The sequence below is a fragment of the Salipiger marinus genome (assembly GCF_900100085.1).
Taxonomy (GTDB): Bacteria; Pseudomonadota; Alphaproteobacteria; order Rhodobacterales; family Rhodobacteraceae; genus Salipiger; species Salipiger marinus.
Map to the genome: position 1 here is coordinate 56,682 of NZ_FNEJ01000017.1, position 54,295 is coordinate 110,976.

Here is a 54,295-nt window from a genome sequence, read left to right on the forward strand (position 1 = left end):
GCGATGGAATTCGCCACGCTGGACATGGTCACGCAGGCGGCGGTGTCGGGGGCGGGGCTGGCCGTGATCGACCGCAACATGATCGAACCGGAGCTGCAGTCCGGGGCGCTGATCCAGATCGATCCGGTGGTGGTCACCGGCCCCTATGGCTACTGGCTGGACATCTCCACCGAACGGCTGGCCCGCAGCCGGGTGGTGCATTTCGCCCGCTGGCTGCAGCAGCTGGCCGGGGCGGGGCAGGGGCGTCCGCTGGGCAGTCACGCGCCGTGACCCCCCGCAGCGGCGGGGGGCCACGCTGTCCGTCCTGTCATTCCGCCGGAACGGGACGCGCGGCACGGTCAAGCCTGCCCGACAGCCGGGTCAGCCCAAGGCCCAGCACGACCACCGCAGCGCCCAGATAGGGCGTGGCGGCAAGGCCGAGGCTTTCCACCGCAATCCCGCCCGCCCATGCGCCAAACGCGATGCCAAGGTTGAAGGCGCCGATATTCAGGCCCGAGGCCACATCCACCGCGTCGGGCGCCACCTCGCGCGCGATCTGCACGGTATAGGCCTGCAGCGGCGGCACGTTGGCGAAGGCGAAGCCGCCCCAGACGGCAATCACCGCGATGGCGGCAAGGGGCGAGGTCAGCACCGCGCCAAGCGCCAGCAGCACCACCGACAGGCCCAGAAAGATCACGCTCAGCGCCGGGATCGCGCCGATCCGGTCGGCAAGCCTGCCGCCGATGATATTGCCCGCCGCCACTGACGCGCCATAAAGCAGGATCACAAGGCTGACCGCGCCGGTTCCAAGGCCGGTGACATCGGTCAGCATCGGCGCAAGATAGGTGAAGGCGATGAAATTGCCGCCATAGCCGACCGCCGTGATCAGATAGACCAGCAGCAGCCGGGGCGAGGTCAGCACCCGCGCCTGATCGCGCAGCGTCGGGGGCGGGCCCTGCGTCAGGTTGGACGGCACCAGCCGGGCCGAGGCCAGAAGCCCGATCAGCCCCAGCACGACCACGCCCAGAAAGGTGGACTGCCAGCCGAAGGTCTGGCCGATCCATGTGCCAAGCGGCACGCCGGTGACCAGCGCCACCGTCAGGCCCAGAAACACCAGCGCGATGGCCGAGCTTTCCTTTTCCCGGGGCACAAGGCTGGTGGCGATGGTCGAGGCGATGGCGAAGAACACGCCATGCGCAAGCCCGGTCAGGAAGCGCGCGGCGACAAGGCTGCCATAGCCGGGGGCAAAGGCGGCAAAGGCGTTTCCGGCGACAAACAGCACCAGCAGCGACAGCAGCAGCGTCTTGCGCGGCAGCCCGCCCGCCAGCGCGGTCAGCACCGGCGCGCCGATGGTGACGCCAAGGGCATAAAGGCTGACCAGCAGCCCGGCAGAGGGCAGCGACACGCCCAGATCGGCGGCGATGGTGGGAAGCAGGCCGACGATCACGAACTCGGTCGTACCGACGGCAAAGGCGCTGATGGTCAGCGCCCAAAGAGCAAGGGGCATCAAGGCATCTCCTGTTGCGACGAATGCCGGGAAGATGCCTTCGGACAGGCTTTGCGTGAACAGACAGCTTGACAAAGGGTCGTTGCGCCAGACGCACGACTGGCCCGGCGCGGCCCCTGTTGCAAGGCTCAGCCCCGGTCGCGCGGGCGGGCGCGGTCCAGGTCCGGGCTGATCGGAATGACCTCCGCGTCATCCCCCCGGCGGCAGGCGGAATGGCCCGTTGATCCAGCGGGCGGCCTTCCAGTCCTCCTTGGCCTGCTCGATCCGGCCCTTGGGGGAGGAGACGAAGGTCCACCAGATATAGCGCGGCCCTGTCATCGTCGCCCCGCCCGCGCTGCCCCCTTCTGCCCTGGTCGGCAGAGCCTGCCGCCGCGAGAGGACCGCGGCGCCGCAGCCTCGCGCCGGGGCCTGTGCCGTCCTGCCGGATCCCCCGTGTCCGGCAGGTGGCAGGCCCCGGCGGTCATCCGGTCAGCAGCCCGGCCAGAGCCACAAGCTCCGCCTGCCGGATCTCGTGGCCGCCGTCATGCACCGCGCTGGTGACCTCGGCGCCCTGATCGGCGAACCAGCGCAGCAGCCGTTCGCTCTGCGGCCACGGGCAGATCGGATCGCGGCGCCCGGCGCTGACCAGCACGCGGCGGCCCGTCAGATCCACCGGGGCGGGCTGCCACGGCACCAGCGGGTGCAGCAGGCCCACGCGGTCAAAAAGCTGCGGCGCAGCCATCACCACCGAGGCCAGAATGTTGGCGCCATTGGAATAGCCAAAGCCATAGACCGGCACACCGGGATGCGCCGCCTTCTGCGCCGCGACAAACCCGGCCATCCGGTCGGTGCGCCGCGCCAGATCGGCCATGTCATAGACACCTTCGCCGGTGCGCCGGAAGAACCGGGCAGCGCCGCCTTCGGACACGTCCCCGCGCGGCGAGACGATGCCCGCGCCGGGAGTGATCTGCCGGACAAGGTCAAAGAACTGGTTTTCGTCGCCGCCAGTGCCGTGAAAGGCAAAGATCAGCGGTGCCCCCGCATCGGGGGCACGCATGCGGGCATGATAGCTCGGGGTCATGGCTCAGGCTCCGAGGGCGGGCAGAAGATCCTCGATCCGGTCGCGGAACGGCTCGTACCGAGTCGGCAGCTTCAGCGCCTGCCCAAGCCGGGCGGTGTCTTCGTCGCGGTCGAAGCCCGGCTCGTTGGTGGCGATCTCGAACAGCACGCCGCCGGGGGTGCGGAAATAGATCGCCCAGAAATAATCCCGGTCGATCACCGGCGTCACCTGATAGCCCGTGGCCAGAAGCGCCTCGCGCACCCGGGCCTGTGCCGCGCGATCTTCCACCGCGAAGGCGATGTGATGCACCGATCCCGCGCCCTGCGCCGCAGTCTGCCCGCCCGCCACGGTTTCCAGATCGATCGTGTCGGCGGCATTGCCGCCCTCGATCCGGTAGCGGGTCACGGCCCCGTCGGTCTCGTCCTTCTGATAGCCCATGAAGCTCAGCAGTTCCGCCGTGGCAGCGCTGTCGCGCAGCCGCATCCGGGCGCCATGAAAGCCAAGGATGCCTGCATCCTGCGGCACATCGGCCCCGGTCCAAGCCGTTCGTCCGCGCGCGGCGCTTTCCACCAGCGCGAAGCTGTCGCCATCGGGTCCGGCAAAGCCAAGGCGGGCCTCGCCCAAGAAGCTGCTTTCGGACAGCCCCCTGACGCCGCTCCGGGCCAGCCGCTCCTTCCAGAAGCCAAGCGCGCCTTCGGGGACCGCAAATTCCGTCACGCCGACCTCGCCGGTGCCACGGCGCCCGCGCGGCATGTCACCGAAGGGGAAATAGGTCATCACCGATCCGGGCGTGCCGATCTCGTCGCCGTAATACAGGTGATACACCTCCGGCGCGTCGAAATTGACCGTCTTCTTCACCCGCCGCAGACCCAGCGTGTCGGTGAAGAAGCGGTTGTTGATCGCTGCATCCGCTGCCATCGAGGTTACGTGGTGCAGACCTTTGATATCCTTGATCATCTTTGTCTCCATCAAGACGTCATTCCTGTTGAGAGCAAGGTAGGCGCAAAGATCATTTTTAAGAATAGAAACTGCATGGCATTTACTGTTGCGATGAATGATAACAATATACCCCCATGCAGACCATGAAACCGATCCGGGTCTTCCTGACCGTGGTGGCGCAGGGCAGCTTTGCCGGGGCGGCCCGCCGCCTGCGGATGACGCCCGCCTCCATCACGCGGATCATCGCGCAGCTGGAGGCCGATCTGGGCCAGCAGCTGCTGCTGCGCACCACGCGGCAGGTGTCGCTGACCGGCGCCGGGGCCATGGTCGCGGCGCGCTACCGCCCCGTGATCGAGGAGTTCGACCGGGTGACGGAGGAGGTCACCCGCACCACCCGGCCCGATCGCGGGCGGCTTGCGATCAACGCACCCATGTCGTTTGGCATGCGGCTGATGCCCGGGCTGGTGGCCAGCTTCCGGCTCGCCTATCCCAACATCGCGCTGGACGTGCACCTGACCGATGCGCTTGTCGACATTCTGGATGCCAGCTGCGATCTGGCGATCCGGATTTCCGACCCACCGGGGGACAAATCGACCATCTGGCGCCGGATCTGCCATGTGCCACGGCAGGTGGTGGCGGCGCCCGGCCTTTTCGACCGCATCGCCCGCCCGGCCCATCCCGGCGACCTGCAGCCCGACCAGTGCCTGTCCTATGGCCACAAGGGCAGCGCCGAGATCTGGACCTTTACCCGTGGGGGGATGCGGCGCACGGTGCGGGCGGGCACCGACGTGGTGTCGAACAACGGCGAGTTTCTGTATGCGCTGGCGCTGTCGGGCAATGGCATGGTCAATCTTCCGGATTTCCTTGTCCGGGACGGGCTGGACCGGGGCACGGTCGACATCGTGCTGCCCGACTGGCAGATCCCGCCGCTGAACCTGATGCTGTATTATCCGCCCTATGAAAAGCTGCCGCCGCTGGTCGAGACCTTCACCGAATTCTTCGAGGCCTATATCCGCGATCTGGACAGTTTCGATTTCGGCACCGGCGGCTGAGCGCGGCGGGCGGCACCGGTCCGGGGCTTTTCGCGCGGGGCGGGTCCGGCTAGACTGATGCGCCAGAAGGCAGACAGGCGAGGGGTCCTTGCGTCACATGCACGACTTGCCGCAGACCCGCGATCTGGCCGCCTTTGTCGCGGTGGTCGAAGATGGCGGCTTTGCCGAAGCCGGGCGGCGGCTTGGCGTGGCGCCCTCGACGCTGAGCCGGACGGTGACCCGGCTGGAGCGGATGCTGGGCGTGACGCTGCTGCGCCGGTCGACCCGGATGATCGAACTGACCCCGGAGGGGCGCGAGCTTCTGCAGGCGGCGCAGGACATCGTGGCCCGCACGGAAGGGCTGTTCGACCTTGCCACCGGCAGCCGCGCGCCGCGCGGCCCGCTGCGGATCAATGCGCCGGTGTCGTTCATGCTGCATGTCCTCGGGCCGCGGCTGGCGGAGTTTCACGCAGCCTACCCCAAGGTCGAGGTCACGCTCGACATGACCGACCGCATGGTGGACCTGATCGACAGCCATGCCGATGTGGCGATCCGCTTCGGCACGCTCTCGGACAGCGACATGCTGCGGCGGCATCTTGGCGTGACCTCGTGGCATCTGGTGGCCGCGCCCGCCTATCTGGCGGCGCAGGGCCTGCCGGGGCGGCCCGAGGATCTGGCGCGGCTGGAACAGGTGCGCTTCACCGCCCCGGACCATATCAACCAGCTGCGCTTCCGCGGCCTGAGCCAGCCCGTGACGGTGCCCGCCGCCGCCTATGCCGAAAACGGCGAGGCGGTGCGCAGCCTCGTGCTGGGCGGCATGGGGGTGGCGCGGTTTTCGGAGTTCATGGTGGCGGAGGATCTGGCCAGCGGACGGCTGGTGGAGCTGTTCGCGGGGAAGCTCGACGTGCCGCCGCTGGACATCACCGCACTGTTCCTGACCCGCACTTCGGGTCTGCGGCGGCTTGCCGTGTTCCTCGACTGGCTCGAAGAGGTGCTGGCCCCGGGCCCGCCCGCGCCCTGACCGGGCAGACCGGGGCGACAGCGCCGCCCCGGCCCGTCATGACGGATCAGAAGTCGAAATCGTCGACATTCTCGGCGTTGAAGACCGTGGGCGCGCCCAGCAGAACCTCGGACCCGTTGATGATCTGCAGCGTGCCAAGCCGCCCGGCCTCGACCTCGGCGGCGCCGGGTTCCAGCGTGCCGTCCACGGCGGCCTTCAGCACATGCAGCGCGGCATAGCCCATGTCCACCGGGTTCCAGAGCACGGCATCCTCCATGCAGCCCGACTTGATATAGGGCCGGATGGCATTGGGCGTGGCGAGCCCCATCACCGACACCTCGCCGCACAGATCGGCCTGCGTCACCGCCTCTGCCGCGGCGGGGGTGGCGACCGAGGTCATGCCGACCAGCCCGTCCATGTCCTCGCCATACTTGTTGATGAGCGTCATCGCCTGATTGAAGGACAGGATGTTGTCCTCCTGCGCCTCGACCGTCTCCAGCCATTCCATCTCGGGATAGCACTTGGCCTGATAAGCGTCCATTTCGGCGATCCAGCGCGCCTGATTGGGCGTGGTGAAGGTCGAGGTGACGATGGCAAAGGATCCGTCCGCGCCGATCTGCTGGGCCAGCTCGTCCATCAGGGTCTTGGCCACGCCGTTGAACTGGGCGGGATTGACGAACCACTGCCGCGCGTCGGGTTCGGCATCGCTGTCATAACCGACCACATGGATCCCTGCCTCCAGCGCCTTGCGCAGCACCGGGGCGATGGCCACCGGGTCATTCGCCGCGTAAAGGATGCCACCCACGCCCGAGGTGATGTAATTGTCGATCAGCGTGATCTGGTCGTCGATATTGGCCTGCGCGGGCCCGTCGGTGGTGGCCTCCACGCCGTCGAGTTCGGCGGCGGCTTCGGCCACGCCCGCAGACGTGGCGTTGAAATAGCCGATGCCCACCAACTTCGGTACGTCGACCACGCGCAGCGTGTCAGAGGGCTGGGCGCCGGTCACGGTGCCGCCATTATAGCTGCCTGCATCGGGCGCCACGGTCGAGGCGTCGCAGGCCAGCGGGCTGGTCGGCTGGTCGTCGCCGCCGGTCCATGCCGCCTGCGCGGGGGCAGCAAAACTTGCCGCAAGGATGGCGGCGCTGCCCATCAGGCAGGGCAGGGTGCGTGTCAGGGTCTGGGTCATCTCGTTCTCCTCCAGGATCCGCACAGGGCGGTGGGGCCTCCTCGCCCCGGTAATGCCGCGGGCCTCCTGCCTGCGGCATGTCGTGATGCGGGCCGCGCTCAGGCGCGGGCCCGGCGTTCTGTCAGGGTGCTGACCAGCAGCGTCGCGATCAGCACCACGCCGATCAGCACGATGGTGCCGTCGCCCTTGACGCCCGCCAGCGACAGCCCGTTTTCCAGCACCTGCACAAGGATCAGCCCCAGCGCGGTGCCAAGGATGGTGCCGCGCCCGCCAAAGATGCTGGTGCCGCCCAGAACCACGGCGGTGATCACGTCCAGTTCCAGCCCGGTGCCCATGTCGGACCGGGTGGTGGACACGCGCGCCACGAAGATCAGCGCGGCCAGCGCCGAGGCAAAGCCGGACACGGCATAGATCGCAAGCTTTGTGGCATCGACCGGCAGGCCCGAAAAGCGGGCGGCGGTCTCGCTGGCGCCGATGGCGTAGACGGTGCGGCCCCAGCGGGTGAAGCCAAGGATCGCCCCCGCCAGGGCCAGCGCGGCAAGCAGGATCCAGACCTGCACCGGCAGGCCCAGCCAGTCGCCCTGTCCCAGCCGCGCGAACCATTCCGGCCAGCCGCGCACCGACCGCGCCTGACTGATGCCCTCGGCCAGACCGCGATAGAGCGCAAGCGTGCCCAGCGTGGCGATCAGCGGCGGCATGCCGAAATGCACGATGATGATGCCGTTGAACAGCCCGCAGACCGTGCCCACGACCAGCACCGCCAGCATGGCCAGCGGCAGCGGCAGGCCGAACCCGTCCCAGAAGGTGCCAAGCAGGATGGCGGACAGCCCCATGATGGACCCCACGGACAGGTCGATCCCGCCCGAGGCGATGACAAAGGTCATCACCAGCGCGACCAGCGCCACCTCGGTCATCAGGCGGCCCTGATTGAGCAGGTTCGCCACGCTCAGGAACTGGTCCGACTGCAGCGACAGCACGAGGATGGCGAGCAGGGTGACAAGGGCAAGAACGGCTTCGTGAGTGTGTCGGCGCAGCATGTCAGTGTCCTTTCTGCCGGGTTTCGCGTCGGCGGCGCATCACGTCAAACAGCACGGTCACAAGGATCAGCACCCCGATGAAGGCGCGCAGCCAGTAGGCGGAGACGTTGACGAAAATCAGCGCCGAGCCGATGGCGGCAAAAAGCACGGCGGCAAGGCTGGCGCCGATCACCGTGCCCGTGCCGCCAAGGATGGACACCCCGCCGATCACTGCGGCGGTGATGATGAGCAGTTCCAGATTGGGCGGCGTGGTCGACTGGATCACCTGCAGCTGCGTGGCAAAAAGCAGCGTGGCAAGCCCGGCAAAGGCACCGTGGATCATGAAGACCTCGACGATGCGCCGCCGCACCGGGATGCCCACGGCGCGCGCCGCCTCGGCATTGCCGCCGATCAGATAGAGCGAGCGCCCGTAGGGCGTCAGCCGCATCCATGCGGCGGCCAGCACCGTCAGCGCCACGGCCCAGACCAGCGGCATCGGCAGGCCCATGACCTTCATCTTGGCCAGCAGGAACTCCGGCGGCAGGTCGGAAATCCACGCGCCCCCCGTGACCGAGATCAGCCCGCCCTGCAGGATCGCCATCATCCCCAGCGTCACCACGATGGAGGGAATGCCCGCATAGGCCACCAGCAGCCCGGTCACGGCATTGATCAGCGCGCCGCAAAGGATGGGGGCGACCCATGCCACCCAGATCGGCGCGCCACTGACCGCAAGCGTGCCCGACACCGTGGCCAGAACCCCGATCAGCGCGCCCACCGACAGGTCGATGTTGCGGGTGACGATGATCATGGTCATGCCGATCGCCGCCACCGCGATATAGGCATTGCCGGAAAAGACCGATGTCATGTTGCGCGCGCTGACAAAGCGCGGGTTGATCGCGCCCACCACGACCAGCAGCGCGATGATGGCCGCGACCACCAGCAGTTCATGGCCGTAATCGCGCAGGATGCGCCGGATCGGTCCGGTGCGCGGCGCTGCGGCGTCCTGAGAAAGATCGGTCATGCGCGTGCTCCTGTCTGCTGGGATCCGCCCGTCCGGGTGCCGGGATCGCTGCGGCGGGTCATGGCATGGCCCACGGCTTCAGGCGTGGCCTGCGCGCGCGGCAGTTCGGCGGTGATCCGCCCCTCGGCCACCACCAGCACGCGGTCGGACATCGCCAGCACCTCGGGCAGTTCCGAGGAGATCATCAGGATCGCCAGCCCCTGCTGCGCCATCTCGCCCATCAGGCGGTGAATTTCGGATTTTGCGCCCACGTCGATGCCGCGGGTCGGCTCGTCGAGGATCAGCAGCTTGGGCTTGGTCTCCAGCCATTTGGCGATGACCACCTTCTGCTGGTTGCCCCCAGAAAGCTCGCCGGTGACCTGTTCGATGCCAGCGGCACGCACGCCGAGCCGGTCGAACCCGTCACGCGCGATGCGCGCTTCTTCGGCGCGGCGCAGCATGCCGCCGGGGGAGACCCGGTCCAGCACCGCCATAGAGATGTTTTCGCGGATGTTCATGGACTTCACCAGCCCCTGATGCCCGCGGTCTTCGGGCACATAGGCGATACCCGCATCCCGCGCGGCGCGGGGCGAAGTGATGCGCACCTCGGCGCCGTCGATGCGGATCCGCCCGCTGCGGGCCGGGGTGATGCCGAACAGGGTCAGCGCCAGTTCGGTGCGGCCCGACCCCACCAGCCCCGCCAGCCCCACGATTTCGCCCGCGCGCACGGTCAGGCTTGCGCCCTGCACCAGCGGCCCCGCGCAAAGATGGTCCACCTCAAGGACCGGGCGCCCGATCTTGGCCTCCACCTTGGGAAAGACCTGATCGATGCTGCGGCCCACCATCATGGAGACCAGCCGCGCCTCGTCGGTGTCGCGCGCCTCGACGGTGCCCACATACTGCCCGTCGCGCAGCACGGTCATTTCATCGGCGATGCGGAAAATCTCGTTCATGCGGTGGCTGACATAGAGGATGGCGACACCCCGGTCGCGCAGCTGCAGCACCACATCCAGCAGCCGGTCGGCATCGCGTTCGGCCAAGGCGGCGGTCGGCTCGTCAAGGATCAGGACGCGCGCTTCCTGATTGAGCGCGCGCGCGATCTCCACCCGCTGGCGCAGGGCGACTGACAGCGCGGCAACCTTGGTGTCCACGTCGATGTCGTGACAGTCAAGCTCGGCCAGCAGGGCACGGGCCCGCCTGCGCATGCCCGACCAGTCCACGGTGCCGAAGCGCGTGCGCGGGTAATGGCCGGAAAAGATGTTTTCGGCGACGGTCAGTTCCCCGAACAGCAGCAGTTCCTGATGGACCACGGCCACCCCGGCGGCGGTGGCGTCGCGCGGCGAGGCGAAGCGCCGCGCCTGCCCGTTCACAAGCAGATCGCCCGCCGTCGGCGCGTGCATCCCGGCAAGGATCTTGACCAGCGTCGACTTGCCCGCGCCGTTTTCGCCCATCAGCGCATGGATGGACCCCGCCCGCAGATCAAGCTGCACCTGCCGGAGCGCCTGCACCGGGCCGAAGGACTTGCTGATCCCCCGCACGCCCAGCCTTACGGGGGGAGCCGCATCTGGCTGCTGCCGGGCCTCCTCCGGAATGTGGATGTCCATGATGTCTCCTCCCGACTGCGCCCGGACCCGGCGGCCCGGGGCGCGATGCGGCCCGCAGCGCCTGCGGACCGATGGTGCCGGCGCGGACCGCGCCGGCTGGGATCACTCAGCGCCCGGTCAGGCGGGTGGCGGTGGCATCGGCGGCCCGGATCGCGGCGGCGATCTTCTGCGGGCTCAGCGGCACCGGCACGGAATGGATGACCGAGGCCGGATCCATCGCCGCCTCGCCCACGCGCAGCAGATCCGCGTCGCTGACCTTGGCCAGCCCCAGATCGGCCAGCGTCACCGGCAGGCCGATGGCGGCGCAGAAGGTGACCGCCTCGGCGATCTCTTCGGGCGCGCGGTTTTCCAGAACCAGCAGGCAGATGATGCCGAAGGCCACCTTTTCACCATGCATGAAATCATGGGTCGGCTCCAGCACGGTCAGCGCGTCATGCACGCCATGGGCCGCCGACACCCCGCAGTTTTCGAACCCCAGCCCCGACAGCAGCGTGTTGGCCTCGATGATGTTTTCGACCGCGGGCGTCAGGCATCCGGCGCGGGCCGCGTCATAGGCCGCAAGCCCGTCGCGCATCAGCGTGTCATGGCAGGCCCGCGCGATCTGGATCCCGGCGATGGAGGGCGCATAGCCCCCCGCGATGTAGTTCTTCGACCGGCTGTCGAGGTTCGACCGCGCCTCATACCAAGTGGACAGCGCATCCCCCATGCCCGCCGCCAGAAAGCGCACCGGCGCCTTCAGGATCACGTCGCTGTCAACCAGCACCACATCGGGGTTGCGCGGGCTCTGTTCCACCCGGACATAGACGCCGTCTTCGGTATAGATCACGCCGATGGCGCTGGTCGGGCTGTCGGTGGAGGCGATGGTGGGCACGGTCATGATACGCGCCGCCACGTTGCGCGCGGTCAGCTTGCCGGTGTCCAGCGTCTTGCCGCCGCCAATCCCGATGACCATGCCGACCCCTGCGGCGCGGGCGGCTTCGGTGCAGCGCGCCACTTCGGCATCGGTGGATTCCCCGCCAAAGCGCAGGGCTGTGACGGTGACCCCCGCCGCCTCCAGCGCTTCGGTCACGCGCGGGCCGTAGGTGTCCTGGACGAAGCCGTCCATCAGCACCAGCGCCCGGTCCGACAGGGCCGCCGCGTAACTGCCGATGTCGTCCAGAACGCCCGGCCCCTGCACATAGCGCAGCGGCCCGCCATAGCCGCGGCTGTGGCCATGGCGCTTGTCAGGGATCTGTGCCGCCTGCGCCGCGCTTCTGCTCATGTCATTCGCCATGTCTCTCTCCCTCAGCGCAGTGTCAGGCCGCCATCGACGGTGATGATTTCCCCGGTGGTGAAGCTGGCGCTGTCCGCCGCCAGATAGACACAGGCGGACACCAGTTCGCGCGTCTCGCCGATGCGGTTCTGCACGGCGCCCTTGGCCCAGTGGTCACGCACCACATCGGGATGTTCCTTCAGCACCGCATCGGTAAGTTCGGTGCGGATATAGCCGGGGGCGATGGCGTTGACGCGGATGCCATGTTCCGCCCATTCGGTGGCCAGCGCCTTGGTCAGCATGTGCACGCCCGCCTTGGACACGTTGTAGGCGGCATGGCGGAACGGCCAGTTGACGATCCGCCCCGACATCGACCCGATGGAGATGACAGACCCGCCGCCTGCGGCGATCATGTGCCGCCCGACCGCCTGCGTGACAAGGAACACGCCGTCCAGATTGACCGCCATGGTGCGGCGCCAGTCGGCAAAATCCTGATCTTCGGCATTGGCGGGCAGCACGATGCCCGCGTTGTTCACCAGAATGTCGATGCGGCCCATGGCGGCCTTGGCCTCGTCCGCCAGCCGCTGCGCGTCCTCGGGCTGCGACACGTCGGCACGGATGGCCACCGCGCGCCGCCCCAGCGCCTCGATCTCGGCCACCACGGCCTGCGCACGGTCGGCGGCGGAGGCGTAGTTCACCACCACATCTGCCCCCTGTCCCGCCAGCCCCAGCGCCAGCTCCCGGCCGATGCCGCGCGATGCTCCGGTGACAAGCGCCACCTTTCCGGTCAGGTCAAAAAGACCTGCCGCTGCCCTGTCTGTCATGTTGTCCTCCCTCTGGTCGTGTCTGGCTCAGGCGACTTTCTCGGCCCGAAGCACATGTGTCGCGATATGCTCCGCCGTGCGGATCGCCTGCGCGACGATGGTCAGTGACGGGTTGAACCCCGTGGAGCTTGGCAGGAAGGACGCATCGACCACATAAAGGTTGTCGAGATCCCACGCCTTGCAGTTGGCATCCAGCACCGAGGTGGCGGGATCGGTGCCGAACCGCGCCGTGCCGCACTGGTGCATGGACACGGTGATGTCCATTTTCTGGGTTAGGATGATGGGATAGCCAAGGCTGCGCATCACCCCCGACCAGTGCTTCACCAGTTCCCGATGCGCCTTGAGGTTGTTGGCGGTGTAATTGACCCGGATCGTGCCGTCGCTGTCGAGCGTGATGCGGTTGTCGGGATCGGGCAGATCCTCGGACATCAGCCACCAGTCCACCGAGCGTTCGGCGAAACGGTCCATCAGCCATTCCGGAATGAAGGGCACGCTGGCGGTCAGCATGCCGCCCTGCAGCTTGCCCAGACCCTGAATATTGCCCAAGGGATAGGGCCGCACGTCATTGGCAAGGTAGAAGTCGTTGATCGCCAGCGATTTCTGGAAGGTCACGCCATTCTTGCGGAAGGGATGCACCGCCATCATCGCGGTGTTGTTATGGGCCATGTAATTGCGGCCCAGCTGGTCGGAGCTGGTATTGCCCAGCCCGCCGGGATGCTTGTCATTGGCCGACCGCAGCAGCAGCGCCGCAGAATTGATCGCGCCCGCCGCCGAGATGAACAGATCGCCGTGGATGGTGCGCCGCTGGCCGTCCTGTTCCACCTCGATCCCGGTGACCTTGCGGCCCGTGGCATCGGTGAGGAATCGCAGCGCCTTGGTTTCAAGGATCAGATCCACCAGCCCGGTCTTCAGCGCGGGGCCGACCAGCCGCACCTCGGCATCGTTCTTGGCGCCAAGCTTGCAGGCGAAACCGTCGCAGGTGGCGCAGCGGATGCAGGCGCCGCCCTCGTGCCGGTCGATGGCGATGGGCAGCGAGAAGGGCCGCAGCCCCTTGCCGCGCAGCTTGTCGGCGATGGCCTGAATCTCGGGCTCGTGGCCGATGGCGGGATGCGGAAACGGCCCCGAACGAGGCGGCTCGATCGGATCCTCGCCCGCCGTGCCATGGGTGCCCATCAGCCGCTCGGCCTCGTCATAATAGGGGGCAAATTCATCGTAGCTGACCGGCCATGCGGGGGCGGTGCCGCCCTCATGCTCCAGATCCTCGAAATCCTCCTTGCGAAAGCGCACCGTGGCCGCGCCGAAGAATTTCGAATTGCCGCCCACATAGTAGAAGGTGGACGGGTTGAACGCCTTGCCGCTGCGGTCCCGCCACGTTTCGGCGGTGGTGTATTTCTTGTCGTGGAACACCGCCTTGACCGACCAGTTGTCCGCCTCGCGCGGAAGATAGGTGCCACGTTCGATCATCAGCACCCGCGCGCCCGTGGCCGCCAGCCGGTTCGCCATGGCGCCGCCACCGACGCCCGCGCCAACGATCACCACGTCGTAATGTCTTGCCGTCATTTCCATACCGGAGCCTCCTCCTGCCTCGGCCCGCCGCCCCGTCCCGCGGCGGGTGGGTGTTACATGATTGCCCCGACCTGCCAGGGCACAAATTCGTTGTCGCCATAGCCAAGCGCCTCGCTGACCGTCTCCTTGCCGGAAGCGGTGTCGAGCATGGCCTGAAAGATGCGCTCCCCCAGCGCCTCGATGGTCTCCTCGCCGGTGACGACGGTGCCGCAGTCCAGATCCATGTCCTCGGACATGTGGCGGAACATCTCGGAATTGGTGGCAAGCTTCAGCGAGGGGGCGGGCTTGAAGCCCGAGACCGAGCCGCGCCCGGTGGTGAAGGCAATGAGGTTGGCGCCCCCCGCGACCTGCCCCGTCACGGCGACAGGATCGTATCCGGGGGTGTCCATGAACACGAGCCCATGCGCCGTGACCTTCTCGGCATATTCATAGACCGCTTCCAGCGTGCCCGATCCGCCCTTGGCCACCGCGCCCAGCGATTTTTCCAGAATGGTGGTCAGCCCGCCCTGCTTGTTGCCATGGCTCGGGTTGTTGTCCATTTCCGCGCGGTTGCGCGCGGTGTAATCGCGCCACCACTCGATCCGCTCCAGCAGCTTTTCGGCCACCTCGGGGCGCGCGGCGCGGCGGGTCAGCAGATGTTCGGCGCCATAGATCTCGGGCGTCTCGGCAAGGATCACGGTGCCACCGTGGCGGATCAGCAGATCCGCCGCATGGCCAAGGCCGGGATTGGCGGAGATGCCGGAATAGCCGTCCGATCCGCCGCATTCCAGCGCAAGGCTCAGGCCGGATGCGGGCACATCTTCCCGACGCGCGGCCCCCACGCCCGGCATCATCGCCTCGACCGCGGCGATGCCTGCGGCCACGGTCCGCCGGGTGCCGCCCACGGTCTGGATGGTCAGCGTCTGCAGGCGCTCGCCTTCGGCCAGCCCCTCGCGCTCCAGCAGGGCGGGGATCTGGTTGGTCTCGCAGCCCAGCCCGATCATCAGCACGCCGCCCACATTGGGATGGCTGGCATAGCCCGCGATGGTCCGGGTCAGGTAATCATAACCTTCGGTCTTGGTGTTGAAGGCGCAGCCGCCGCCATGGGTCAGGCTGATGACGCCATCCACACCGGGAAAGCGCGCCATCACCTCGGGGGTGAAATGCGCGGCCACCGCGCGCGACACCGTGGCCGAACAGTTCACCGACGCGATCACGGCGATATAGTTGCGGGTGCCCACCCGCCCGTCGGCCCGGCGGTAGCCCATGAAGCTGGCCTGCCGGTCCACCGGCGGTAGCGGTCGGATGTCGGTGCAGAAGGCGTAGTCGCGCATGAATTCGCCCACACCCAGATTCTGCGTGTGCACATGGTCGCCCGCCCCGATGTCGGCGGTGGCAAAGCCGATGATCTGGCCATATTTGATCACCGCCTCGCCCATGGGGATCTGGCGCAGCGCCAGCTTGTGCCCGCGCGGAATGCGGGCGCGCAGCGGAATCCCCTCCACCTCAGACAGTTCGCGCGGGTCCAGACGTTCGCGCGCCACGGCCACATTGTCTTCCGGGTTGAGCCGGATCAGCGGCGAGATGTAATTGTCCTTGGCGCTCATCGCGCGGCCTCCTCGACAAAGATTCCGTGGGAATCGCGGATCAGGCTCGACATCACGGTAAAAGACGAATCGAGGTGGATCCGCATGGCCAGTTCGGCCTGATCGGGTTTGCCCCGGCGGATCGCCTCGACGATCTGGATATGCTGTTCGGTCACCCGCGCCAGATGGCCGGGCACCGGCGCCGACAGCTGGCGCATCCGGTCCAGATCGACCTTGGCCATGGACACGAATTTCCACAGCCTTGTCATGCCGCTCATCCGGGCGACGGTGCCGTGCAGCGCGTCATCCGCGTCGATATAGGTGTCAAGCTGGCCGTTCGCGATCATCTGCTGCATTTCGGCGGTGATCCGGTCCAGATCCGCCAGCGCTTCGGGATCGACATCGGCGCGCGCGGCGGCGCGGCGCACGCCCTCCACCTCCAGCGCGCGGCGGATCAGAAACCCCTCTTCCGCGCCCGCATAGGAGATCTGGCTGACATAGGTGCCGGAATGGGGAATCACGTTCACCAGCCCCTCTTCGGCAAGCTTCTGGACCGCCTCGCGCACCGGGGTGCGTGACACGTTATAGGCCGAACAGACCTCTTTCTCGACGATCGGGGAACCCGGCGCCATCTCCAGCATCACGATCGCGCGGCGCAGAATCCCATATATCTGATCCGCTTTCTGAGGCTGCCTGTTCCGCATGAGTGCTCCTCCATCCTGCGGGTATTCTTCATAGATACTTGGGCAAAGTAAACAGCAATCTTTGCCGGTTGACAAACTCATATATCGGTTGCAGGGTAACTCATATATCGGAGGCGCCGCCTTGCGCCCCTCTCATCAGGGGGCTGCAGCGGCGGAGGAAAAGGGAACTGGGGGCATCATGACCATGCGCAGCACCACTGCGGCGGAGACATCCGACCGCGTGTCGGGCACCATCGGCTATCTGACGCGGATCGAATTCGGCGAAGGCCGGATCGCCGACCTGCCGGGCTTTCTGGCACAGGCGGGTGTCACCAAGCCGCTGATCGCCACCGACCGCGGGCTGGTCGCCACGGGCATGATCGCCCGCGTCACCGAAAGCCTTGGCGCCCATGCGGTGTTTGACGGCACGCCCGCCAACCCCACCGAAGCGGCTGTGATGGACGCCTACGAGGTCTACAAGGCCGAAGGCTGCGACGGCATCGTGGGGATCGGCGGCGGCTCCTCGCTGGATCTGGCGAAGGCGGTGCGCATCCTGACCGGGCATCCCGCGCCGCTGGACCAGTATGCCGCCGTCAACGGCGGCGTGGCCCGCATCCATGGCCGGATCTGCCCGCTGATCGCCGTGCCCACCACCTCGGGCACCGGGTCAGAGGTCGGGCGCGCCTCGGTCATCATCACCGCCGAAGGCCGCAAGCTGGGCATCCTGTCGCCGCACAACCTACCCACCGTGGCGCTTTGCGATCCCGAACTGACCTATGGCCTGCCGCCGATGCTGACCGCCGCCACCGGGATGGATGCGATTTCGCACTGTCTTGAAACCTACATGGCGCCGTCCTTCAACCCGCCCGCCGAGGCCATCGCGCTGCACGGGCTGGACTGCGGGCTGCGCGCCATCGAGCCCGCCACCGCCGACGGGCAGAACCGCGCCGCCCGCCGCGACATGATGGTCTGCGCGCTGGAAGGGGCGATGGCGTTCCAGAAGGGGCTCGGGGCCGTACATGCGCTGACCCATCCGCTGGGTGCCATCCGCGAGCTGAACCTGCATCATGGCACGCTGAACGCGGTGCTGATGCCCGCCGTGCTGCGGTTCAACCGCGCGGCGATCGGCGCCAAATGGGACGTGCTTGCGGACCGCTTCGGCGGCGACCCGGCAGAGGCCTGCGCGGCGCTGAACCGGCGGCTGGGAATGCCCTCGGGCCTGACCGCAATGGGCGTGACCGAGGCGATGATGACGGAGGTGTCGCATGCGGCGCTAAAGGATCACTGCCACGGCACCAACCCCCGGATCGCCACGCAGGCGGAATATCTGGAAATTCTGAAGGATTCGGCCTGAGGCCAAAGGCCGAAACAACTGGTCAAAGGCCACAGGCCGACAGACCAGGCGCCCCGGGGGAGGGGCGCCGATGCACCGGCCCGAACCGGGCCAAGGGACGGGCAATAATGCCCAAAGGGAGGAACACATGGACGATACTTTCAAGAAACCCGAACTGGTCTCCAGCCATTCCGGTGTCCGGCTGACCCGGCGCGGGCTGCTGACCGCAGGCGCTGCCGCCACCGTGGCCGCCAGCGTGCTGCGCCCGGATTACGCATGGGCGCAGAACGGCAGCATGAAATTTGCCGCCTCGCTGGGCTGGACGGTCTGGGAATCCGGGCGCCACATCGTCAACGGCTACAAGGATGCCGTGGAAAAGCTGGGCGGCGAGCTGACCATCGCCGATGCCAATTACGACATCAAGAAGCAGGCGGACCAGATCCTCGCCTTTGTCGAGGCAAAGCCCACCGCGATCTTCATCACCCCCGCCGATGCCGCCGCCATTTCCCCGGCGGTGCAGGAGGCCGTGGCCTCCGGCATTCCGATCTTTGTCGGCGACAGCTACGTGCCGAACGCCACCGTCACCTCCACCGCCATGTCCAACAATTTCGGCCTTGGCGCCTATCCGGCGGAATATATCGCCGAACAGCTGGGCGGGACGGGCAAGGTGGCGCTGGTGTCGCTGCCCTCGAACGAAAGCTGGGACCAGCGGACGCTGGGCGCCAAATCGGTGTTCAACCGCTTCCCGGACATCGAGATCGTGTCGGAAATCGCCTTTGCGCTGGGGGGATCGACCACGCCGCGTCAGGTCGTGGACCAGATCCTGACCGCCAATCCCGAACTGGACGCGATCTGGTGCGCATGGGATGGCGCCGCCTCCGAAGGCACGCTTGCGATCCGCGCCTCGGGGCGTGACGTGATGATCACCGGCATCGACGGCGGGCAGCAGAGCTTTGAATACATCGCCGCCGGATCGCCCTTCAAGCTGACCATGGCGCAGAGCTTCTACGAGATGGCCTATATGAACGCGTTCTACGCGGTCGAGGTGGCGCAGGGCCGGATCGCGCCGCGCTTTGTCATCACGCCCTCTTATGCGGTGACGCAGTCCAGCCTCGAAGGCATGTCCGAAATGCCCGACACCTATGACCAGCCGGGCGAAGCCGCCAAGCTGGGCTGGAGCCGGGTGCTGTAATCCCGCCCGGGGCGGCAGGAGGAGCTGCCGCCCCGATCCGCAAGACGACCAAGGGAGGGGAGCATGAGCCTGCTTGAAATGCGCGGGATCGAAAAACGGTTCGGGGATGTCCGCGCGCTGGCGGATGTCGATTTCGAGCTGGAGGCCGGAGAGATTCACGCGCTGCTTGGCGTGAACGGGGCGGGCAAGTCGACGCTCATCAAGATCCTGTCGGGCGTCTATTCCAAGGACCGCGGCAGCATCCGCATCGCCGGGGACGAGATCGCGCTTGGCGCGCCGCGCGCCGCCATCGAGGCGGGCATCGCGGTGGTGCAGCAGCATCCCGAACTGGTGGGCGACCTGACCGGCGCCGAGAACATCTTTCTGGGGCAGGAACATGCGCGGGCCGGGCTGTTTTCGCCGGTCAACGCGCGCGACATCCGCAGCCGCGCCGCCCGGCTGCTGGACCGCTTTCCCATCGACATCGATCTGGACCGCAGGGTGGAGGACATGCCCGCCGTCGACCGCGAGATCGTGGCGATCCTGCATGCACTGCGGCTGGACAGCGCGCGCATCCTCATTCTGGACGAACCCACCTCCACGCTCACCGAACGCGAGAAGGAGTCGCTGTTCGGAATGATGCGCACGCTCAGGGCGCAGGGTCTGGCCATCATCTACATCACCCATCACCTTGACGAGGTGTTCGAGATCGCCGACCGCTTCACCGTGTTCCGGGGCGGGCGCCGGGTGGCGATGCATGGCGTGGCCGAGGCGCGGCAGGCGGCCATTTCCATTCCCAACCTGATGCTCGACAGCGTGGCGGGCGAGGTGTTCCCGCCCCGCCCCACCCATGCTGCGGGCGACATCGTGTTCGAGGCGCGCGGTCTGACCCGGCAGGGCGATTTTCAGGACGTGTCCTTCGCCGCGCGGCGGGGCGAGATTCTGGGCATCTTCGGGCTGGTCGGCTCGGGGCTGGACGAGCTGTCCAAGGCGCTGTTCGGCGCGCTGCGTCCCGACAGCGGCAGCCTGCATCTGCACGGGCAGCAGGTCGCGTTCCGCAGCCCGGCGCAGGCGCTGAAGGCCGGGGTGTTCCTCGTGCCCGGCGACCGCCGCACCGAGGGCCTGTCCATGCAGGAAAACGTGATCTTCAACACCACGCTCGCCAATCTGGGCCGCGCTTCGCTGGGGGGCTTCCTGCGTTTCGGGCGCAACCGCCGGGACGCGGCGGCGCTGGCCGCGCGGGTCGACCTGCAGCCGCGCAAGCTCGACCGGCCCCTGCGCGGCTATTCGGGCGGCAACCAGCAGAAGGTGGTGATCGCCAAGGGGCTTTACCGCGAGGCCGATGTCTACATCTTCGTGGAACCGACCGTGGGGGTCGATATCGGCGCCCGCGCCAAGATCTATGCGCTGATGCGCGAGCTGTCCGAAAAGGCCGCCGTGATCGTCATGTCCTCGGACTGTAACGAGGTGTTCGGCATCGCCGACCGCACCGTCGCGCTGTACAAGGGCGCGCCGATCGGGGTGCCGTCGCGCGACACCACCCGCGACCACCTGCTGCACGCCGGCATCATGGGAGAGGCCGTCTGATGACCCGCACCACGCTTTTTATCCGCATTCTGGCCTTTGCCGCCATCGTCGCCGTCATCGCCGGGCTGTTCTGGCTGCAGAACCCCGCCTTCCTGTCCACGGGCAACATCCGCGCGCTGATGCGGCACATGTCGGTCAACGGCGTTGCAGCGCTTGGCCTGACCTTCGTCATCGTCGTGCGCCATTTCGACCTGAGCTTCCCCGGCGTCGCCTCTCTGGGCGCGATGACCATGGGCTGGCTCATCGCCATCGGGCAGCCGCTGTCGCTGGCCATCGGCGGCGGGCTGGCGGTGGGGCTGCTCATCGGCATCTTCAACGGCATCGCCATCGCCCGGTTCAAGCTGCCCGACATCGTCACCACCATCGCCACCGGCGGGCTGGCCATCGGCTTCAGCTATTTCTATTCCAACGGCACCTCGATCAGCCGCAACTTCTTCATGTCCGGCCTGCTCGACATCAATGACGGGCGCTTTCTGGGGCTGGACCGGCCTTTCGCCATCCTGCTGGGCGCGGCGCTGGTTGGGCTGCTGATCCTCAACGCCTCGCGCTTTGGCCGGGCCTTCTATGCCACCGGCGAAAACCGCACCGCGGCATGGTATTCCGGCGTGCCGGTCAGTGCCATCGTCATCGCGGCCTTCGCGCTCTGCGGGCTTTGCGCCTGCCTGTCCATCGTGCTGCTGGTGGCCTCCTCGGGGGCGGCCAACGTGTCGGCGGGCACGCAGCTGCTGATGCCCGCCTTTGCCGCCGTCTATCTGGGGGCAGCCCTGTTCGGGCGGCCCTCGGTGCTGGCGACGCTGGCGGGCACCATGCTTATGTCGCTGATGCTCAACGGTTTCACGCTGCTGGCTATCCCCTACTACTACTCCGATGCCATCGTCAGCACCGTGCTGATCCTTGCCATCACCTGCTTTGATCCGCGCATCTCCGGCGCGCTGCGCCGCCTTCTCCCCACCCGCAAGGAGACCCCGGCATGACCGACATGACCCAGCACTCCGCCAGCGCGCGTGTCACCGCAGCTGGCACCCGCCGCATCGTCACCCCGGGAACGCTGCTCATGAAATACGGCTTTTTCCTGCTGGTTCTCGCGGTCTTCGTGATCTTCGCGGCGCTGCGCCCGACCTTCATCGCGCCCGGCAACATCCATGGCATGCTGATGTCCGCCTCCATCGCGGCGCTGATGTTTCTGGGCCTGACATGGCTGATCGCGGCGGGCGAAATCGACGTGTCCTTCATGTCGGTCGCGGCACTGGCGAACATGACCGTGGCGGGGCTGGTCGCGGGCGGGGCGGGATGGCCCATGGCAGCCCTTAGCGGGCTGGGCATGGGCATCGTCTTTGGCCTGCTCAACGCCACGCTGGTGGCAGGGCTACGCCTGCCCGCGCTGGTCATCACCATCGCCTCCGGCGCGCTGGCCGCCTCCATCGCGGCGGCGATCGGGCGGGGCACCTCCATCGCGCTCTCCTCCACCGGCTTTGTGGGCGGGCTTCTGGACATGCGGCTTGGCGCGCTGCCGGTGCTGGCGCTGATCGTGGCCGCCCTTTATGCGCTGGCATGGGGGCTGCAGGAAAAGCTGACCTTCGGGCGCTATGTCTATGCGATGGAACAGAACCGCGCCGCGGTCGAAGAGGCGGGCGTGCCGGTGAACCGGCTGCTGTTCATGCTTTATGTGCTGTCCGGCGTGGTCTCCGCTCTGGCGGGGGTGCTGCTGGCGGCGGAACTGTCCTCGGGGCAGCCTTATCTTGGCACCTCCTATTTCCTTGACGGGCTGACGGCGGTGCTTCTGGGCGGCATGGCGCTGAAATTCGGCAAGCCCAACGTGATCGGCACGCTTGCGGCGGTGCTGTTCCTGACCGGCCTGCTGAACGGCGCCGCCCTGCTGGGCTGGACCGACAGCCAGCGCCAGATCGTGCGCGGCGCGCTGCTGCTCGTCGGCGTGGGACTTGTCGTCTTTGCCCGCAGCCGCACCCATAAACGCAAGACCGCCCGACCGGAGACCGCATGACCCTGACCGCCACCACCCCCCGCCAGCTGGCCCAGACCGGCCTGAGCGTGACCGCCCTTGGCCTTGGATCCGCGCCCTTGGGTGGGCTTTACGCCGATGTTCCGCGCGCCGACGCGCTGGCCACGCTGCAGCGCGCATGGGATCTGGGCATCCGCTATTTCGACACGGCGCCCATGTATGGCCTGACCCGCGCCGAACATCTGGTAGGCCATGTGCTGCGCGAAAGCGATGACAGCTACGTGCTGTCGACCAAGGTGGGCCGCCTGATGACCACCGCGCGGGCCGGGCGCGACCTGCCGCCCGAGCCGCCCAAGAACCCGCTGGATCCGGGATTTCACAACGCCCTGCCCTTCCGCGAGGTGTTCGATTACAGCTATGATGCCATCATGCGCAGCTATGACGACAGCCAGCAGCGGCTTGGCCTGCGGCGCATCGATCTGCTTTACGTGCATGACATCGGCCCGGTCACCCATGGCGACGCCCATGCCCATCACTGGCAGGCGCTGACCAGGGGCGGCGGCTTCCGCGCCCTGCAGGAGCTGAAAGCGGCGGGCGACATCAAGGGGTTTGGCCTTGGCGTCAACGAATGGGAAGTGATCCGCGACGCGCTGGAGGAGACCGATCTGGACTGCTGCATGCTGGCCGGGCGCTATTCCCTGCTCGACCGCGACGCCGAGGACACCTTTCTGCCGCTGGCGGCGCAGCGCGGCGTGGCGCTGGCGCTTGGCGGGGTCTACAATTCCGGGATTCTGGCGGCGCCCAAAGGCGGGCGGCGCAAGTTCAATTACGCCGACGCCCCGGCAGAGATCGTGGCGAAGGTCGAGGCGCTGCGGTCGGTCTGCGACGATCACGGCGTGCCGCTGGCCGCCGCCGCGATCCGCTTTCCCATGCGCCACCCCGCCGTCACCTGCGTGGTGATCGGCGCCAAGACCCCCGACCAGCTGCAGCAGAATGTCGACTGGTTCGGCACTGACCTGCCTGACAGCCTGTGGTCCGATCTGGACCACGCCCTTTCCTCCTCCCAAACCGTCTGAGGTTCCCATGCTGAAATCCATCGACCCGCTGCTGACCGGCGGGCTTCTGGCCATCCTGCGTGACATGGGCCATGGCGACGAGATCGTGCTGACCGACGCCAATTTCCCTGCCGCGACCGTGGCGCAGCGTCTTGTGCGCCTGCCCGGCATCGGTGCCGACCGCGCCGCCGAAGCGATCCTGTCGCTGCTGCCGCTCGATGATTTTGTCGACCAGCCCGCCGCCGCCATGGCCAGCCCCGATGGCCGCCCCGAGATCTATGACGATTTCGACCGGGTGCTGGCGGCGGCCCATGGCGCGCCGGTGTCGATGCAGGAGATCGACCGCTTCGCCTTTTACGACCGCGCCAAGACGGCCTATGCCGTGGTGGCCACCGGCGAGCGGAGGCTTTACGCCAACCTCATCCTGAAAAAGGGCGTGATCCGCACATGATCGACGCACATCAGCATTTCTGGCGGGTGGAGCGCGGCGATTACGGCTGGCTGACTCCAGACCTCGGCGATCTTTACCGCGATTTCACCCCCGAGGATCTGGCGCCGCTGAACGCCGCCTCCGGCATCACGCGGACAATTCTGGTGCAGGCCGCCGAGACCGAGGCCGAGACCGACTTTCTGCTCGATCTCGCGGCGCGGACCGGGTTTGTCGCGGGCGTGGTCGGCTGGCTTGACATGACGGCGCCGGATTTTGCCGCGCGGCTGGATCATTACGCCGCTCAGCCGAAATGGCTGGGCCTGCGCCCGATGCTGCAGGATCACGAGCCCGCGCTGATCGAAACCCCCGCCTTCCACTCGGCCCTGGCCGAGGTGGCGCGGCGCGACGTGCCCTTCGACATCCTGACCTTCCCGCGCCACCTGCCCGCGATGAGCGCCGCGCTGAACGCCGCCCCCGGCCTGCGCGGCGTGGTGGATCACCTGTCCAAACCCGACATGACCGCGGCGGGGCTGGGTCAGTGGGGGCAGGACATGGCTCAGCTTGCCGCCCATCCCCGGCTGATGTGCAAGATCTCCGGCATGGTGACCGAGGCGGGCGCCGACTGGTCGCCAGAGCGCATCCGGCCCTTTGTCCGCCACGTGGCCGAGCAGTTCGGCCCGGACCGGCTGATCTTCGGCACCGACTGGCCGGTCTGCACGCTCGCCGCCAGCCACGCGCAGGTGGTCGATCTGGCCCGCAGCCTGCTGGGCGAGATCTACGGCCCCGAAGACCTGCACAAGATCTTCACCACCAACGCCGCGCGGTTCTACGGCCTGCCCGAAAGCTGACACCCGGCCCTGACGGCCCCCTAGCCCGCCAGAACGCCGGTTTTCAGCCGGACGCCAAGGCGCTCCGCGGCGTGGAGGATATGGGCGCGCATCGCCGCGCGCGCGCCCTCGGCCTCGCCTGCGCTGACCCGTTCAAAGATCAGCCGGTGCTCCCTGATCGTCTGCGCCACAAGGTCGTCCGACGCATAGACGGCGGCGGTGTCGCGCGTGGTGCCTTTCAGCCGGAAGGAAATATAGGTCGAGATGCCCTTGAGGTAGTCATTGCCGGTGGCAGCAGCCAAGGCGCGGTGAAAGCGCGCGTCAGCCTCCAGCTTGGCCTCGTCGAAAAAATCGCTCTCGCTGAGGCAGGTCAGCGCCGCCTCCAGTTCTGACAGATCCTCCGGGCCGCGCCGCTGCGCCGCCAGACCGGCAATCTCGATCTCCAGCAGGCCTCGCAGTTCGAACAGATCGGCAAGGCTGTCGCTGCTGCCCAGACCGCTGCCGATGCGGAAGGTCAGGCGTTCGCTGAGCGGCAGCACCATCGCGCCGCGCCCCTGACGGCTGTCCAGAATGCCCTCATACCGCAGCCGGGCGATCGCCTCGCGCATCACATTGCGGCTGACGCCAAAGCTTTTGGCAAGCTCGGTTTCCGTCGGCAGGATCTGCCCCTCGGCCAGCGCGCCCGAGGTGATCTGCTCCATGAGCAGATCGGCGATCCGGTCGGGCAGGCCCGCCGGGCGTTCCACGACAAAACTGCTGGCCATCTGGCAGGTCTCCCTTGGTCCCTCTGCGCGCAGACCGCTCCTAGCAGAGAGGCGCGGCGGGTTCATGCTTTTTCTGGATAATATGATTGTTGGACAAATAGGATAATCTTGCTATTCCCTCTGCGAAATTGCGGAGGCAGAGATGGACAGAGATCAACTCCTCGCCGAACTGGCGGCGCTGGTCGGGGCGCGCAACGTATTGGCGACGGCGGCCGATCTGGCGGGATATGTGCGCGACTGGTCGGGGGACAATCTTGCCGATCCGCTTTGCGTGGTGCGGCCCGGTTCGACGCAGGAAGTGGCGGCGGTGGTGCGGCTTGCCGCCCGCGCCGGGATTGGCCTTGTGCCGCAGGGCGGCAATACCGGGCTGGTGGCGGGCACCTGCCCGACGGGCGGGCGCGACATCCTGCTGAACATGGGCCGGATGCGGGCGATCCGCGCGCTTGACCCGCTGGACATGGTCCTGCAGGTCGAGGCGGGTGTCACGGTCGAAGAGGCGCAGCGCGCCGCCGAGGCGCAGAACCTGCTGTTTCCGCTGTCTTTCGGGGCGCAGGGCAGCGCGCAGATTGGCGGCGCCATCGCGGTGAATGCGGGCGGGCTGAACGTGCTGCGCTACGGGATGATGCGCAATCTGGTGCTGGGTCTGGAGGTGGTGCTGCCCGATGGCACGGTGATCGACATGCTGTCGGCGCTGAGCAAGGACAACCGGGGCCTTGCGCTGCATCAGCTGTTCATCGGCAGCGAAGGCGCGCTTGGTATCGTGACGGCGGCGAGCCTGCGCCTGTCGCCCCGCATCACCCGGCGGCAGACGGCGCTGCTGGCCTTTGCCGACCTGCAGGAGATCGTCAGCTTTGCCGCACGGGCCCGTGCCCATTGCAGCGACCTGCTGTCGGCCTTCGAATTCATGCCGGGGGCGGCCATCGACCTTGCCATCGACCATGTGCCCGGCCTGCAGGCGCCATTTGCCGACCGCGCCGCCTACTACGTGCTGCTGGAGGTGGCGGCCTCGGGCCCGGTGGATCTGGAGGCGCTGCTGATGGGCCTGCTGGAAGAGGCGCTGAGCGACGGGCCGGTTCTGGACGGGGTGGTCGCGACCAGCGACCGCCAGCGGCAGGATCTGTGGCTGCTGCGCGAGGCGATGGTGGAGGCGCAGGCGGCACGCGGCTGGCATCTGCGCACCGATTTTTCCGTGCCGCTGTCGCGTGTTGCCCGACTGGTGGAGGCGCTGCAGGCCGTGGTGGCAGAGCATCTGCCCGGCTGGACCCCGCTGGCCTATGGCCACATGGGCGATGGCAACGTGCATTTCAACGTGCTGCCGCCCGCAGGCATCGCCAAGGCCGAGTTCTTTGCGCAGAGCGCCGCCGCACGGGCACGGATGTATGAGGTGGTGCGCGCGCTCGACGGCTCGCTCAGCGCGGAACATGGCATCGGGCGCGAACGGCTGGCAGCACTTCATGCCGACCGCCCCGCGCCGCTGCTGGCGCTGGCGCAGGCGGTCAAGTCGCTGCTGGACCCTGACGGGCGGATGAATCCCGGCTGCCTGTTTCCGGCACCCCCCTCCGAAGACGGGCCGCGCTGACCGGACGCGGCGCCCTCCCGGACGGGGTGCGCTGGCGCAGGATTCGTCCATTTTGGCATTCCAAAATGCTATTAAAATTTTATCATGCTGTTTTTATGCAGTTATTATAAGTTGACCCACATCCAAATCCGAAAATATGGTATACAAAACCGGGCGGAGAGGCGCGCGGTGTCAAGCAAAGGGAGGAGAGCTTGATGCAGGTGAGGATGATTCTGGCGGCAGCGGTCGCCATGGGGATCGGGGCGCAGGCGCAGGCCTGGGAGCCGGAGGGGACGGTCGAATTCGTGGTGCCCTACAGCGCCGGGGGCGGCAGCGACGTGAACGCGCGGATGCTGGCCGAGACGTGGCGCGCCAATGACATCGTCGATGCCAATGTGGTGGTGCTGAACAAGCCGGGCGGATCGGGCGCGGTGGGCAACACTTACGCCTTCAGCAAGACCGGCAATCCCAACACTCTGATGACCTTCATCGCGGGTCAGATGATGAGCACCATCTCCAACGACGCCGCCGTGAAGCTGGAGAATGTCACCCCGCTGGCCACGCTGTCGGTGGATACGCTGGTTCTGGTGACCCGCAGCGCCGACGATTTTGCCGATTTCGACGCGCTGGTCGCCGCCGCGTCGGCAGAGCCCAACAGCATCACCATTGGCGGCGTGTCGCGTGGCAGCGAGGATCATCTGGTCTTTACCATGCTCAGCGACAGTCTTGACGCAGAGCTGCAATATGTGCCGTTCGATGGTGGCGGCGACGCGCTGTCGGCACTGCTGGGGGGCCATGTGGACGCGGCCATCTTCAATCCCAGCGAGATCGGCCAGCAGGTCGCGGCAGGGCGCGCGCATCCCTTGGGCGCCTTTTCCGAAGAGCGGCTGTCGGAACCTTTTGACTCCACCGCCACCTTCGCCGAACTGGGCTATCCCGGCGTCGCCATCAGCCTGTTCCGCGGCTATGCCGGTCCGCCGGAAATGCCCGCAGAGGCCGTTGCCTATTGGGAAGAAAAGCTGAAGGCGGCCTATGACACCGAGATGTGGCAGCAGGACTATATTCAGGACAAGGGTCTGGTCGCGCGCTTCATGGGCGCCGAAGAAAGCGCGGAATTCTATGCCGCCGAGGCCGAGAAATATGAACGCCTGCTGAAGGCTGCGGGATTCATCGACTGATCCCGCAAGGCGCGCAGGCCGGTCCTGCGCGCCGCTTTGCCTTTGCGCGCGCCCCTGACAGCCCCCCAGATTTCCGGAGAACCTCACGTGCTGAGCCCTGATGCCCCGCGCCCGCCGCGGTCCCTGTTCGCGTCCGCCGTCACTTTTGCCGTTTTCTGTTTCGGCGCGGTGTTCTGCGGATTTGGCCTTTTCAGTTACGGCTTCTGGATGGAGGGCGGCCCGGGCGCCGGGTTCTTTCCGACCGTGTTCGGCGGCGGCACGGCGCTGCTCGCCGCGCTTGATCTGGCGCGCCCTGCTCCGGTTGCGGCCCGCGTCCGGCTGAAGAACCACGCCCCCGTGATCGCCATGGTCGCAGCCATCGCCCTGATTTCGGTGATCGGCATGGTGCCCGCCATGACGCTGTTCGTGCTGCTCTGGCTGAGGCTGGTGGAGAGGGCGCCATGGCGCCGGTCGATCCTTGTCGCCGCCGCGACGGGGCTGTCGACGACCCTGCTGTTTGACGTCTGGCTGCGGGTGGCCTTCCCCGAAAACCTCTTGTCCACCCTGTTCTGAGAGGCTCACATGGAAACCCTGCTCGCCCTGCAATCGGGCTTTGCCACCTCGCTGTCGCTGGGCAATCTGGGCGCGGCGCTGACCGGGGCCGCCTTGGGCATCGTTGTCGGCGCCATTCCCGGCCTTGGTTCGGTCACCGGCATCGCACTGCTCCTGCCGCTGACCTTCGGCATGGATCCGACCACGGCGGTCATCCTGCTTGCGGCTCTTTATTACGGCTGCATGTTCGGCGGCGCCTACAGCGCCATCCTGCTCAACATTCCCGGCGACGCGCCTGCGGTGATGACGGCGCTGGACGGCTATCCGATGGCCAAGCGCGGCGAAGGCGGCAAGGCGCTGTTTTCGGCCAATATCGCCTCGTTCATCGGCGGCACCACCGGGATCGTCGCGCTGTCCTTCATGGGGCCGCTCTTGGCAGAGATCGGCCTGATGTTCGGCCCGCCCGAAACCGCAGCGCTGATCCTGCTCGCGCTCTGCTCCATCGGCTGGATGCTGGGCGACAACATCGCCAAGGGGCTGATGGCCACGATGCTGGGGATCCTGCTGGCGGTGGTGGGCATCGGCTCCACCTTCGGCCATGCGCGGTTCACGCTGGGGTCGATGCATCTGCTCAACGGCGTGTCCTTCATCCCGCTGGTGATCGGCATGTTCGGCTTCTGCCAGCTGCTGGAGATGATGACCGACCGGCCTAAGCCCGGCGAGGGGCCGAAACAGATCCCGCTGCGCGCCGCGATCCCCAGCCGCCGCGAGACCCTGCGCCTGCTGCCGGTCAGCCTGCGCTCCGGCCTGATCGGGACGCTGGTCGGCATCCTGCCCGGTGCCGGGGCCACCACCGGGGCCTTCCTGTCCTACATGGTGCAGCGCAAGATCGGACGCAACGGCGCCGAGATGGGCAAAGGGGCGGTCGAGGGGGTCGCCGCGTCAGAGGCGGGCAATAACGGCGCCGCCGCCGGATCCTTTGCGCCGCTGCTGTCGCTGGGCATTCCCGGCTCCGGCACCTCTGCCGTGCTGCTTGGCGGGCTGATGATGTGGGGGCTGCAGCCCGGGCCGCTGCTGTTCGCCACCCGTCCGGATTTTGTCTGGGGGCTGGTGTCCTCCATGTATATCGGAACGGTGATGGCGGTGATTGCGGCCATGCTGATCATTCCGTTCCTGATGCAGATCCTGCGCATTCCGATTTCGGTGCTGATCCCGGTGATCGGGACGGTCTGCGTCTTTGGCGCCTATAGCGTCAATGGCAGCATGTTCGACGTCTGGCTGATGCTGGGCTTCGGGGTTGCCGCCTATTACCTCAAGGCTGCCGATTTCCCGATTGCCCCGCTTATTCTGGCTTTCGTATTGACGCCACGATTGGAAAGCAGCATCCGGCGGTCCTTTGATATCTCGAATGGCGATCCGTGGATTTTTGTTTCAAGCCCGATCAGCGTTACGCTAGTCTCCGTCATCTGCGCTTTGATCTTGATGAGCGTGGTGGGAGCGGGCGTGAGCTGGATGAGGAAACGCGCCGCGCAATAGAAGCCGACCGTCCGAGCGCCCGACCGCAGCGCGGGGCCGTCGGGCGCATCAGGAGGGTGCCGCAACAGAATGGACGACAACAGAACGGTTGAGGCCAGCGGCAAGACCGATCTTCAGAAAGGGCAGCAGCAGGCCACAGCCGAGGATTACAAGGCCGCGGTGGTCGCCGACAAGCTGCGGGAGATGATCATCACAAACCGCTTCGCCCCGGGCAGCCCGGTGCGCGAACGCGCCCTTGCCGAAGAACTTCAGGTCTCGCGCACGCCGCTGCGCGAGGCTTTGAAGATTCTGGCAAATGAGGGGCTCTTGGTGCTGAACCCGCGGCGCGGCGCCACGGTGACCGTGCTTGACGATGCCGAGGTGCGCGACCTGCTGCAGGTGCTGGGCGGGCTGGAGGCGTTTGCCGCCCGCATCGCCAGCCAGAAGATCACCGACGAGACGCTGCGCGAGATGCAGGCCCTGCATCACGAGATGATCGCCGCCTACTGGCGCGGCGACCGGATCACCTATTTCCACCTGAACCAGAAGATACACCTGACGCTGGTGCGCAGCGCGGGCAATTCCGTGCTGGAGGAGCATTACCGGATCGTCAACGCCCGGCTGTACCGCGTGCGGTACGAGCTGAACCTCAAGACCAACCGCTGGGGCGACGCGATCCGCGACCACGAGAACATGATGGTGGCGCTGGAGGCGCGCGATGGCCTGCGGCTGGCCGAAATCCTAGAGGATCATGTGCTCAAGGCCTTTGACCGGCTGCAGCGCGAGGAAGGGGGCGAGCCGGGCTAGCGGCCCGTCCAGCCCGGTCTGCGTTTTTCGCCAAAGGCGCGGATGCCTTCGCGGAAATCGTCGCTGCCGTAACAGGACAGAATCAGATCGTCATCCGGCGGCAGCGCCGTCCGTGCCAGCCGTCCCAGCGCCGTCTTGCTGGCGGCCATGCTTAGCGGCGCGCCCGAACAGAGCTTGGCCAGAAGCTGATCGGCGGTATCGTCCATCTCCTCGGGCGGAACGATCCGCGCCAGAAAGCCGGTGCCCGCCAGATCCTCGGCGGTGACAAGCTCGGCCAGCAGCAACATGCGCTTGGCAAAGGCCTCGCCCAGACCCGCCGCCATGCGGGCATAGTTCCGCATCGACAGGCAGTTGCCCAAGGTGCGTGCGATCGGCACGCCGAACCGCGCCCCGGTGCTGGCAATCCGCAGATCACAGCCCGCCGCGATGTTGAGCCCGCCGCCAACGGCCAGCCCGTCGACCACGGCCAGCGTCGGCACCGGGACCGCCGCGAAGGCGTCAAGGATGCCGTCCATCCTGCGCTCATAGGCGATGCCATCGGCGCCGTCCTTGAATTCGGCAAACTGCGCGATGTCGGATCCGGCGACAAAGGACCGCCCGCCGACGCCGCGCAGGACCACAACGCGCAGATCCGGAAGCCCCGTGAGGGTGCCGCAGATCTGCTCGAATTCGCCATACATCTTCCATGTCATCGCGTTCATGGCATGGGGGCGGTCGAACCAGACGCGCGCCACCGGCCCGTCCCGTTCCAGCCGAACCGTTCCGTCGCTCATCCGAAGGCTCCTTCTGCGCGCAGCTTGGCAGGGTCGAGCCCCAGCTCTCCGGCCAGTTCATCGGTATGCTGTCCCAGCAGCGGCGGCGCATAGCGCACCTGCTGCGGCGTGCCGCGCAGCTTCACCGGAAAGCCCAAAGAGTTCATCTGCCCCTCGGCGGGGTGGTCGATCTTCAGCACCATGTCGCGGGCAAGGGTGTGATCGGCGTCAAACACCTGCCCAAAGTCGTTGATCGGCCCGGCGGGCACCCCGGCCTGCAGGAAGGCGTCCACCCAGTGATCGACGGATCGGGTGACAAAGACCGGCTCCAGATCCGCAACAAGATCTTCGCGGTTGGCAACGCGGTCGGTGTTGTGATGGTAGCGCGGATCCTGCTGCAGGTCGGGCCGGTCGATGACCCCGCAGAACAGATCCCACAGCTTCTGGTTGGCGGCGCCCACCACGAACATGCCGTCGCTGGCGGTAAAGGCCTGATAGGGCGCGCTCATCCGGTTGGCGGTGCCCAAAGGTCTGGGCGACTGCCCGGTGGCCCAGAATTCCGTGGCCTCCCAGATCGACAGGGACAGCGCGGCCTCGAACAGCGAAGCGTCGATATACTGGCCCCTGCCGCTGGCCTGCCGTCCGATCACCGCGCTGAGAATGCCGTAAAGGCAGAACAGCCCGGCACCCAGATCGCCCACCGACACGCCGGATTTGACCGGGCCGGAATTGGGATGGCCCATCGCGCTCATCACCCCCGACATGGCCTGCGCGATCAGATCGAATCCCGGCCGCTGCGACCAAGGCCCGGTCTGGCCAAAGCCCGAGATGCTGGCATAGATCAGTTCGGGCCGCAGCACCGACAGGCTGTCGTAATCGATGCCAAGCCGCTTCGTCACGCCGGGCCGGTAGTTTTCCACCAGCACATCGGCGGTTTTCACCAGTTCAAAGAACATGGCCCTGCCCGCCTCGGTCTTCAGATCCAGCGTCACCGACCGCTTGTTGCGGTTCAGCGCCAGAAAGCCGGGGCTGTCCTCGCCCTTCATGCGGAAGCCCATGGAGGTGCGGGTCTGGTCGCCCTTCGGCGGCTCCACCTTGATGACATCCGCCCCCATATCGCCCAGCATCATGCAGCAGAACGGGCCCGCCATGACCTGCGTCAGATCAAGAATGCGCAGCCCGGCCAGCGGAAGCGGGGGGGTGTCGACGTGATCCTGCTGTGGTGTCCTCATTCTGCGTCTGCTGCCTCTCTGCCGCCGTATCTTGCGTTTCTGCCAATTCTTGTATGCAAGATTGAATAAAGGTCAACCGCCTGCGGTGCTCTGCCGATCAAAACATTGCCGTTTCGCGGCGGAGTGAGTAGGTCGCACTGCAGGTCGCGGAAGGAGGTTCCGTCATGGTCACATCAGGGGAAGGCGCGGAGTCGCAGCGGCGCAAAGGCGCGCTGCATGAGGCCACCACGCAGCGTCTGCGCGACATGATCGTGTCCGGAGAGCTTGCCCCCGGTGAAAGGCTGCGGGAATCGCATTACTGCCAGCTCTTCGGCGTGTCGCGCACCCCGTTCCGCGAAGCCGTCAAAGGGCTGGCCGCAGAAGGTCTGATCGAGCTTTCCCCCAACAAATCCCCCGTGGTCGCAAAGCTTAGCGCCGAGGATCTGGAGCATCTTTATGTGGTCGTCTCGGCCTTGGAGGCTGTGGCCGGAGAAGAGGCCTGCCGGGTCATAACCACTGCGGAATTTGCGGAATTTGTCGACCTGCACAGCAAGATGCTGGCAGCCTACGAACATGGCGACCGCGCGGAATACCTGACGATCAACCACCGCATCCACCGCCGGGTGATCGAGATCGCGCGCAATCCGGTGCTGGCTTCGGCATGGGAAGTGCTGGTACCGCGTGTCGAACGGGCGCGGGCCGTGGCCAATCTGGACCGCAAGCGCTGGCTGGCGGCGCTGTCGGAACATTCGCGGATGCTCGCCGCCTTGGGCGCGCGGGATGGCGCCAAGCTTGCGCAGCTGACGCGCGAGCATTTCATGAACGGCCTCTCTTATTCGCAGCGCCATGTCCGGCAGGATCCGCCGGTCTGACAGAGCCCACCGGAGTTTCTGACTGGACCGGGTTCTTGCCGCGTCCTGATCACGCCCTATTGACGATCAATATTCTTGCATACAAGAATGGGCCGCAGGCGAGCAGAGTGAGCGTGGGAGGCGCGGCACCGGCTCCGTCGGAGAAAATCAGGGAGGGTTATCATGAAGCTCATTTCCATCAGGCTGGCCACCGCCGCGCTGGCCGTCAGCGCCGCACTGGCCGGATCCGCCGCCCATGCGCAGAACCTGCGCTACGCCCATGTGGGATCCGAAGGCGACATCCAGCACTGGTTCGCCGCACAGGCCGCCGAACGGCTGCCCGAGGCCACAAATGGCGACGTGACCGTCACCGTCTTCCCGAATTCCCAGCTGGGCGGCGTGCAGGAAACCATCGACGGCGTGCGCTCGGGCTCCATCAGCATGGCGCATCACGAATTCGCCTCGCTGGCGCAGCTGGTGGAGGACATCGCCGTGTTTAACGCGCCGTTCATCTACCGGGATGGCGAGCACGCGCTGAAGGCCACCGATCCGCGCAGCTCTCCCGTGCTGCAGGAGTTCAACGAAAAGCTGATCGAAAGCGGCAACATGCGGATCATTGGCCGCCTGTTCCGCGGGGCGCGGCAGATGACGGCGAAGATGGCCGTGATGTCGCCCGCCGATCTGGAGGGGCAGCCGTTCCGCGGCGTGCCGCTGCAGCTTTGGACCACGATGATCAAGGGATTTGGCGCGATCCCCACCCCGGTCGAGGTCAGCGAACTGCCGACGGCGCTGATGACCGGCATGGTGATCGGGCAGGAAAACCCGCTGACCATGATCAACGCCAACAAGCTTTACGAGGTGCAGAGCCACGTGATGCTGACCGGCCACATGCAGAACGTGCTGCCGGTTTTTGTGAACGAGGATGCGTGGCAGTCGATTTCGGAGGAAAACCGCGAGGCGATCCTGACCGCGCTGGACGATCTGGCCTATGAAACGCTGGAGACCGCGCAGCAGGCAGAAAAGGATCTGATCGCCACGCTGACCGAAAAAGGCATGACCTTCATCTCCGAAGACAGCGGCCTGCAGCTGGACGAATTCCGCGAGCGGGTGGGGGCGCAGGTCGCGCAGGATTTCCCGAGCTGGGCCCCCTATATCGAGCAGATCGCCGCAATCGAGTGATCCGAGCCGGGGAAGGAGGTCTGCACCTCCTTCCCTCCTGTCCCGATGCCGATAGTCTGGGGAGATGATCCCGTGCCGCACGAGCCTTCCGCCGCGCCGCAGGCCGCCGCGCTGCCCACCACCGCCCTTCTGGCCGACCGCATCCTGAATCCGCTGCGCAGACTGCTGCGGCTGGCCGGGCTGGTCATCCTTGCGGTGATGATCGCAACGCCCATGGCGCAGGTCATCATGCGGCAGTTTTTCGGAATTCCGCTGATCGGCGCCGACGAGCTGTCGCGCTTCATGCTGATCAGCGTGGTGATGCTGGCCATTCCCTACACCGTGTCCTCCGGGGCCAGCGTGCGGATGGAGGAGATGCAGCAGATGCTGCCCGATCCGGTGCAGCGGGTCTGCCGGGTGGTCATCGCGCTGCTGGGGCTGGCCGCGTTCAGCTTTGCGGCATGGTCGGTGCTGATCGCCACGCTCAGCAACCTCAACAACGCCACGCCGACGCTGGGCATTCCCTATTACATCTTCTTTTCGGCAACCGCCGTCGGCTTCTTCTGCGCCGCGCTGGAATTCGGCCTGCTGGCGTGGAAGGCGGTCATGGGGCTGCCCATGTATGTGACCTTTGCCGCAGAGCACCCCACCGAAGAACTCACCCTGTGAGCCGCTTCGCATCGAAACCCATCAGCTTTCGAGGTCCGAGTTGGGCTATCTGATCCTCGCCGTCTTCGCCGGCATGTTCCTCATGGGATTTCCCATCGTCCTCGCCATCCTCGTGCCCTCGGCGCTGTATATCTTCCTGAACGGCTTTCCGGTCGAACTGATCGGGCAGCGCATGACCTATGCGCTGGATTCCTTTCCGCTGGTGGCGGTGCCGGTCTTCATCTTTGTCGGCAACCTGATGAATCAGGCCGGGGTCACCGCGCGCATCTTCCGCTTTGCCGACACGCTGGTCGGGCGGGTGCCGGGTGGGCTTGCACAGGTGAACATCTTTTCCAGCCTGATCTTTTCCGGGATGAGCGGCGCGGCGCTCGCCGATGTCGGCGGCCTTGGCAAGATCGAGGTCAAGGCGATGGTCGAACGCGGGTTTTCGCGCGCCTTTTCCGGGGCGGTCACCGCCGCCTCGGCTGTGGTCGGGCCGATCTTTCCGCCCTCCATCCCGCTTATCATCTATGGCTCGGTCACCGGCGTGTCGATCGTGCAGCTTCTGCTGGCGGGGATCATCCCGGCCATCGTCTGCGTGCTGATGCTGATGATCACCACCGCCATCATCGCCAAGCGCCGCAACCTGCCGCGCGCCGAACGCTGGTCGCGCCCTGCCGAGATCCGCGCCGCGCTGATGCCCGCCATCCCTGCCCTGCTGACGCCGGTGCTGCTGGTGGGCGGGATGCTTCTGGGCTGGTTCACGCCCACCGAAGCCGCCTCCGTCACGGTGTTCTACGTGATCTTCATCAGCGCCGTCATCTATCGCGAACTGACCGGAGCCCATATCCTTTATGCCGCGTACGAGACGATCAAGAGCACCGCCGCCATCCTGATCATCGTCTCCGCCGCCGCCCTCTTCGGCTGGATCCTTGCCATCGAACAGATCCCGCAGAGCTTTGCGGCGGCGTTGACCTCGGTCTCGCAGGATCCGGTGATGCTGCTCCTGATCGTCAACCTGATCCTGCTGATCAGCGGCATGTTCCTTGACAGCACCACCGCGACGCTGCTGATCATCCCGATCATCGCGGGGCCGCTGCATGCCACCGGGGTCGATCCGGTGCATCTGGGGATTGTCGCGATCTTCAACCTGATGCTGGGGCTGGTGACCCCGCCCATGGGGCTGTCGCTGTTCCTGATCACCGACATCGCGCAGGTGTCGATGCGGGCGATCCTTCGGGCGGTGATGCCGCTTTATATCCCGCTTCTGGTCACGCTGGCGCTGCTGACGCTGGTGCCGGAACTGTCCCTCTTTCTTCCCAAGATGATCCGCTAACCCCGAAAGGAAATCTTCATGAAACTTGTCATTGGAAGCGACCACGCCGGCTTTCCGCTCAAGGCCTCGGTCATCGAATTCGTGCGCGGCCTTGGCCATGAGGTGAGCGATGTCGGATCCTACGACCCCGCCCCCGTCGATTTCCCGGTGATTTCGGGCAAGGTTTGCGACGCGGTGCTGGACGGGTCGGCGGAACGCGGGCTGCTGGTCTGCGGCACCGGCGTTGGGGCCGTGATCGCGGCGAACAAGCGCGCGGGGATCCGCGCCTCCATCGGGCATGACGCGCATTCCGCGCATCAGGGGGTGGAGCATGACGATGTCAACGTGATGTGCATCGGCGCGCAGATCGTTGGCCCGTGGCTGGCCCGCGATCTGGTTCAGGCGTTTGTCGAGGCGAAATTCGATGCAACCGACGATCACGTGCGCCGGGTCAACATGCTGCACGAGCTTGACCGGCAGCGCGGAGCCTGACCACGTGCAGATCGTCGACGCCCATCAGCATTTCTGGGATCTGGCGCGGAATTACCACCCGTGGCTCTGCGACGCCGAGCCGATCCCGTTCCGCTATGGCGATTATTCGGCCCTGCGGCGCAGCTATCTGCCCGCCGACTATCGCGCCGATGCCGGGCGGTTCGAGGTTGTGGGATCGGTCTATGTCGAGGCGGAGTTTGATCCCGGCGATCCCATGGGCGAAGTGGACTGGGTGACAGCGGTGCACGACACCTCCGGCCTGCCATCGGTCATCGTGGCGCAAGCCTGGCTTGACCGCGCGGATTGTGGCGAGGTGCTGGGGGCCTATGGTGCGCATCCACTGGTGCGGGGCATCCGGCACAAACCCCGCGCCGCGGCGACGCCCGATCAGGCACGGCGCGGCGCCGAGGGGTCGATGGACGATCCGGCATGGCGCGCAGGTTATGCGCTGCTGTCCGCCTACGGGCTGTCCTTTGATCTGCAGACCCCGTGGTGGCATCTGGAGGCCGCCACGGATCTGGCGCGCGATTTCCCGCAGACTCAGATCATTCTCAACCATACCGGCCTGCCCTCGGACCACGACCGGGCAGCGCTGCACCGCTGGCAGGAGGCGCTGCAGCGCCTCGCCTCCTGCCCCAATGTCGCGGTGAAAATCTCCGGTCTGGGACAGCCCGGCCAGCCATGGCGCGCGGAAGACAACCGCGACATCGTGCTGGAGACCATCGCGGCGTTTTCGCCAGAGCGCGTCATGTTCGCGTCGAATTTCCCGGTCGACTCCCTCGTCGCCCGGTTCGAGACGATCTTCGAGGGCTTCGACACCATCACCCGCGGGTTTTCCGAAACAGAGCGCAGCGCGATGTTCCGGGACACCGGCCGCCGCATCTACCGCATGGAGGAAAGATGACCGCCGACACCAACCGCCCCCGCGTGGGATTTGTGGGACTGGGCATCATGGGGGCGCCGATGGTGCGCCGCCTGCTGTCGCAGGGCTTTCAGGTCACCGTCTGGAATCTGGAACCCGAGCGCGCCGAAGAGGTGGTGCCCCATGGCGCGCTCTGGGCCGAGAGCCCCGCAGAGGTGCGCGCCGCAAGCGATATTCTGGCCATGTGCGTGCTCCATGCCGAGGCGGTGCGCAACTGCTGTTTCGGCCCCGGCGGCTTTGACAAGGCGTCGGGCGGCGCCGACCTGATCGTCGATTTCTCCACCGTGCCGCCCGATGACACCCGCGACATTGCCGCCCAGATGGCGGGCGCGGGCCTTGCATGGATCGACGCGCCGGTGTCCGGCGGGCCGGATCCGGCGGAAACCGGCACGCTGACGGCGATGCTGGGCGGCACTCCAGACGATGTGGCCCGGGCAGGCCCCCTGCTGGAGGCCCTGACCCGCACCGCGACCCTGCTGGGGCCGCTTGGCGCGGGACAGGTGGCCAAGACGCTCAATCAGGCGATTGTCGGCACCAATTACGTGCTGATGGCCGAGGTTCTGACGCTGGCGCGCGCCGCCGGGATCGATCCCGCGCGTCTGCCCGAAGCCTTGGCCGGGGGGCTGGCGGATTCGCAGATCCTGCAGCGGACCTATCGCCAGATGGTCGCGGCGGAGTTTGACCCGCCCAAGGCCTTTGCCCGGCAGCTGGCCAAGGACATGAAGGCGCTTGGCAGCTTCGTGTCCGATCAGGGCGGCGACATGCCGCTGATCGCCCGCGCCATCGAGACCTATGTGGCCTATGCCGAGGATGGCAACGCCCTGTCCGATGCCGCAGCCATCAGCGCCTATTACGCGCGGACCCGGTCCTGACCCCCTGCCCCGGGCGGCGGCACCGTGCCGCCCGGGGATCAGGCTCAGGCGGCATCTTCGAGGATGGCAAGGTAATCGGCCCCGTCGAAGGGCACCGGGTTTGTCGCGGCGGAATGATCCTTCAGCGCCGCCTGCACCACGTCCTGCCACTGGCTGCCGTCAAATCCGACCTCGCCGAGCGTCTTGGGCAGGTTCAGCCGCGCCACCAGAGCGGCAAAGAAGGCGGGCACGTCGCCATCGGCAATCCCCAGCCGCGCGCTGATCGCCGCATATTTCGCCTCGCAGGCCGCCGCATTGCGCCGCAGCACCGGCGCCAGCAGGATACCGTTGAGCGTGCCGTGATGCGGATTGATCTGCTTGTAAGCGCCCAAAGGATGCGACAGGGCGTGGATGGCCCCCAGCCCCTTCTGAAAGCACAGCCCGCCCTGCAGCGAGGCCATCATCATGCCGCTGCGCGCCTCGGCATCCTGCGGCGCCAGCACCGCCCGTTCGATATGGGTGACGGCGCGCTGCAGCCCGTCCAGCGCGATGGCATCGGCCACCGGATTGTCGCGGGGGCTGAGGAAGGTTTCCACGCAATGGCTGATCGCGTCGATGCCGGTGGCGGCGGTCAGCCCGGCGGGCAGGCCATGGGTCAGATCCGGGTCGCAGATCGCCAGTTTGGGGATGAGATGCGGCGAGATCAGCCCGACCTTGCGCCCGTCCTGCAGGGTCAGCAGCGCGGCGCGCCCGACCTCGCTGCCGGTGCCCGCCGTGGTGGGAATGGCGATGACCGGCACGATCTCTCCGATCCGGGCGACGCCGCCGTCGATGGCCGCATAGCTGGCCAGCGCCCCCTTGTGGGTGACCAGCAGGCCCACCGCCTTGGCCAGATCGATGGGAGAGCCGCCGCCCATGGCGATAAGGCTGTCACAGCCTTCGCGCCGATAGAGCGTCGCCGCCTCCTGCGCCGCCTCCTCGGTCGGATTGCCGGGCGTGCCGTCAAAGACGGGAAGGCCCGCAGGCAACTCCGCCTGCAGCCGGTCCAGCAGACCGGCGGCGACGATGCCCCGGTCGGTGACGATCAGCGGGCGCCTGCCGCCGAGCGTGTCCAGACAGGATGCCACGCGCGCAAGGCTGCCGGCGCCGAATTCGATCTGCGTCAGATAGGTGATAGTGGCCAAAATCGGGCCCTCCCTCGATGAGTGGATATGTCGTCGCGGATCAGGCAAGCCGGTATTTTTCGGCGGCCTCGGGATCGATCTCCAGCCCCAGCCCGGGCGCTTCCGGCGGTTCCAGATAGACGCCATCCGCCTCCACCCGTTCGGAAATCCGCGGGCCGCTGAACAGCAGCGTCTGAATCCCCAGCAGCGCGTTGTCGAGCTTGAAATATTCCAGCCATTTCACGCTCTGCAGCCCGCAGGCAAGGTGGATGTGGATCGGCTGCAGGTTCCATGGCGACACGATGCGCCCGTTTGCCACCGCGTGATCGTGGATCCGCATCCATTCGGTGATGCCGCCGCAGATCGCCGCATTGGGCTGGGCGATGTCGATGCCGTCAAAGCCGATCAGCGCCTGATATTCGTGCAGCGAGGTATGCTGTTCGCCCCCGGCGATATGCACGCCCCCTGCCCTTTCCCGCACGGCGCGATACCCGGCAAAATCCTCCGGCTGCACCGGCTCCTCCAGCCAGAACAGATTGTGCCGCTCCCATTTGCGCAGCTGCTGGATTGCCGTGTCGGCATCCCATGTGCCGTTCACATCGACCATCAGCAGCACGTCCTTGCCGATGGCTTCGCGCACGGCGGCCACCCGGGCATCGGCTTCCTGCAGGGTGACATGGCTGCGGGCGCCCCGGATCTTGAGCGCGCGATGCCCGTCGCGGACATAAGATGCCGCGCGCTCGGCCAGCGCGTCGGGCGGCATGTGATGGGCGCAGTTGATATAGGTCGGCACCATGTCGCGATGCCCGCCGATCAGCTGCGCCAGAGTCGCGCCCGAGGCCCGCGCCTTCAGATCCCAGATCGCAAAATCGAGCGCAGAGATGCAGACCCGCACGATGCCCTCGCCGCCCCGCCGCGGAATGGTGCGGAACATCTTGTCCCACAGGTCCCGGTGCAGCATGGCGTTCTGGCCGATGATCTGCGGCAGCAGCACATTGGCGATCAGATCGCGGAAGATATGGCCCACCCCGCGCGGTGCGCTGGCAAAGCCGGTGCCGGTCAACCCGCCTTCCGTCACCAGTTCGACCACGACGATCTCGCCGATATAGGCATCGCCCGCGTCCCCCCCATAAGCCGCCACCTTGGCATCCACGATGTTCAGCATCTCTCCACTCTCCCTGCGCCGCGTCATCATTTGCATTTGGCATACAATAATTTCGGATAGCTTCGGAGTGCAACACGCAAAATTTCATTTATTATCAGTAGCTGAACGTTAACTCTTAGAAAGATAATGATTCTGGAATTCCAAAATGCCGCAAAGCCGCGCCCGAACTGACTGCCGCCCTCCCCCTGCCACCGCCTTGGCGGGATGGAGCTGCCGCACTGGGCCTCAACCCGGAACAACAAAGGCCGCCCCCTGCGGAGCGGCCCTGTCTTCGGTCAGATGTATGTGTCCGGCGGATCAGCCGTTGTCGTCGACCCGCACCTCTGTCGCCGTCCGCAGCGCTGCGGCGAATTCATCTTCGGACATGTTCAGGACCAGTTCTTCGTCCGCATTCACCGACAGGCGGTTCACCGAAACGGCGGCGTTTTCGATCGCGCGGTCGTCCGCGCCTTCCATTTCGCCATCAAGGTCGATGATCACGCGGCTGCCGGTCATGTCCCGCTTGGACACGGTGCCGATCACCTCGCCGTCGCTGCTGCGCACCACGGCGTCATTGGTGAGTGCGGCATCCAGCTGCGCAGACACATCCGACGCGGCGCTGTAGGCGTCATCGGCACCCACGGCTTCCACCCCGGCCTGCGCGGCATCGGTGGCGCTTTCGCCAATGGCATAGGCGGTGTCTGCGATGGCGCCCGCAGCTTCGGACGCCTGTTCGCTGACGCTGGCCCGGTCATCGGCCTGCGCTGCGGCGCCAGCAAAAACGAGGGTCAGGGCGGTTGTGGTGGTGGCAAGAAAACGCTTGGTCATTTTCCGGTTCCTCCGTCTTGATCTGCATCGGTCCCGTCTTCGGGTCTCGTTTCTCAATGCAGAGCGGAGGGTTGGGGTTCCGACCTGTCTTGCCTGCCCCCTCGTCACCCAGATGCAATGGCGCCCCCTGCCCGGCTCAGATCTCGCGCAGATAGGCCCAGGACACGAAGCCTTCGAGCCCGGGCGCGCGGTCCAGCGCCACCCGGCACCAGCGCGTTCCGCCGGTCTGCGTGCAGTCCTGCAGCCGCAACACGGTGCCGTTAGGCAGACCGACATAGGTTTCGAACCCGGTCCCCGGCCCGCCGCGCAGCTTCAGGAAATCGCCCTCTTCGACGCCATGGACTTCGTAGCGCGCGCCCAGGGCTCCGGCGCCGGGCGCAGTGCCCGCACAGCCTGCCAGCATGCTCAGGGCCAGAACGCTTGCGATGATCTTCTGCATGGGGCTCTCCTGCTTCTTGCCTGTGCGGCGGGTCTAGTCGGATGCGCGGCTTGATGGAATGCCCTGTCAGGCCAGCGCGGGATTGCATCTTGGGTATGGGCGCGCAGGAGAGGTCAGTCCAGCGCGTCCAGCAGCCTGTGCCAGTCCTGACGTCCGCCAAGCACGCGCAGCACATCCAGATGGCGGTCGGCGATGCGGTAGATCACCAGATGGGGCCCGGTGGGATGGATGCGAACCGGGGGAGAAAACTCGTCCCGTTCGCGGGCGATCAGGGGCATTTCGCGCAGAAGCTCAAAAGCAGCCAGAAGCCCGTCAAGGTATCGGTCCGCTTGTTCGGGCGACCATGTCTCTGCGCCAAACCGCCAGATGTCTTCCAGATCGGCCTGCGCCTTCGGACGAAGCCTGATCCCTGTCAGGTCATCCGCCATAGGTGCGGCGCATCCGGTCCTTGAAGGCGGTCGCGTCAAAGGGCTGAGCTTCGCCGCTTTCGATCCCGTCGCTGATGGCGGCCTGCAGCTGGGCGACCGCGCGGGCGCGGTCCTGATCGCGGCGGATCAGATGACGCACATAGTCGCTGGCATTGCTGAAGCTGCCATCGCGGGCGCGCTCCTCCACCCAGGCTTTCATCGGGTCCGGGATCGACACGTTCATCGTTGCCATCACATATCTCCCATGGATCGGGCGTGCCCTGAATATGGCAATCCTTGTCATGTCCGTCCAGTCTTCATGAGGGGCAGGGCAAAGCAAAAGTTGACAGCTGTCAACTCGCCCCCCGCGCCAAGGCGTGCAGCATCGGCATGGGGGAAAACTCGTTTCCAGCCGCCTTGCGGGCAAGACTGCGCAGATAGCCCCCCGGATTGCGGATTCTCCTGAACTTCTGCAGCATCGCGGCCACGGTGATCGACGCATTGGAGGCGGTCATTGTCGCGCAAGCCTGTCGCCATGTGTCGACAGATATGCCCATCATCAGGGCAATCCGCGCGACTTTTTCTATGAAATCTTCCCAGCTTCGGATGGGGGAGGGATCGTAAACCGCAAGTTCTGTGCAAAGCGTGGTCACCATGGTCAATGACGGATGGCTGGTTCTGGGCGCGGTCGTTTCTGGTTCAGATTCAATAAGGGATTTATCTGAATCCTGTATGTGCCGCTCATTCTGGCTGTCATTGCCGCTCAGATCTTGTGTCTCAGCTGTGGCAGCTGGGGTGAGGGTGGCAAGCGCCGCGCGCAGGTCGGCAAGCAGGATGGCAAGTGCATCGATGTCGAGCTTCCGGCGCAGGCGCTGCCGAATGGCGTTCAAATCAGCGCAGTCACTGGCATAGGCGGGATGTGCCGCAAGCGACTGCAGTGTGACCATGACCGTTTCGCGCAGCACTTTCCGTCGGGCATCTTCCTTGAGGATGCGATCTGCTTCGGCGGCGATGGCGTCGCGCTGGCGGAGCAGGGGGCTCAGATCGAAGCCGAAGGGCATCAGCCCGCTTTCGGTGTGGCGGGCATAGCGCTTGCGGTTCGGCGAATCGCGGCGGGTGATCAGCCCGGCTTCGACCAGCGATGACAGATGGCGCCGCAGCGTGCTTTCGGGCATACCGTTGGCCCGGTCGCCGAGCACCCGGTTGGAGGGAAAGACCACGGTTTCCGCGGTCAGATCGTCGCTCCGGTGAAAGCTCAGCAGGGCCGACAGGACTGTCAGCGCGCGATCCGACAGGTCGAAGCTTTTCCGGGCCGTGGTCAGGTCGCGCAGGATGCGCCATTTGTTTTCTGGCGACTGGACAGCCGTCTCCGGCCGCCGCCGCTGGGGCGTCGATATGTATGTCTGCATCTGCTGTCACGCAGGCAACAGAAAATCATCCCGCTGAATCGACGAGCGGTTGACAGCTGTCAACAAAGAGAGGTAGCTTCGAAGTGCGAGTAAGAAACGGGCCTCTCGGGACGTCAGTCTTGGGGGGTCTTTTCTTTGGCCTGTCTTGTGCCTCCTGTGTTGCGGTTACTGCTCGTCTTCGCCAAGCCCCGCGAGGTAATCGCGGTGCAGACGGTCGAAGTTTTCTATCAGCCAGATGTCGAACCCGTCCTCCGAGGTCACGGTGACCGTGGTCTGCCCGCGCTTGCGCCGGACCTGCGCCAGCGCGCGTCCATCGGCGCCGGTCACGACCTCCGGAGCGGCAGCGGGTTTGGGCCGGGCGAGGGCGGTGTAGACCGCCTTGAACCGGCTGTCAGATGTCTCGCCATGGGCCAGCGCCGCAACCTCCTGCGGGGTCCGGTCGCCAAACAGCTTGGCCAGCGCCATCCACCGGTCGCGCCCGGCAGAAGGGGCGGCGCCAATGGCACGGATCACCGGCTCTGGCACCGCATCCGCCACGGTCAGCATCCGGCTGACCACGGTCTTGTCGATATGCAGCGCGTCGCAGATCACCTTGCGGTCAAAACCGCCCTGTTCCATCTGCTGGGCAAAGCGCGCCTTTTCGATGAAGGTCAGATCGCGCCGGGCAGAGTTTTCCTGCCCCTGCGCCACGATCAGATCCTTGTCGGACAGATCCCGCACCATGGCGCGCACCGGCTGGCGCAGCTGTTTCAGCGCGGCAACCCGGCGGCGGCCATAGACGATTTCGAACCGGCCTTCGGTGCTGGGGGAATGCCGCAGCATCACCGGCACCTGCTGGCCATACTCGCGGATGCTCTCGCAAAGCGCGGCGATACCCTCGGGATCGCTGTCCAGCCGGTCGTCGAGCCCGGCATCGTCGATCAGATCGGGCGGCACCTCGACCAGCGCGCGCATCTTCAGATCGGCAAGCGACTGGCTGACCGCGCCGATGGCACCCGCGCTCCGCCGGGGCTGGGCTGGGGAGGGGGGAGAATCCTCCCCGCCTTTCATCAGGTTTTCGAGGAGGTTCTTGCGTGCCATCTCAGCGCCCCCATGCTTTCTGGATCAGATCCTCGATCTCGCCGGTGGAGGCGTTGAGGCTTTCCATCGCGCGCTCATAGGTCGACCGGGTGAACTGGGTCCGCTCCACCTCGTAAAGCGTCTGTTTGGTGATCCCGGCATCGGAAATGGCGGTGGATTTCAGCACCGGATGGTTCAGCACATGATCGCCGAACATCGACCGCATGAAACTGACCATCTGGTTCTGCGGCCCGTCGCCGGGTTCATACCGGGTCACCAGATAGCGCAGCCAGTCATAGGACATGTCGCCCCCCGCCTCTGCCACGACGCCCAGCAGGTTGGAGGTCATCAGCAGGAACTGGCACATGGACATGACATCCAGCATCTGCGGATGCACCGTCACCAGCACCGCAGTGGCCGCCGACAGCGCCGACATGGTCAGAAAGCCAAGCTGCGGCGGGCAGTCGATCACCACCACGTCATAATTCGCCTCGACCTCGCCCAAGGCTTCGCCGATGCGGGTAAAGAACAGCTCCCCCGACCGCTGCGACAGCGCGCGCGGGGTTTCGTGCTCGAATTCCATCAGGTCCAGATTGCCGGGCACGATGTCCAGATTGGTGAAATAGGTCTTCTGGATCACCTCGCTCAGCGGCACCGGGTCATCGTAGCGGATCGCGTCATAAAGCGTGCCGCCGTCCAGCAGATCGAATTCCGGCTGGAACCCGTGCAGCGCCGACAGCGAGGCCTGCGCGTCGAGATCAATGGCCAGCACCCGGTAGCCGTCCAGCGCCAGCTTCTGCGCCAGATGCGCCGAGGTGGTGGTCTTGGCCGAGCCGCCCTTGAAGTTGATGACGGAGATCACCTGAAGATGGTCGCCCTCCCGCCGTCCGGGCAGGTAGGATCCGGGCGATTTGGTGCCCTTTTCCAGCATCTGGCGCAGTTCCTGGATATTCTCGGGGGAATAATAGCGGCGGCCCCCGGCGCGCGTTTCCGGTTCGGGGCCGCGCCCGTCCAGATGCAGCCGCCGCAGATAGGCGTCCTTGACCCCCAAAAGCTGCGCCACCTCGCCGCTGGTGAACTTGCGCAGAGTGCGTTTGGTGTCGGGCGGAAACAGCTGCTGCCGATGCGCCTGAAGCCGCTTCGACAGGTCAGCCGCATGCTGGCCGACCAGGAGATCTATCCTGTTCGCTTGGTTCATTTACTGCCCTCTGAGCCGTAAGCCGTGTGTTACACTTTGCGGCGTCTTATTCGCTTGTTGCCGTAAGTATTGGCCCGACCGGCGCGAGTCGAGCAAGCATTTTCTGCCCCATCTTGTGGACAACGGCGGAAAAACCGCAAGAATTTCGCCGGATCCGGGGGCATTTGGCGCCCCAAGCGGGGCAGGGGGGCAGATCTGCGGGCTCAAAACCGGGGATGGAAGGGCAGGGGCGGGAGTGATTCCATCCCCCGCAACGGGCCCCCCGCTGGCCTGTTGCGGTCAGAGGGGGGCACGGGATCAGCGCGCAAAGTCACTCGCCATAGGGCACCCAGACGGTCTTGACCTGCGTGGCGCGCTGCAGGAACAGCCTGCCCTGACCTTCCGCGCCGGTCCAGTCGCGCGCGGCGCCGTCGTCGGTCCATGTCTGCTTGAGGTTGCCGGCGGAGGCGGTTTCGACCGCCCTCGCACCGGCTGCCGTGCCGAAATACCAGACCGCCGCCACATCGTCATGATCGGCCAGCGTTTTTGCCAGCAGGTCGCGCTCGCCGGTGACGATATTGACCACGCCGCCCGGCAGGTCGGAGGTGTCCATCACCTGATAAAGATCGGTCACCGCCAGCGGATGGGTCTGCGACGGCACCGCCACCACGCGGTTGCCCATGGCGATGGCGGGCAGCACCAGCGACACGAAGCCCAGAAGCGGCTGTGCGGTGGGGCAGAGGATCCCCATCACCCCCAGCGGTTCGTTCATCGCCAGCGTCACATGCGCCGATTTGGTGGACTGCACCGCGCCATCGAACTTGTCGGCCTGCGCGGCATACCAGAACACCCGGCGGATCGCGGTCTGCACCTCGGTGCGGGCGCTGTCGCCGCTCTGGCCGAAGCTGCGCAGCCGGTCCTCGAATTCGGCGGCGCGGGCGGCAAGGTTTTCGGCAAGGTAATACAGCACCTGCGCGCGGTTATGCCCGGTCTGCGCCCCCCAGCCCTTGGCGGCATGGGCGGCCTCCACCGCGTTGCGGATGTCCTTGCGGCTGCCAAGCGGTGCCAGCCCCACCGCCCCCTGCGCCCCGGTCACCGCATAGGAATAGCCGCTGTCCGGGCGGGCCTGCTTGCCGCCCACATAAAGCTTGGCGGTGCGGTCGATGGCCATAACGGGCAGGCCCTGCGCGGGCGTGGCCTCCAGCGGGGCAGGGGGGGCCTCGGGCTGTTTCGGTTTTGGGGCGGGGTGGGAGAGATAGGCCGCCATGCCCGCCCGCGCGCCCTCGCGCCCGAACCCGCTTTCGCGCATGCCGCCAAAGGCTGCGCCCGCGTCGAAAAGATTGGCGGCGTTGATCCAGACCACCCCGGCCTTCACTTTCGCCGCCATGTCGAGCGCCAGATTGACATTTTCGGACCAGACCGAGGCGGCAAGCCCGTAGCGGCTGTTATTGGCCAGCGTCACCGCATCTTCGGGGGTGCGGAAGGGGGTCAGCGTGACGACGGGGCCAAAGATCTCCTCGGTCGACAGGACCGAGGCGGGCGCCACGCCGGTGACCAGCGTCGGCGGATAGAAACAGCCCTCCGGCGCCTCGCCCTGATGGACCTGCGCGCCTTCGGCCCTGCCCTGATCGACCAGCGCGCGGATACGCTCCAGCTGCACGGGGTGGACGATGGCGCCAAGATCGGTGGATTTCTCCAGCGGGTTGCCGGTAATCAGCGTGGCCATGCGCCGCCGCAGCAGCTCGGTAAAGCGCGGGGCCACCGCTTCGGCCACCAGAATGCGCGAACCTGCGCAGCAGACCTGCCCCTGATTGAACCAGATCGAATCGACCACGCCTTCGACCGCCGCATCCAGATCGGCATCGGCAAAGACAAGGAAGGGCGACTTGCCCCCCAGTTCCAGCGTCAGCGCCTTGCCGGATCCGGCGGTCTGGCGACGGATCAGCCGCCCCACCTCGGTCGAGCCGGTGAAGGCGACCTTGTCCACCCCCGGATGACCGGTCAGGGCGGCGCCGGTCGCGCCATCGCCGGTGACGATGTTCAGCACGCCTTTGGGCAGACCGGCCTCGCGCGCGATTTCCGCCAGCGCCAGCGCGGTCAGCGGGGTGTATTCGGCAGGCTTCAGCACCACGGTATTGCCCGCCGCAAGCGCGGGTGCGACTTTCCATGCCAGCATCAGCAGCGGGAAATTCCACGGGATGACCTGACCGCAGACCCCGTGCGGGGTGGCGCCGGGAAATTCATCAGCCAGGATCTCGGCCCATCCGGCGTGATGGTAGACATGGCGCACCACCAGCGGCAGGTCGATGTCGCGGCTTTCGCGGATCGGCTTGCCGCTGTCGAGCGTCTCCAGCACCGCCAGAAAGCGGGCATGCTGCTGGATGTGGCGGGCCAGCGCGTAAAGATGGCGGGCGCGGTCATGTCCCGGCAGGGCCGCCCAGCCGGGCTGTGCCGCGCGCGCGGCGGTTACCGCTGCGTCCACATCGGCCACGCTGCCCTGAGTGACATGGGCCAGAACCGCGCCGGTTGCGGGATCGGTCACCGCAAAGCTTTCGCCCGGCGCGGTGAAGGCGCCATCGATGAAATGGCCGAAGCCCGCCTCGTGCCGGTGCAGCCAGTCGCGCACGATGGCGCTGTCTTCGGGGGCGGGGCCGTAATCCATGGTGTGCAGAATATCCGTGATCGAGGTCATTGCCGGGGCTCCTCAGGCAAGGGCGTGGCGGGACGAGGCGGCATAGCGCCCGGTGACGTGGTGATCGAGCTGCCGTTCGATATCGCCCAGCATCGACGAGGCGCCCAGACGGAACAGATCCGGCTGCAGCCAGTCGCGCCCCATCTCCTCGCGCATCAGAAACTGCCAGTTCAGCGCGTCCTTGGCGGATTTCATCCCGCCCGCAGGCTTGAACCCGACACGGTGGCCGGTGGCGTTGCGGTAATCGCGCAGGGCGCGCACCATCACCAGACTGACGGGCAGGGTGGCGTTCACCGCTTCCTTGCCGGTCGAGGTCTTGATGAAATCCGCCCCGGCCATCATCGCGACCATGGAGGCGGAATAGACATTGCGCAGCGTCTGCAGGTCGCCCGTGCCCAGAATGGCCTTAAGATGCGCCGCCCCGCAGGCCTCGCGCATGGCCGCCACCTCGTCATAAAGCGCCTGCCAGTTGCCGGTCAGCACATGTTCGCGGGTGATGACGATGTCGATTTCCTCGGCGCCCTCGGCCACGGCATAGCGGATTTCCTCCAGCCGCAGGGGCAGGGGCATCAGCCCCGCCGGAAAGCCGGTCGCGACGGAGGCGACCGGAATGCCGCTGCCCTGCAGGGCGGCCACTGCCGCACCAACCATGGTGGGATAGACGCAGACGGCGCCGGTGGTCAGCCCCAGATCCGCGATGCCCAGCCCTTCGATGATATGCGGGGCCAGCGGCTGGCGCGCCTTGGCGCAAAGCCGCCGCACCCGTTCCGCCGTGTCATCGCCGGAAAGCGTGGTCAGGTCGATGCAGCGGATGGCGTTCACCAGCCACGCCGCCTGCCACTCCGTCTTGACCGAGCGCCGCGTCACCAGCGTGGCCGCGCGCCGCTCTGCCGCGCTGCGGTTGACCGCATGACCCTCGAACAGGGCCGGATCCAGCGGCTGGCCCGGGTTGCGATGGCTGTTGGCGCCGGGCTGCCCGCTGCTCTGGGGCATGGCCTGCGCGGCTCTGGCGGGGTTAACGGTCATGGGCATGCTCCAGTGCAAAGGTTGCGGTGGCCTCATCGGTGACGAGGACGGTGACGAGCCCGGCCCTGAGCGTGCCAAGCGTGACGTCGTGTTTTTCCTGACCCGAGACGATGCCGATGGACCGCTCGTGCTGCCTGAGATTGCTCAGGGTCAGGCCGATGGTGCGGGCGTCAAGATCGGGATCGACGATCTCGCCCTGTCGGCTGATGAAATGGCCCAGCACGTCGCCCACCGCGCCCGCCCGCAGCAGCCCGGCCATTTCGGCTTTCAGGATATTGCCCGACCGCTGCAGCACCGATCCCTCGCCCGCCACGCCCAGCGAAAAGGCCAGCACCTGCGCCGCCTCGGCCTGCCGCAACACATCGGCAACGATGCGGTCCTTTTCCAGCACCTCGCGGGTCAGGATTTCGCCGACGATGGCCGGAACCGGCAGCGGGATCATCCGGCCCCGGCCCTTGCGGGCAAAGGTTTCGGCCACGTCGTTGTGATGGGCGATGCCCGGCACGGGAGCCACGGTGCCGTTGATCTGCACCACGCTGATCCCCTCGGCCCAGTCCGGCGGCAGCCAATGCGCCACCGCCGCCATGGTGCGGCCCCAGGACACGCCGATGCTGCGGGGTTTGGGTTTCAGCGCGGCCAGATACTGGCCCGCCGCCTGCGCCACGCCATCGGGCCCCTCTTCGGCGGGGCCGGGCACCACCACCGCATCCTGCAGCCCGAAGGCATGGATCAGCCGCGCCTCCAGATCGGGATGGCGCAGGGTGCGCGGCACGATCTCGATCCGCACGATGCCCAGATCACGCGCCTCCTGCAGCAGGCGGCTGACCTGCCAGCGGTTCAGGCCGGTTTCGGCGGCGATCTCCGTCAGCGTCTTGTTCTGCTGATAGGTCATGCGCGCGATGCTGACCATCAGCTGGTCGCGCCCGCCTTCCTGCGGCAGCCGGTTCGAGGTGCGGTCGGTGTCGTCGCTCATGCCGGAGGCTCCGCCAGAATCCCATCCGCCAGATCGTGCAGAATTGGCGCCAGAACGTCCACCGCTTGCCGGTATTGCACAAGCAGACGCCGGTATTGCGCCGACCGCGCCGGGTCGGGCCGGATCTCCCGCACCGGCGGGGCCAGCGCCGCCGCCGCCTCGGCCAGACCGGGCCAGCGCCCAAGCCCCACGGCGGCGGCCACCGCATTGCCGTAAAGCGTCAGGTTGTCATCGGGAAAAAGCCCCACCGGCTTGCCGATCGCATCGACCGTCGCCTGCAGCCACAGCGGGTTGCGCATGATGCCGCCCGCCATGACGATGCGGTCCACCGTCACGCCCTGCCGGTCCAGATCCAGCACCACATTGGCGGCGCCAAGCGCCACCGCCGTCACCGCCGCGCGGTAGATCGCGGCCCGGTCATGCGACAGAGACAGCCCCAGAAAGGCGCCGCGCAGCCGGGCGTCGCGATAGGGGGTGCGGTTGCCCATCCAGAAATCCAGCGCCAGCAGCCGGGTTTCCGCCGGTTCCAGCGCCTCTGCCGCCGCCAGAAGCGCGGGCAGGTCCGCATCGGACAGGCCAAAGATGTCCTGCGACAGCCATTTCAGGATGGACCCCGCCGAAACCTGCCCGCCCTCGATCATCCGCAGGCCATGGGTCAGCGCGTGAGGGTAGGGGCCCCAGACCCCCTCGATCCGGGCGCCATCATCGGGCACCTGCGTGATATGCACGTTGGAGGTGCCGCCGATCAGCAGCATGGATCCCGGCGCGATGCAGTTGGCGCCGAAACTGCCCATATGCGCGTCGATGCCGCCCTGCACCACCACCGGCGCGCCGCGCAGGCCCCAGTCGCGCGCCACCTCCTCGCACAGCGGGCCGATCACCGCGCCGATGTCGACAATGCGCTGCGGCAGGCGTTGTGCCAGCTCGGGCACCCCAAGCGCTGCGTAAAGCTCGGGGCAGAAGGCGCGGGCGCGGCTGTCATAGTTCCATTTGCAGGTCGCGTTCATCAGCGACCCGGTCCAGAGCCCGGTCAGGCGGAAATTGACAAAATCCAGCGCCTCGCAGATCCGCGCCACACGCGACCACAGCGCGGGCTCGTGCCGGGCCAGCCACATCGCCTTGGGCACCAGCCATTCCACCGCATTCGCACCGCCGCACAGGTCCATCACCGGATGGTCGATATGGGCCGAGGCGCGCGCCTCTTCGGCGGCCCGCGCGTCCATCCACAGGATCGCCGGGGCCAAGGGCGTGCCCTCCGCATCGCAGACCACCACCGTCGAGGCAAAGGTGGCCACGGTGATCGCCGCGATGTCGGGCGTGCCCGCCTCGGCCAGCGCGCGGCGCACGCAGTGCCCCAGCGCCCGCCACCAGTCCTGCGGATCCTGCTCGGCCCGGTTGGGCGGCAGATGCCGGGTCGGATAGCCCGCCTCGGCCTTGGCGATCAGCCGCCGCGCCGCAAGGTCATAGACCCCGGCCCGTGCGCCATTGGTGCCAAGATCAAGCGTCAGAACCTTGCTCATGCGGGCCTCCCCTCCCTTATCCTGCGGTCAGGGCCGGAACAGCACCTTGGAAAAATGCAGATCCTTCCTGTCGAACCGGTCGAAGATGGCAGGCAGATCCGCCAGATCCAGATCATGCGAGATCATGAACTCCCATTTCAGCTCGCCCGTGCCGAATTTCTCCAGCGTGGTAGTCCATTGCGGACCGGGGAAGGGGGCGGCGAAGCTGTTCCACGACCCGTGGAGCGAGATCTCCTGCCGCAGAAAATACTGGAAGGTGGCGTTGGACAGGGTCACGTCCGGCACCGGAATGCCGATGAACGCGACATGCCCGCCGGGACCGGCCAGCCGCACCGCCGCGTTGATGGCGGCATCGATCCCCACCGCCTCGATCACCAGATCGGCCTTGGCCGGGCAATCCGCCAGATCCGCCGAAAGCACGGTCCGCGTCGCCCCGGCCTCGCGCGCCAGCGCCAGCTTTTCTTCGGAGACATCCACCGCGAGCACGTCGCGCGCGCCCATCAGCCGCAGCCACTGGATCGCGAAAAGCCCGATCGGACCACAGCCGACCACCCCGCCGGTCTGGCCGATGCGCAGCCCGCCCGCCTTCCAGATCGCATGCAGCGCGATGGAGGCGGGATCGGCCATCGCGATGGCGCGCGGATCCACATGCTGCGGCGCCTTCAGCAGGTTGCCGACCGGCACCGCGACATATTCCGCATAGGCGCCATCCCGACGGCTGCCCAGATAGTCGTAATCGCGACAGCGCGAGAAATTGCCGGTCTGGCATTCGTCGCACTGCCCGCAGGCGATCAGCGGGGCCACCGCCACCAGCTCGCCGGGCTGCCAGCCGGTCACGCCTTCGCCCAAGGCCTCGATATGGCCGGAAAACTCATGGCCGGTGATCAGCGGCATCTTCCACGCCCCCTTCACCAGCATCCGCGGCAGGTCAGAGCCGCAGACCCCGACCGAGGCGACACGCAGCAGAACCTCGCCGGGCCCTGCAACCGGCTTTGGGCGGTCCTCCAGACGGATATCCTTGGGGGCGTGCAGCACGATGGCGCGCATGGAGTCCTCCTCCGCATAACGTATGTGGTTCAATGTCACATCCGTGATAGTGGCGCGCCTCACTTGGCGCAAGGTTCTTTTCACAGACGGGTTCAATCATCACATCCGTGAAATCTGCCATTGCCGGCCGTAAAGAGGGACGGGGTTCAGCCCGCCAGCGGGGCGCCACTGTCAAAGCCGCGACCCCGACCAAGGCCCCGGCAGACCGCGCTCCTCGCCCGACAGACACCCTGTGGGGCAACCCCGGGCACGACGCAGGTCACTTTGCAGATGTGCTGAAAAACATGGCGACGCTGGACAAGCC

At 66.6% G+C, this 54,295-nt stretch carries 53 protein-coding genes (1 of these 53 running past the window's edge); 23 read left to right on the forward strand and 30 right to left on the reverse strand.

Annotated elements, in window-relative coordinates:
- On the forward strand, positions 1-270 hold the 3' end of the coding sequence (locus tag BLR51_RS17935; RefSeq protein ID WP_089849564.1) for a LysR substrate-binding domain-containing protein. 630 nt of this gene lie to the left of the window's left edge; the window shows 270 of its 900 coding nt (coding positions 631-900); its start codon lies off the left edge, out of view; the stop codon is at positions 268-270.
- A 37-nt stretch (positions 271-307) separates the two neighbouring features.
- Here BLR51_RS17935 and BLR51_RS17940 read toward each other — a convergent pair whose 3' ends face one another.
- The 4 genes from BLR51_RS17940 to BLR51_RS17955 form a co-directional block, all read right to left on the reverse strand.
- The gene (locus BLR51_RS17940) at positions 308-1,486 is read right to left on the reverse strand and encodes an MFS transporter (RefSeq protein ID WP_089849566.1); all 1,179 of its coding nucleotides are present in this window, start codon (positions 1,484-1,486) and stop codon (positions 308-310) included.
- A gap of 189 nt (positions 1,487-1,675) precedes the next feature.
- On the reverse strand, positions 1,676-1,804 hold the full coding sequence (locus BLR51_RS28580) for a pirin-like C-terminal cupin domain-containing protein (protein ID WP_165616872.1): 129 nt from the start codon (positions 1,802-1,804) through the stop codon (positions 1,676-1,678).
- A gap of 142 nt (positions 1,805-1,946) precedes the next feature.
- The gene (locus BLR51_RS17950; protein ID WP_089849568.1) at positions 1,947-2,546 is read right to left on the reverse strand and encodes an alpha/beta hydrolase; all 600 of its coding nucleotides are present in this window, start codon (positions 2,544-2,546) and stop codon (positions 1,947-1,949) included.
- A 3-nt stretch (positions 2,547-2,549) separates the two neighbouring features.
- On the reverse strand, positions 2,550-3,482 hold the full coding sequence (locus BLR51_RS17955; RefSeq protein ID WP_089849667.1) for a VOC family protein: 933 nt from the start codon (positions 3,480-3,482) through the stop codon (positions 2,550-2,552).
- Between the two features lie 116 nt (positions 3,483-3,598).
- Here BLR51_RS17955 and BLR51_RS17960 point away from each other — a divergent pair, with 116 nt between their 5' ends.
- Both BLR51_RS17960 and BLR51_RS17965 read left to right on the forward strand, forming a co-directional pair.
- Positions 3,599-4,516: a LysR family transcriptional regulator gene (locus tag BLR51_RS17960; protein ID WP_089849570.1), complete on the forward strand. Its 918-nt coding sequence runs from the start codon at positions 3,599-3,601 to the stop codon at positions 4,514-4,516.
- 97 nt (positions 4,517-4,613) lie between these two features.
- Positions 4,614-5,516: a LysR family transcriptional regulator gene (locus BLR51_RS17965; protein WP_089849572.1), complete on the forward strand. Its 903-nt coding sequence runs from the start codon at positions 4,614-4,616 to the stop codon at positions 5,514-5,516.
- Between the two features lie 46 nt (positions 5,517-5,562).
- Here the strand turns inward: BLR51_RS17965 and BLR51_RS17970 are convergent, their stop codons facing one another.
- From BLR51_RS17970 to BLR51_RS18010, 9 genes are all read right to left on the reverse strand, one after another.
- Positions 5,563-6,681, reverse strand: a complete 1,119-nt coding sequence (locus BLR51_RS17970; protein WP_242656774.1) for an autoinducer 2 ABC transporter substrate-binding protein — start codon at positions 6,679-6,681, stop codon at positions 5,563-5,565.
- Between the two features lie 98 nt (positions 6,682-6,779).
- Positions 6,780-7,718 carry an ABC transporter permease gene (locus tag BLR51_RS17975; protein ID WP_089849574.1) on the reverse strand — a complete coding sequence of 313 codons (939 nt, stop codon included), beginning with the start codon at positions 7,716-7,718 and terminating at the stop codon, positions 6,780-6,782.
- A gap of 1 nt (position 7,719) precedes the next feature.
- Positions 7,720-8,718 carry an ABC transporter permease gene (locus BLR51_RS17980; RefSeq protein WP_089849576.1) on the reverse strand — a complete coding sequence of 333 codons (999 nt, stop codon included), beginning with the start codon at positions 8,716-8,718 and terminating at the stop codon, positions 7,720-7,722.
- The gene (locus BLR51_RS17985) at positions 8,715-10,301 is read right to left on the reverse strand and encodes a sugar ABC transporter ATP-binding protein (protein WP_089849578.1); all 1,587 of its coding nucleotides are present in this window, start codon (positions 10,299-10,301) and stop codon (positions 8,715-8,717) included. Before BLR51_RS17985 ends, BLR51_RS17980 begins: the two co-directional genes overlap by 4 nt.
- A gap of 106 nt (positions 10,302-10,407) precedes the next feature.
- A complete protein-coding gene (locus BLR51_RS17990) occupies positions 10,408-11,574 on the reverse strand; it encodes a glycerol dehydrogenase (RefSeq protein WP_089849580.1) in 1,167 nt (388 codons plus the stop codon).
- Positions 11,575-11,585: 11 nt separating this feature from the next.
- Positions 11,586-12,377 (reverse strand): SDR family NAD(P)-dependent oxidoreductase, encoded by a 792-nt coding sequence (locus BLR51_RS17995; protein ID WP_089849582.1) that lies wholly within the window; start codon positions 12,375-12,377, stop codon positions 11,586-11,588.
- 27 nt (positions 12,378-12,404) lie between these two features.
- Entirely contained in the window at positions 12,405-13,943 is a 1,539-nt protein-coding gene (locus BLR51_RS18000) for a GMC family oxidoreductase (protein WP_089849584.1), read from the reverse strand.
- A gap of 53 nt (positions 13,944-13,996) precedes the next feature.
- Positions 13,997-15,529: a D-arabinonate dehydratase gene (locus BLR51_RS18005; RefSeq protein ID WP_089849585.1), complete on the reverse strand. Its 1,533-nt coding sequence runs from the start codon at positions 15,527-15,529 to the stop codon at positions 13,997-13,999.
- The gene (locus tag BLR51_RS18010; RefSeq protein WP_089849587.1) at positions 15,526-16,212 is read right to left on the reverse strand and encodes a GntR family transcriptional regulator; all 687 of its coding nucleotides are present in this window, start codon (positions 16,210-16,212) and stop codon (positions 15,526-15,528) included. The genes BLR51_RS18005 and BLR51_RS18010 overlap by 4 nt, the downstream gene beginning before the upstream one ends.
- Before the next feature lie 178 nt (positions 16,213-16,390).
- On the opposite strand from BLR51_RS18010, the gene gbd (BLR51_RS18015) reads away from it, so the two are divergent.
- From gbd (BLR51_RS18015) to BLR51_RS18050, 8 genes are all read left to right on the forward strand, one after another.
- Positions 16,391-17,545: a 4-hydroxybutyrate dehydrogenase gene (gene gbd, locus BLR51_RS18015; RefSeq protein WP_089849589.1), complete on the forward strand. Its 1,155-nt coding sequence runs from the start codon at positions 16,391-16,393 to the stop codon at positions 17,543-17,545.
- A gap of 127 nt (positions 17,546-17,672) precedes the next feature.
- Entirely contained in the window at positions 17,673-18,716 is a 1,044-nt protein-coding gene (locus tag BLR51_RS18020; RefSeq protein WP_089849592.1) for a sugar ABC transporter substrate-binding protein, read from the forward strand.
- 63 nt (positions 18,717-18,779) lie between these two features.
- Positions 18,780-20,282: a sugar ABC transporter ATP-binding protein gene (locus tag BLR51_RS18025; RefSeq protein WP_089849593.1), complete on the forward strand. Its 1,503-nt coding sequence runs from the start codon at positions 18,780-18,782 to the stop codon at positions 20,280-20,282.
- Positions 20,282-21,256, forward strand: coding sequence for an ABC transporter permease (locus BLR51_RS18030; RefSeq protein ID WP_089849595.1), 975 nt, complete (start codon positions 20,282-20,284; stop codon positions 21,254-21,256). Before BLR51_RS18025 ends, BLR51_RS18030 begins: the two co-directional genes overlap by 1 nt.
- A complete protein-coding gene (locus BLR51_RS18035) occupies positions 21,253-22,284 on the forward strand; it encodes an ABC transporter permease (RefSeq protein WP_089849596.1) in 1,032 nt (343 codons plus the stop codon). Before BLR51_RS18030 ends, BLR51_RS18035 begins: the two co-directional genes overlap by 4 nt.
- A complete protein-coding gene (locus tag BLR51_RS18040) occupies positions 22,281-23,318 on the forward strand; it encodes an aldo/keto reductase (RefSeq protein ID WP_089849598.1) in 1,038 nt (345 codons plus the stop codon). The genes BLR51_RS18035 and BLR51_RS18040 overlap by 4 nt, the downstream gene beginning before the upstream one ends.
- 7 nt (positions 23,319-23,325) lie before the next feature.
- A complete protein-coding gene (locus BLR51_RS18045) occupies positions 23,326-23,748 on the forward strand; it encodes an RbsD/FucU family protein (protein WP_089849600.1) in 423 nt (140 codons plus the stop codon).
- Positions 23,745-24,575 (forward strand): amidohydrolase family protein, encoded by an 831-nt coding sequence (locus BLR51_RS18050; protein ID WP_089849602.1) that lies wholly within the window; start codon positions 23,745-23,747, stop codon positions 24,573-24,575. Before BLR51_RS18045 ends, BLR51_RS18050 begins: the two co-directional genes overlap by 4 nt.
- Positions 24,576-24,595: 20 nt before the next feature.
- Here the strand turns inward: BLR51_RS18050 and BLR51_RS18055 are convergent, their stop codons facing one another.
- Entirely contained in the window at positions 24,596-25,318 is a 723-nt protein-coding gene (locus BLR51_RS18055; RefSeq protein ID WP_165616873.1) for a FadR/GntR family transcriptional regulator, read from the reverse strand.
- A gap of 142 nt (positions 25,319-25,460) precedes the next feature.
- Between BLR51_RS18055 and BLR51_RS18060 the strand changes: the two genes are divergently transcribed.
- The 5 genes from BLR51_RS18060 to BLR51_RS18080 all read left to right on the forward strand — a co-directional run bounded on the left by BLR51_RS18060 (position 25,461) and on the right by BLR51_RS18080 (position 30,907).
- Positions 25,461-26,897, forward strand: coding sequence for an FAD-binding oxidoreductase (locus BLR51_RS18060; protein ID WP_089849606.1), 1,437 nt, complete (start codon positions 25,461-25,463; stop codon positions 26,895-26,897).
- A 194-nt stretch (positions 26,898-27,091) separates the two neighbouring features.
- Positions 27,092-28,054 (forward strand): Bug family tripartite tricarboxylate transporter substrate binding protein, encoded by a 963-nt coding sequence (locus tag BLR51_RS18065; RefSeq protein WP_089849608.1) that lies wholly within the window; start codon positions 27,092-27,094, stop codon positions 28,052-28,054.
- Between the two features lie 87 nt (positions 28,055-28,141).
- A complete protein-coding gene (locus tag BLR51_RS18070; protein ID WP_165616874.1) occupies positions 28,142-28,606 on the forward strand; it encodes a tripartite tricarboxylate transporter TctB family protein in 465 nt (154 codons plus the stop codon).
- Positions 28,607-28,615: 9 nt separating this feature from the next.
- A complete protein-coding gene (locus BLR51_RS18075; protein WP_089849612.1) occupies positions 28,616-30,121 on the forward strand; it encodes a tripartite tricarboxylate transporter permease in 1,506 nt (501 codons plus the stop codon).
- Between the two features lie 69 nt (positions 30,122-30,190).
- Entirely contained in the window at positions 30,191-30,907 is a 717-nt protein-coding gene (locus tag BLR51_RS18080; protein ID WP_089849614.1) for a GntR family transcriptional regulator, read from the forward strand.
- On the opposite strand, the gene BLR51_RS18085 is transcribed toward BLR51_RS18080, so the two are convergent.
- On the reverse strand, positions 30,904-31,680 hold the full coding sequence (locus BLR51_RS18085; protein ID WP_089849616.1) for an enoyl-CoA hydratase/isomerase family protein: 777 nt from the start codon (positions 31,678-31,680) through the stop codon (positions 30,904-30,906). The genes BLR51_RS18080 and BLR51_RS18085 overlap by 4 nt on opposite strands.
- Positions 31,677-32,891, reverse strand: coding sequence for a CaiB/BaiF CoA transferase family protein (locus BLR51_RS18090; protein WP_089849618.1), 1,215 nt, complete (start codon positions 32,889-32,891; stop codon positions 31,677-31,679). The genes BLR51_RS18085 and BLR51_RS18090 overlap by 4 nt, the downstream gene beginning before the upstream one ends.
- A 164-nt stretch (positions 32,892-33,055) precedes the next feature.
- Here BLR51_RS18090 and BLR51_RS18095 point away from each other — a divergent pair, with 164 nt between their 5' ends.
- From BLR51_RS18095 to BLR51_RS18125, 7 genes are all read left to right on the forward strand, one after another.
- Positions 33,056-33,742, forward strand: a complete 687-nt coding sequence (locus tag BLR51_RS18095; protein WP_089849620.1) for a GntR family transcriptional regulator — start codon at positions 33,056-33,058, stop codon at positions 33,740-33,742.
- 162 nt (positions 33,743-33,904) lie between these two features.
- Positions 33,905-34,900 (forward strand): TRAP transporter substrate-binding protein, encoded by a 996-nt coding sequence (locus BLR51_RS18100; RefSeq protein WP_089849622.1) that lies wholly within the window; start codon positions 33,905-33,907, stop codon positions 34,898-34,900.
- 72 nt (positions 34,901-34,972) lie between these two features.
- On the forward strand, positions 34,973-35,548 hold the full coding sequence (locus BLR51_RS18105) for a TRAP transporter small permease (protein WP_165616875.1): 576 nt from the start codon (positions 34,973-34,975) through the stop codon (positions 35,546-35,548).
- Between the two features lie 40 nt (positions 35,549-35,588).
- The gene (locus tag BLR51_RS18110) at positions 35,589-36,863 is read left to right on the forward strand and encodes a TRAP transporter large permease (protein WP_089849626.1); all 1,275 of its coding nucleotides are present in this window, start codon (positions 35,589-35,591) and stop codon (positions 36,861-36,863) included.
- A gap of 18 nt (positions 36,864-36,881) precedes the next feature.
- Positions 36,882-37,334 (forward strand): RpiB/LacA/LacB family sugar-phosphate isomerase, encoded by a 453-nt coding sequence (locus BLR51_RS18115; RefSeq protein WP_089849628.1) that lies wholly within the window; start codon positions 36,882-36,884, stop codon positions 37,332-37,334.
- Between the two features lie 4 nt (positions 37,335-37,338).
- Positions 37,339-38,238: an amidohydrolase family protein gene (locus BLR51_RS18120; RefSeq protein ID WP_207543660.1), complete on the forward strand. Its 900-nt coding sequence runs from the start codon at positions 37,339-37,341 to the stop codon at positions 38,236-38,238.
- Positions 38,235-39,128 carry an NAD(P)-dependent oxidoreductase gene (locus BLR51_RS18125; protein ID WP_089849630.1) on the forward strand — a complete coding sequence of 298 codons (894 nt, stop codon included), beginning with the start codon at positions 38,235-38,237 and terminating at the stop codon, positions 39,126-39,128. The genes BLR51_RS18120 and BLR51_RS18125 overlap by 4 nt, the downstream gene beginning before the upstream one ends.
- 44 nt (positions 39,129-39,172) lie before the next feature.
- Here BLR51_RS18125 and gbd (BLR51_RS18130) read toward each other — a convergent pair whose 3' ends face one another.
- From gbd (BLR51_RS18130) to BLR51_RS18195, 14 genes are all read right to left on the reverse strand, one after another.
- On the reverse strand, positions 39,173-40,291 hold the full coding sequence (gene gbd / locus BLR51_RS18130; protein ID WP_089849632.1) for a 4-hydroxybutyrate dehydrogenase: 1,119 nt from the start codon (positions 40,289-40,291) through the stop codon (positions 39,173-39,175).
- A gap of 40 nt (positions 40,292-40,331) precedes the next feature.
- Positions 40,332-41,435 carry a mandelate racemase/muconate lactonizing enzyme family protein gene (locus BLR51_RS18135; protein ID WP_165616876.1) on the reverse strand — a complete coding sequence of 368 codons (1,104 nt, stop codon included), beginning with the start codon at positions 41,433-41,435 and terminating at the stop codon, positions 40,332-40,334.
- A 297-nt stretch (positions 41,436-41,732) separates the two neighbouring features.
- The gene (locus BLR51_RS18140) at positions 41,733-42,242 is read right to left on the reverse strand and encodes a hypothetical protein (RefSeq protein WP_089849636.1); all 510 of its coding nucleotides are present in this window, start codon (positions 42,240-42,242) and stop codon (positions 41,733-41,735) included.
- Between the two features lie 136 nt (positions 42,243-42,378).
- Entirely contained in the window at positions 42,379-42,681 is a 303-nt protein-coding gene (locus tag BLR51_RS18145) for an SH3 domain-containing protein (RefSeq protein ID WP_089849639.1), read from the reverse strand.
- A gap of 113 nt (positions 42,682-42,794) precedes the next feature.
- Complete coding sequence (locus BLR51_RS18150) at positions 42,795-43,109, reverse strand: type II toxin-antitoxin system RelE/ParE family toxin (protein ID WP_089849641.1); 315 nt, start codon at positions 43,107-43,109, stop codon at positions 42,795-42,797.
- Positions 43,099-43,341: a type II toxin-antitoxin system ParD family antitoxin gene (locus BLR51_RS18155; protein WP_089849643.1), complete on the reverse strand. Its 243-nt coding sequence runs from the start codon at positions 43,339-43,341 to the stop codon at positions 43,099-43,101. The genes BLR51_RS18150 and BLR51_RS18155 overlap by 11 nt, the downstream gene beginning before the upstream one ends.
- 100 nt (positions 43,342-43,441) lie before the next feature.
- Entirely contained in the window at positions 43,442-44,497 is a 1,056-nt protein-coding gene (gene repC, locus BLR51_RS18160) for a plasmid replication protein RepC (RefSeq protein WP_089849645.1), read from the reverse strand.
- A 165-nt stretch (positions 44,498-44,662) separates the two neighbouring features.
- Complete coding sequence (repB, locus tag BLR51_RS18165) at positions 44,663-45,577, reverse strand: plasmid partitioning protein RepB (protein ID WP_089849647.1); 915 nt, start codon at positions 45,575-45,577, stop codon at positions 44,663-44,665.
- A 1-nt stretch (position 45,578) separates the two neighbouring features.
- Positions 45,579-46,754, reverse strand: a complete 1,176-nt coding sequence (gene repA / locus BLR51_RS18170) for a plasmid partitioning protein RepA (protein WP_089849649.1) — start codon at positions 46,752-46,754, stop codon at positions 45,579-45,581.
- Between the two features lie 310 nt (positions 46,755-47,064).
- Complete coding sequence (locus BLR51_RS18175) at positions 47,065-49,425, reverse strand: aldehyde dehydrogenase family protein (RefSeq protein WP_089849651.1); 2,361 nt, start codon at positions 49,423-49,425, stop codon at positions 47,065-47,067.
- A 12-nt stretch (positions 49,426-49,437) separates the two neighbouring features.
- Positions 49,438-50,418 (reverse strand): deoxyribose-phosphate aldolase, encoded by a 981-nt coding sequence (deoC, locus tag BLR51_RS18180; protein ID WP_089849653.1) that lies wholly within the window; start codon positions 50,416-50,418, stop codon positions 49,438-49,440.
- Between the two features lie 22 nt (positions 50,419-50,440).
- Positions 50,441-51,424 (reverse strand): sugar-binding transcriptional regulator, encoded by a 984-nt coding sequence (locus BLR51_RS18185; protein ID WP_089849654.1) that lies wholly within the window; start codon positions 51,422-51,424, stop codon positions 50,441-50,443.
- Positions 51,421-52,944 carry an FGGY-family carbohydrate kinase gene (locus tag BLR51_RS18190; RefSeq protein WP_089849656.1) on the reverse strand — a complete coding sequence of 508 codons (1,524 nt, stop codon included), beginning with the start codon at positions 52,942-52,944 and terminating at the stop codon, positions 51,421-51,423. Before BLR51_RS18190 ends, BLR51_RS18185 begins: the two co-directional genes overlap by 4 nt.
- Positions 52,945-52,971: 27 nt before the next feature.
- Positions 52,972-53,991, reverse strand: a complete 1,020-nt coding sequence (locus BLR51_RS18195) for a galactitol-1-phosphate 5-dehydrogenase (protein WP_089849658.1) — start codon at positions 53,989-53,991, stop codon at positions 52,972-52,974.
- Between the last annotated feature and the right edge of the window lie 304 nt (positions 53,992-54,295).

Bases quoted from the DNA above. Each gene is read 5' to 3' on its own strand.
- BLR51_RS17940 (WP_089849566.1), bottom strand. From the start codon at position 1,486: ATGCCCCTTGCTCTTTGGGCGCTGACCATCAGCGCCTTTGCCGTCGGT.
- BLR51_RS28580 (WP_165616872.1), bottom strand. From the start codon at position 1,804: ATGACAGGGCCGCGCTATATCTGGTGGACCTTCGTCTCCTCCCCCAAG.
- BLR51_RS17950 (WP_089849568.1), bottom strand. From the start codon at position 2,546: ATGACCCCGAGCTATCATGCCCGCATGCGTGCCCCCGATGCGGGGGCA.
- BLR51_RS17955 (WP_089849667.1), bottom strand. From the start codon at position 3,482: ATGATCAAGGATATCAAAGGTCTGCACCACGTAACCTCGATGGCAGCG.
- BLR51_RS17960 (WP_089849570.1), top strand. From the start codon at position 3,599: ATGCAGACCATGAAACCGATCCGGGTCTTCCTGACCGTGGTGGCGCAG.
- BLR51_RS17965 (WP_089849572.1), top strand. From the start codon at position 4,614: ATGCACGACTTGCCGCAGACCCGCGATCTGGCCGCCTTTGTCGCGGTG.
- BLR51_RS17970 (WP_242656774.1), bottom strand. From the start codon at position 6,681: ATGACCCAGACCCTGACACGCACCCTGCCCTGCCTGATGGGCAGCGCC.
- BLR51_RS17975 (WP_089849574.1), bottom strand. From the start codon at position 7,718: ATGCTGCGCCGACACACTCACGAAGCCGTTCTTGCCCTTGTCACCCTG.
- BLR51_RS17980 (WP_089849576.1), bottom strand. From the start codon at position 8,718: ATGACCGATCTTTCTCAGGACGCCGCAGCGCCGCGCACCGGACCGATC.
- BLR51_RS17985 (WP_089849578.1), bottom strand. From the start codon at position 10,301: ATGGACATCCACATTCCGGAGGAGGCCCGGCAGCAGCCAGATGCGGCT.
- BLR51_RS17990 (WP_089849580.1), bottom strand. From the start codon at position 11,574: ATGGCGAATGACATGAGCAGAAGCGCGGCGCAGGCGGCACAGATCCCT.
- BLR51_RS17995 (WP_089849582.1), bottom strand. From the start codon at position 12,377: ATGACAGACAGGGCAGCGGCAGGTCTTTTTGACCTGACCGGAAAGGTG.
- BLR51_RS18000 (WP_089849584.1), bottom strand. From the start codon at position 13,943: ATGGAAATGACGGCAAGACATTACGACGTGGTGATCGTTGGCGCGGGC.
- BLR51_RS18005 (WP_089849585.1), bottom strand. From the start codon at position 15,529: ATGAGCGCCAAGGACAATTACATCTCGCCGCTGATCCGGCTCAACCCG.
- BLR51_RS18010 (WP_089849587.1), bottom strand. From the start codon at position 16,212: ATGCGGAACAGGCAGCCTCAGAAAGCGGATCAGATATATGGGATTCTG.
- gbd (WP_089849589.1), top strand. From the start codon at position 16,391: ATGACCATGCGCAGCACCACTGCGGCGGAGACATCCGACCGCGTGTCG.
- BLR51_RS18020 (WP_089849592.1), top strand. From the start codon at position 17,673: ATGGACGATACTTTCAAGAAACCCGAACTGGTCTCCAGCCATTCCGGT.
- BLR51_RS18025 (WP_089849593.1), top strand. From the start codon at position 18,780: ATGAGCCTGCTTGAAATGCGCGGGATCGAAAAACGGTTCGGGGATGTC.
- BLR51_RS18030 (WP_089849595.1), top strand. From the start codon at position 20,282: ATGACCCGCACCACGCTTTTTATCCGCATTCTGGCCTTTGCCGCCATC.
- BLR51_RS18035 (WP_089849596.1), top strand. From the start codon at position 21,253: ATGACCGACATGACCCAGCACTCCGCCAGCGCGCGTGTCACCGCAGCT.
- BLR51_RS18040 (WP_089849598.1), top strand. From the start codon at position 22,281: ATGACCCTGACCGCCACCACCCCCCGCCAGCTGGCCCAGACCGGCCTG.
- BLR51_RS18045 (WP_089849600.1), top strand. From the start codon at position 23,326: ATGCTGAAATCCATCGACCCGCTGCTGACCGGCGGGCTTCTGGCCATC.
- BLR51_RS18050 (WP_089849602.1), top strand. From the start codon at position 23,745: ATGATCGACGCACATCAGCATTTCTGGCGGGTGGAGCGCGGCGATTAC.
- BLR51_RS18055 (WP_165616873.1), bottom strand. From the start codon at position 25,318: ATGGCCAGCAGTTTTGTCGTGGAACGCCCGGCGGGCCTGCCCGACCGG.
- BLR51_RS18060 (WP_089849606.1), top strand. From the start codon at position 25,461: ATGGACAGAGATCAACTCCTCGCCGAACTGGCGGCGCTGGTCGGGGCG.
- BLR51_RS18065 (WP_089849608.1), top strand. From the start codon at position 27,092: ATGCAGGTGAGGATGATTCTGGCGGCAGCGGTCGCCATGGGGATCGGG.
- BLR51_RS18075 (WP_089849612.1), top strand. From the start codon at position 28,616: ATGGAAACCCTGCTCGCCCTGCAATCGGGCTTTGCCACCTCGCTGTCG.
- BLR51_RS18080 (WP_089849614.1), top strand. From the start codon at position 30,191: ATGGACGACAACAGAACGGTTGAGGCCAGCGGCAAGACCGATCTTCAG.
- BLR51_RS18085 (WP_089849616.1), bottom strand. From the start codon at position 31,680: ATGAGCGACGGAACGGTTCGGCTGGAACGGGACGGGCCGGTGGCGCGC.
- BLR51_RS18090 (WP_089849618.1), bottom strand. From the start codon at position 32,891: ATGAGGACACCACAGCAGGATCACGTCGACACCCCCCCGCTTCCGCTG.
- BLR51_RS18095 (WP_089849620.1), top strand. From the start codon at position 33,056: ATGGTCACATCAGGGGAAGGCGCGGAGTCGCAGCGGCGCAAAGGCGCG.
- BLR51_RS18100 (WP_089849622.1), top strand. From the start codon at position 33,905: ATGAAGCTCATTTCCATCAGGCTGGCCACCGCCGCGCTGGCCGTCAGC.
- BLR51_RS18115 (WP_089849628.1), top strand. From the start codon at position 36,882: ATGAAACTTGTCATTGGAAGCGACCACGCCGGCTTTCCGCTCAAGGCC.
- BLR51_RS18125 (WP_089849630.1), top strand. From the start codon at position 38,235: ATGACCGCCGACACCAACCGCCCCCGCGTGGGATTTGTGGGACTGGGC.
- BLR51_RS18135 (WP_165616876.1), bottom strand. From the start codon at position 41,435: ATGCTGAACATCGTGGATGCCAAGGTGGCGGCTTATGGGGGGGACGCG.
- BLR51_RS18140 (WP_089849636.1), bottom strand. From the start codon at position 42,242: ATGACCAAGCGTTTTCTTGCCACCACCACAACCGCCCTGACCCTCGTT.
- BLR51_RS18145 (WP_089849639.1), bottom strand. From the start codon at position 42,681: ATGCAGAAGATCATCGCAAGCGTTCTGGCCCTGAGCATGCTGGCAGGC.
- BLR51_RS18150 (WP_089849641.1), bottom strand. From the start codon at position 43,109: ATGGCGGATGACCTGACAGGGATCAGGCTTCGTCCGAAGGCGCAGGCC.
- BLR51_RS18155 (WP_089849643.1), bottom strand. From the start codon at position 43,341: ATGGCAACGATGAACGTGTCGATCCCGGACCCGATGAAAGCCTGGGTG.
- repC (WP_089849645.1), bottom strand. From the start codon at position 44,497: ATGCAGACATACATATCGACGCCCCAGCGGCGGCGGCCGGAGACGGCT.
- repB (WP_089849647.1), bottom strand. From the start codon at position 45,577: ATGGCACGCAAGAACCTCCTCGAAAACCTGATGAAAGGCGGGGAGGAT.
- repA (WP_089849649.1), bottom strand. From the start codon at position 46,754: ATGAACCAAGCGAACAGGATAGATCTCCTGGTCGGCCAGCATGCGGCT.
- BLR51_RS18175 (WP_089849651.1), bottom strand. From the start codon at position 49,425: ATGACCTCGATCACGGATATTCTGCACACCATGGATTACGGCCCCGCC.
- deoC (WP_089849653.1), bottom strand. From the start codon at position 50,418: ATGCCCCAGAGCAGCGGGCAGCCCGGCGCCAACAGCCATCGCAACCCG.
- BLR51_RS18185 (WP_089849654.1), bottom strand. From the start codon at position 51,424: ATGAGCGACGACACCGACCGCACCTCGAACCGGCTGCCGCAGGAAGGC.
- BLR51_RS18190 (WP_089849656.1), bottom strand. From the start codon at position 52,944: ATGAGCAAGGTTCTGACGCTTGATCTTGGCACCAATGGCGCACGGGCC.
- BLR51_RS18195 (WP_089849658.1), bottom strand. From the start codon at position 53,991: ATGCGCGCCATCGTGCTGCACGCCCCCAAGGATATCCGTCTGGAGGAC.